Annotated in this window: 37 protein-coding genes; 9 read left to right on the top strand and 28 right to left on the bottom strand. The window is 65.9% G+C overall.

The features are described 5' to 3' along the window. Positions 1-49: 49 nt before the first annotated feature. From JOY88_RS14060 to JOY88_RS14020, 9 genes are all read right to left on the bottom strand, one after another. Positions 50-1,186 carry a PstS family phosphate ABC transporter substrate-binding protein gene (locus JOY88_RS14060; RefSeq protein WP_293503254.1) on the bottom strand — a complete coding sequence of 379 codons (1,137 nt, stop codon included), beginning with the start codon at positions 1,184-1,186 and terminating at the stop codon, positions 50-52. Continuing rightward, positions 1,183-2,313: a PstS family phosphate ABC transporter substrate-binding protein gene (locus tag JOY88_RS14055; protein ID WP_293503253.1), complete on the bottom strand. Its 1,131-nt coding sequence runs from the start codon at positions 2,311-2,313 to the stop codon at positions 1,183-1,185. The genes JOY88_RS14060 and JOY88_RS14055 overlap by 4 nt, the downstream gene beginning before the upstream one ends. Further along, positions 2,313-4,628, bottom strand: coding sequence for a TonB-dependent siderophore receptor (locus tag JOY88_RS14050; RefSeq protein ID WP_293503252.1), 2,316 nt, complete (start codon positions 4,626-4,628; stop codon positions 2,313-2,315). The genes JOY88_RS14055 and JOY88_RS14050 overlap by 1 nt, the downstream gene beginning before the upstream one ends. Positions 4,629-4,753: 125 nt before the next feature. Then, positions 4,754-6,214: a PstS family phosphate ABC transporter substrate-binding protein gene (locus JOY88_RS14045; protein WP_293503251.1), complete on the bottom strand. Its 1,461-nt coding sequence runs from the start codon at positions 6,212-6,214 to the stop codon at positions 4,754-4,756. Continuing rightward, positions 6,211-7,080 carry a hypothetical protein gene (locus JOY88_RS14040; RefSeq protein ID WP_293503250.1) on the bottom strand — a complete coding sequence of 290 codons (870 nt, stop codon included), beginning with the start codon at positions 7,078-7,080 and terminating at the stop codon, positions 6,211-6,213. Before JOY88_RS14040 ends, JOY88_RS14045 begins: the two co-directional genes overlap by 4 nt. Before the next feature lie 25 nt (positions 7,081-7,105). Next, a complete protein-coding gene (locus tag JOY88_RS14035) occupies positions 7,106-7,987 on the bottom strand; it encodes an ABC transporter permease (protein ID WP_524539221.1) in 882 nt (293 codons plus the stop codon). Then, positions 7,984-8,811, bottom strand: a complete 828-nt coding sequence (locus tag JOY88_RS14030; protein WP_293503248.1) for an ABC transporter ATP-binding protein — start codon at positions 8,809-8,811, stop codon at positions 7,984-7,986. Before JOY88_RS14030 ends, JOY88_RS14035 begins: the two co-directional genes overlap by 4 nt. Positions 8,812-8,813: 2 nt before the next feature. Next, a complete protein-coding gene (locus tag JOY88_RS14025; RefSeq protein ID WP_293503247.1) occupies positions 8,814-9,815 on the bottom strand; it encodes an ABC transporter substrate-binding protein in 1,002 nt (333 codons plus the stop codon). Positions 9,816-9,952: 137 nt separating this feature from the next. Continuing rightward, positions 9,953-11,269, bottom strand: a complete 1,317-nt coding sequence (locus JOY88_RS14020) for a sensor histidine kinase (RefSeq protein WP_293503246.1) — start codon at positions 11,267-11,269, stop codon at positions 9,953-9,955. Between the two features lie 178 nt (positions 11,270-11,447). On the opposite strand from JOY88_RS14020, the gene JOY88_RS14015 reads away from it, so the two are divergent. Genes JOY88_RS14015 through JOY88_RS14005 form a run of 3 tightly spaced genes read left to right on the top strand, consistent with a single transcriptional unit; the run spans position 11,448 to position 13,628 of the window. After that, the gene (locus JOY88_RS14015) at positions 11,448-12,002 is read left to right on the top strand and encodes a hypothetical protein (protein ID WP_293503245.1); all 555 of its coding nucleotides are present in this window, start codon (positions 11,448-11,450) and stop codon (positions 12,000-12,002) included. Between the two features lie 28 nt (positions 12,003-12,030). Further along, positions 12,031-12,558, top strand: a complete 528-nt coding sequence (locus tag JOY88_RS14010) for a hypothetical protein (RefSeq protein WP_293503244.1) — start codon at positions 12,031-12,033, stop codon at positions 12,556-12,558. A 32-nt stretch (positions 12,559-12,590) separates the two neighbouring features. Beyond that, positions 12,591-13,628, top strand: coding sequence for a YncE family protein (locus JOY88_RS14005; RefSeq protein ID WP_293503243.1), 1,038 nt, complete (start codon positions 12,591-12,593; stop codon positions 13,626-13,628). A 336-nt stretch (positions 13,629-13,964) separates the two neighbouring features. On the opposite strand, the gene JOY88_RS14000 is transcribed toward JOY88_RS14005, so the two are convergent. Together JOY88_RS14000 and JOY88_RS13995 are read right to left on the bottom strand one after the other, a co-directional pair. Then, on the bottom strand, positions 13,965-14,990 hold the full coding sequence (locus JOY88_RS14000) for a response regulator (RefSeq protein ID WP_293503242.1): 1,026 nt from the start codon (positions 14,988-14,990) through the stop codon (positions 13,965-13,967). Next, a complete protein-coding gene (locus tag JOY88_RS13995) occupies positions 14,987-17,935 on the bottom strand; it encodes an MHYT domain-containing protein (protein WP_293503241.1) in 2,949 nt (982 codons plus the stop codon). Before JOY88_RS13995 ends, JOY88_RS14000 begins: the two co-directional genes overlap by 4 nt. 765 nt (positions 17,936-18,700) lie before the next feature. Between JOY88_RS13995 and JOY88_RS13990 the strand changes: the two genes are divergently transcribed. The 3 genes from JOY88_RS13990 to JOY88_RS13980 are packed head-to-tail and all read left to right on the top strand — an operon-like array spanning position 18,701 to position 23,081. Next, positions 18,701-20,593: a TOL_0244 family TonB-dependent receptor gene (locus JOY88_RS13990; RefSeq protein WP_293503240.1), complete on the top strand. Its 1,893-nt coding sequence runs from the start codon at positions 18,701-18,703 to the stop codon at positions 20,591-20,593. Beyond that, positions 20,593-21,147, top strand: a complete 555-nt coding sequence (locus JOY88_RS13985) for a TOL_0243 family YfiR-like periplasmic protein (protein ID WP_293503239.1) — start codon at positions 20,593-20,595, stop codon at positions 21,145-21,147. The genes JOY88_RS13990 and JOY88_RS13985 overlap by 1 nt, the downstream gene beginning before the upstream one ends. Positions 21,148-21,149: 2 nt before the next feature. Next, a complete protein-coding gene (locus JOY88_RS13980; protein WP_293503238.1) occupies positions 21,150-23,081 on the top strand; it encodes a sensor histidine kinase, YfiR-like protein-associated in 1,932 nt (643 codons plus the stop codon). Positions 23,082-23,205: 124 nt separating this feature from the next. Here the strand turns inward: JOY88_RS13980 and JOY88_RS13975 are convergent, their stop codons facing one another. The 5 genes from JOY88_RS13975 to JOY88_RS13955 form a co-directional block, all read right to left on the bottom strand. Continuing rightward, positions 23,206-25,011, bottom strand: coding sequence for a M61 family metallopeptidase (locus JOY88_RS13975; RefSeq protein ID WP_293503237.1), 1,806 nt, complete (start codon positions 25,009-25,011; stop codon positions 23,206-23,208). Between the two features lie 22 nt (positions 25,012-25,033). Beyond that, the gene (locus tag JOY88_RS13970; RefSeq protein ID WP_293503236.1) at positions 25,034-26,728 is read right to left on the bottom strand and encodes a flavin monoamine oxidase family protein; all 1,695 of its coding nucleotides are present in this window, start codon (positions 26,726-26,728) and stop codon (positions 25,034-25,036) included. A gap of 40 nt (positions 26,729-26,768) precedes the next feature. After that, complete coding sequence (locus JOY88_RS13965; RefSeq protein ID WP_293503235.1) at positions 26,769-28,874, bottom strand: thiamine pyrophosphate-binding protein; 2,106 nt, start codon at positions 28,872-28,874, stop codon at positions 26,769-26,771. A 119-nt stretch (positions 28,875-28,993) separates the two neighbouring features. After that, positions 28,994-31,003, bottom strand: a complete 2,010-nt coding sequence (locus tag JOY88_RS13960) for a lipoxygenase family protein (RefSeq protein WP_293503234.1) — start codon at positions 31,001-31,003, stop codon at positions 28,994-28,996. Positions 31,004-31,283: 280 nt separating this feature from the next. Next, positions 31,284-33,116, bottom strand: a complete 1,833-nt coding sequence (locus JOY88_RS13955; RefSeq protein WP_293503233.1) for a flavin monoamine oxidase family protein — start codon at positions 33,114-33,116, stop codon at positions 31,284-31,286. 1,805 nt (positions 33,117-34,921) lie between these two features. On the opposite strand from JOY88_RS13955, the gene JOY88_RS13950 reads away from it, so the two are divergent. After that, a complete protein-coding gene (locus tag JOY88_RS13950; RefSeq protein ID WP_293503232.1) occupies positions 34,922-37,288 on the top strand; it encodes a TonB-dependent receptor in 2,367 nt (788 codons plus the stop codon). Positions 37,289-37,598: 310 nt separating this feature from the next. On the opposite strand, the gene JOY88_RS13945 is transcribed toward JOY88_RS13950, so the two are convergent. The 5 genes from JOY88_RS13945 to JOY88_RS13925 form a co-directional block, all read right to left on the bottom strand. Beyond that, a complete protein-coding gene (locus JOY88_RS13945) occupies positions 37,599-37,820 on the bottom strand; it encodes a transcriptional repressor (protein ID WP_524539220.1) in 222 nt (73 codons plus the stop codon). 158 nt (positions 37,821-37,978) lie between these two features. Beyond that, positions 37,979-38,290, bottom strand: a complete 312-nt coding sequence (locus tag JOY88_RS13940) for a DUF2149 domain-containing protein (RefSeq protein WP_293503231.1) — start codon at positions 38,288-38,290, stop codon at positions 37,979-37,981. Positions 38,291-38,343: 53 nt separating this feature from the next. Further along, entirely contained in the window at positions 38,344-38,934 is a 591-nt protein-coding gene (locus JOY88_RS13935) for a MotA/TolQ/ExbB proton channel family protein (protein WP_293503230.1), read from the bottom strand. A 22-nt stretch (positions 38,935-38,956) separates the two neighbouring features. Next, positions 38,957-39,619 carry a hypothetical protein gene (locus tag JOY88_RS13930; protein ID WP_293503229.1) on the bottom strand — a complete coding sequence of 221 codons (663 nt, stop codon included), beginning with the start codon at positions 39,617-39,619 and terminating at the stop codon, positions 38,957-38,959. Continuing rightward, positions 39,616-44,409, bottom strand: coding sequence for a cobaltochelatase subunit CobN (locus JOY88_RS13925; protein WP_293503228.1), 4,794 nt, complete (start codon positions 44,407-44,409; stop codon positions 39,616-39,618). Before JOY88_RS13925 ends, JOY88_RS13930 begins: the two co-directional genes overlap by 4 nt. Positions 44,410-44,462: 53 nt before the next feature. Between JOY88_RS13925 and JOY88_RS13920 the strand changes: the two genes are divergently transcribed. Continuing rightward, positions 44,463-46,772, top strand: coding sequence for a TonB-dependent hemoglobin/transferrin/lactoferrin family receptor (locus tag JOY88_RS13920; protein ID WP_293503227.1), 2,310 nt, complete (start codon positions 44,463-44,465; stop codon positions 46,770-46,772). Between the two features lie 3 nt (positions 46,773-46,775). Here the strand turns inward: JOY88_RS13920 and JOY88_RS13915 are convergent, their stop codons facing one another. The 5 genes from JOY88_RS13915 to JOY88_RS13895 all read right to left on the bottom strand — a co-directional run bounded on the left by JOY88_RS13915 (position 46,776) and on the right by JOY88_RS13895 (position 52,444). Then, the gene (locus JOY88_RS13915; RefSeq protein ID WP_293503226.1) at positions 46,776-47,177 is read right to left on the bottom strand and encodes a Fur family transcriptional regulator; all 402 of its coding nucleotides are present in this window, start codon (positions 47,175-47,177) and stop codon (positions 46,776-46,778) included. Positions 47,178-47,577: 400 nt separating this feature from the next. Beyond that, the gene (locus JOY88_RS13910; protein ID WP_293503225.1) at positions 47,578-49,701 is read right to left on the bottom strand and encodes a TonB-dependent receptor; all 2,124 of its coding nucleotides are present in this window, start codon (positions 49,699-49,701) and stop codon (positions 47,578-47,580) included. Between the two features lie 100 nt (positions 49,702-49,801). Continuing rightward, positions 49,802-50,101: a hypothetical protein gene (locus tag JOY88_RS13905; protein ID WP_293503224.1), complete on the bottom strand. Its 300-nt coding sequence runs from the start codon at positions 50,099-50,101 to the stop codon at positions 49,802-49,804. Positions 50,102-50,467: 366 nt separating this feature from the next. Beyond that, positions 50,468-51,217 carry a hypothetical protein gene (locus tag JOY88_RS13900; protein WP_293503223.1) on the bottom strand — a complete coding sequence of 250 codons (750 nt, stop codon included), beginning with the start codon at positions 51,215-51,217 and terminating at the stop codon, positions 50,468-50,470. 30 nt (positions 51,218-51,247) lie between these two features. Beyond that, positions 51,248-52,444, bottom strand: coding sequence for a deoxyribonuclease II family protein (locus JOY88_RS13895; RefSeq protein WP_293503222.1), 1,197 nt, complete (start codon positions 52,442-52,444; stop codon positions 51,248-51,250). A 503-nt stretch (positions 52,445-52,947) separates the two neighbouring features. On the opposite strand from JOY88_RS13895, the gene JOY88_RS13890 reads away from it, so the two are divergent. Next, positions 52,948-53,904: a S1/P1 nuclease gene (locus tag JOY88_RS13890; RefSeq protein ID WP_293503221.1), complete on the top strand. Its 957-nt coding sequence runs from the start codon at positions 52,948-52,950 to the stop codon at positions 53,902-53,904. Between the two features lie 123 nt (positions 53,905-54,027). On the opposite strand, the gene yjjJ is transcribed toward JOY88_RS13890, so the two are convergent. Together yjjJ and truD are read right to left on the bottom strand one after the other, a co-directional pair. Next, on the bottom strand, positions 54,028-55,434 hold the full coding sequence (gene yjjJ, locus JOY88_RS13885) for a type II toxin-antitoxin system HipA family toxin YjjJ (protein ID WP_293503220.1): 1,407 nt from the start codon (positions 55,432-55,434) through the stop codon (positions 54,028-54,030). Positions 55,435-56,054: 620 nt separating this feature from the next. Next, positions 56,055-57,068, bottom strand: coding sequence for a tRNA pseudouridine(13) synthase TruD (truD, locus tag JOY88_RS13880; protein ID WP_293503219.1), 1,014 nt, complete (start codon positions 57,066-57,068; stop codon positions 56,055-56,057). Between the last annotated feature and the right edge of the window lie 603 nt (positions 57,069-57,671).

The following is a 57,671-nucleotide window of genomic DNA, read 5'->3' as shown; positions in this document are numbered from 1 at the left end:
TCCATCAGTAATTCACCGGCTCTCGGCGAGAGCCAGGGCCCGGCGAACCTTAGGGTGCGAAGCCGAATCCAGGCTGAACGCCACCTGAAAATTGCGACAGCTTTTCCAGCGCCTGGCTGGCCTGGAACTCGCGCAACGGCAGGAAGACGCCCTGCGCCAGCACCAGGGCCTGCCCGTCCTTGCTCACCAGGAAGCGCGTCCAGGCCTCGAGTGCGGGACGTAGCGTGTGGCCCGGCTTGCGCGCCAGGGCCAGGTAGAAGACCCGGCTTAGCGGATAGGTCGCGCGCGCCACGTTTTCGTAGCTCGGCTCGATGAGGGGCGAGTCGGGTTGCACTGCGATCGCAATCGCACGAACGCCAGGCGTGAGATGCCCCATCGCCGTGAACCCGATTGCCAGCGGGTCGGCTGCCACCGCCTCGGTGACGACGGCGTCACCCGCATCGGGCGGACGGCCGTCGTCGCGCCATTCGCCCCGCTGTGCGGCGCCGTCCATCACGCGCTCGCGGAAGAAGGTTGCGCGGGCAGACTCCTCGCCGACCCAGGCGCCGGTGCCGACGACGTGTACCGGCCGGCCGGTCCATTCGGGAAGACCAAGCTCGCCCCAGGTCACCGCCGGTGCCGCCTGCCCGCGATGGCGGGTGCGAGAAAAGATGGCGTCGAGCTGCGCCAGGCTCAGGCCTTGCAGCGGGTTGTTGCGATGGACGACGACGGCGACCGCATCGACGAAGCCGAAATGCCGGAAGCTGCCCCCGCTCACCGGCAGCAGCAGCGGGTCAAATCCGTGCACGCGGCGGAACTGCGCCACGTCGGAGGCCGCCATCTCGCGCGTCAGGAAGGCGAAGTCGAGATGCCCCTCCAGGAAGTCGCGCAGACGGGGGTTGAGCGCACCCTGCGGCGGCAGATAGGGCGGCGACAACTCGACCCGCACGCCGGGCTCGCGTGCCTGGAACGCCCGCATCCACTGCGCCGCGAGCGCTGCCACGATGGGCGGTGCGCAGCCTTCGAGCCGACCGTGCGCGCCGCTGGTGCGGTAGGGTGCGAGCCCGGCGTCCAGCGTCGGCTGGAGGAACTCTGGCGGCGGGGCAGGGCGCCCGGCCTGAGCCCACTCCGGCGGATCGGCCACCGCGCCGAAGGGTGCGAGCCAGGTCGCCACCGTCAGGGCAGCGGCGGCCCCGGCGCGCTTCACTTCAGCAGATCCTTCGCCTGGCTGGCCTGACCGGCCCGCAGCGGGATGTAGCGCGCGTGCTCGAGCACGACCTGCTGGCCTTCACGGCTCAGAACGAAGCGCAGGAACTCCTCAAGCACCGGATTCAGCGGCTTGCCGGGCGCCTTGTTGGTGTTGAAGTAGATGAGGCGGCTGAGTGGATAGGAGGCCAACGCGACGTTCTCGTAGGTGGGTGCCTGCGGCGGGTCGCCGGCCTTCTCGACCAGGGGGATCAGCTTGACCGGCGCATCCGTGTAGGCCATGCCGGCGTAGCCGATGCCCTCTGGGTCGGCGGCGATGTCCTTGGCCATCGGGAAGACGAGCTTCTCGAAACGGATGTCGTCGCGCCACTCGCCGCGTTTGCCATCGGTACTGAGCACGCGCTGGCGCACGAATTCCTCGAAGCCGTTCCAGGGCTTGATGCCATAGAGGTGGATGGGCTTGTCAGCCCATTCGCCCGTAAGACCCAGGTCACCCCATTTGCTGATCGCCTGGCCGCCGCGGTGGCGGGTCGTCGAGTACATGGCATCGAGCTGCTGGAATGTGATCTTCTCGATGGGGTTGGCCTTGTTGACGAAGAAGCCGACGGCATCCAGTGCGCCGTAGTGTCGATACGAGCCGCCGCTGATGGGCACGCTCAGCGGTTCGTAGCCGAACTTGGTCTTGAACTTGCTGATGTCTTCGGGCTTGAGCTCGCGCGAGACGAAGACGAAGTCCAGGTCGCCCTTGATGAGCTCGATGGCGCCCAGGCTGCCCGCGTAGGGCGGGGCAATGGAGAGGTGGGCGTTGGGGTAGTAGGCCTTGAACTTCGCCATCCACTTCTGCGCCAGTACGACGAGCACGTCGGACGCCGCGCCCTTGAACGTGCCACTGATCTTGATGTCGCGGCGCGGCTGGTAGCTGGGCAACTGCGCGTCCAGCATCGGCTGCAAGATCTCGGGGGCGGGCAGTTCGCGGCCTTTCTGCCGACCCTCCTCGGCTTGCTCCTCGGTCTGCTTGACATTGGTCGGGGTGGTCGGGACGACCCACTCGACCATGGATTGCGCGCGCGCGCCGGCGCTGGCGAACAGCATGATGGCGACCGCGCAGGTCAGTTGTTTTCTACGCATCAGAAGTGCACCCTCATCGAAACAGCGACATTGCGCGGGCTGCCTGGGACGATATTGATGTCCCCGGTGAAGCCGGCGCTCTCGTAGTAGGTCTTGCCGGTGACGTTACCAACCTTGGCGGAGAAGGAATACCGGCCGACGTTGTAGTAAGCGCCGAGATCGAGCACCGTGTAGCTCGGCAGCGGCATCAGGCGGCTGTCCACCGTGCCGTTGGCCGCCGTGGTCGGGATGAATCCCATGCGCTCACCCACGTAGACCAGTCCGGCGCCAAGTGCGAAGCCATCCAGCGCGCCGCCGAACTCGTAGCGGTTCCAGATGTTGAGGTTGTTCTTCGCGTTGTTGGTCAGGCGTGCGCCCACCTGGGCTGCGTCCTTGGACGCCGTCACCTTCGCATCAGAGAAGGCATAGCCCAGCGTGAACTGCCAGTCCCTGGTCGGCCGCGCGTTCAGCTCGAACTCGATGCCTTTGGCCTCTTCGGAGCCGATTTGCGTGGAGCAGGTGCCGGTCGCCGTCGCGCCAGGCACGGTGTTGCAGGCAAAGCTGTTGATCGCGTCGTTCTTCCTGATCCGGAAGGCGGCGAGGGTCGCGTTCAGCCGGCCCTCGAACAACTCGGCCTTGACCCCGGCCTCGATCTGCTTGGCTTGTTCGGGCTGGAAGGGATTGGCGCCGTAAATGTCCTGGGTCGCAGCCGGTACGGGCACCATCGAGGTCGCATAGCTGGTGTAGAGCGTCCACTGCTTGGTAGGCTGGTACAGCACACCGAACATCGGCAGCACCTTGACGTCGCTCTTGCTCGACGGCAGCGTTCCGGGGACACGCAGTTCCTCAGCGTCCTGCTTCTCATTCGCCCAGCGCAGGCCGGCCATGGCTTTCCAGTCTTCGCTCAGCGTGATCAGGTCGCTCGCGTAGACGCCTAGGCTGCGCGAAACCGTCGCGCGATGGGTCAGATCTTTCGGCAGGCCCGCCGAATAGGAGCTGAGGGGAGCGACGACCCCATAGACCGGGTCGTAGATCGAGATATTGCCGTTCTGTGCGGCCGTCAGCACATTGAACTGCAGGCGGTTAAGGTCCGCAGTCTCGCGCCCGCCGTTGATGCCCAGAAGCATCTTGTGACCGATGTCGCCTGTCTTGAAAGGGCCACCGACGTTGACGTCGAAGAAGTCGTACTGCCTCTCGTTGTGCTGGCCGCGGGCGCGCCGGCTGAGGCAGAGGTTGGCGCCTGTAACGGGGCCGTTGTGGGTCTGGCAGCTCGAGTTGGCGGCAGTGAGTATGCTGTTGACGTCGAAACCCGATGCGTCGTCGTGCTGACGCACGCTGCGGACCTTGGCATTCAACTCGAAGCGGTTGTCGAAGGAGTGGTTGAAGGACAGGGTCAGCGTCCTGCCGGCCTCCTTCTGCGTGTCGGTCGGTTCCTGGTACCGGGTGCGGATGGGTGACGCGAGTTGGATGTCACGGTTCGGCGCCACCAGGAAGGTGTCGTAGGCGGAGGTCGTCTGGCGCAGTTCAACCGCCGCGCTCAGACTCGTCGCCTCGTCGATGACCCAGGTGAAGCTGGGGGCGAAGTAGGTGCCCTTGTTGTAGGCGTCGGTGCGAAAGGTGTTCTTGTCGGTGGTCTGCGCGACCACGCGGAACAGGTAGTTGCCCTCCTTGTCGAGCGGTCCCGTCAGATCGATGGCGGCGTCATAGCCGGCGGCGTCGCCGAGACGCAGACCGGCGCCGCTATAGCCAGTGGCGCGCACCTCCGCCGAACCGGCCCATGCGGACTTGGGCTTTTTGCTGATCATGTTGACGAAACCGCCGGGCTGGGCGTTCCCGTAGAGCACAGAGGCCGGCCCCTTGACAACCTCGACCCGCTCTACACCGATCGTCGGCGGTGAGCCGAAGCGAACGCCCAGGCCAGGCATGCCGTCCACCATGATCGCGTTGCGGTCGTTGCCCGAGGTCTTGAAGCCGCGGATGTTCAGGTCGTAGCCGGTGTTGCCGTTGCGCTTCACGCCGGTCATGTAGTTGTAGAGGTCGGCGATGTTGGTCGACTCGATCGCCTTCAGGAAGGACTCCTGGTAGGGCGAAACCGAGAACGGTGTGTCGCGGACCGCGACATTCCCCTTCATCGCGCTCTGCGAGCCGGCGCTCAGGTATGAACCCCGCACGACAACCCGTTCGACGGTTTGTGGCGTCTCGACGGGCGCCTCCGCCGTGGCGGCGGACTCATCCTGGGCCGGGCCTGGGCCTGTGTTCGCCTGAGCATGCGCGCAGGGCGAGCCCAGAAACGGAAAACAGGCGACCAGGGCGGTCGCAAGAGTTGTTTTGTTCACTGTCTGTCTCCTAGTAGTAATAGTTTCGAGAACTGGTGCCTCGATTACGCAAGCTGAGTCAGGTCAACTCCCGACTCAAAACTTATGCCGCGACCCTGAAGTCATCCTGAACCCCTTCTGAAAAATCATTCAGCCGCGACGCCGTCGAGCTTGGCGAGTTCCGCGGCGACCTCCTGCGCGCTCAACGGGTAGTAGCCGGAATACGGGATCGGCTCCTGGCCCTGGCGGCTCAAGACGTAGCGCAGGAATTCCCTGACCACTGGCGGGACGGGCTGGCCGGGCCTGCGGTCGAGGCGGATGTACATGTAGCGCGTCAGCGGGTAGCGGCCAGTGGCGGCGCTCTCGGGCGTGCCGGCCACTGCAGGGCTGGCCGCGTCGCGCGCCAGCGGCACTGCCCTCAGGCCCGGGCCACCGTCCTCGAAGCCCCCGTAGCCCACGGCACCTGTGTCGGCGGCGATAGCCTTGGCGGTGTCGGCGACGGAGGCCTCGTGCACGCTCTCGGCCCACGGCCCGCCGTTTAGCGCCATCATCTGCATCGACATCGCGTTGGGCGCCACGCGCGGCGGTACGTCCAGCGTGATGGGCTTGTCGGCCCACTCGCCGGTGAGACCCAGCTGGCCCCAGCGTGTGATCGTCGGCGACTTGCCGAAGATGGCGGCCAGCTGCGGCAGCGTCAACTGCTGGATGGGGTTGGCCGCGTTCACGAAGACTGCCTGCGCCGTGGTGCGCTGCTGGGTGTTGAAACCGCCGCGCGCCACGCGGATCTCCAGCGGCACGCGTCCGTCCCGCAGCGTCGCAAACGCCGCGGCTTCGTCGGGCCAGAGCTCGCGCCCCATCGGCGCGATATCGGTTTCGTCGGCCATCAGCGCATGGAAACCGTTCAACGTGCCGAGATGCTCCCAACGGTCGCCGGGGCGGACGCCGGGCTGCAGCGTGCGGAAGCTGCGCAGCCAGCCGTCCATCAGCGACTTCATGCCGTCGCTGCCGACGCTGCGCAGCTCGCCGTGCACGACTGTCCCGGCCCTGTAGACCGGTAGCTTCGGGTCGAGCGCGGCGCGGTAGCCGGCCAGCTTGGCGAGCTCGGCGTCAGCTTCGCCGGCCGGCAGCGGCGCAATGCCCGGCTGCCCGGCGGCCAGCGCCTGGCCTGCCGGGCTGAGCGCAAAGCGCACGAAGCCGTCCACGGCCGGCGGAACGGGCGTGTCGGGGCGCTTGTTGAATGCGAGGAAGACCGGCTGCCCATTGCGCAGCGCGACGCGCGCCAGTACCGGCGACTTCATCATGTCGCCGTGGAACTGGTGGGCATAAGGTGCCAGCTCGATGGCCAGCGGCGCGCGCGTCATCGGGGCCAGGTCGGCGCGCTCGAACATCAGCGCGCCGATGGCGGCGGCGTCGTCCACATGCTGCCAACGCGGGCCGCGAACAGGGGCGGCATGCTGCTGCGCGAGAGCCTGCATCCACGCGTCCATCATCGGAGCCATCGTTGCGGCGCCGACGCTGGAGACGGGGAGCTTGCCGGCCGCGGGTGTCGCCGCCGGCGCACCACCGGCCAGGAGCGCCGCGCACATGGAGACCAACGCGATCCTCATGGATCGATCTCGTCAAGCGGCTGGGCGGGGTCGATGCGCGACTGCAGTTCGTCCCGTAGCGCGACGGCGCGGGCGGTCAGCGCCCTGGTGTCCTCCTTGCCGGAGTAGGCGTAGCCGACGTTCATCGTGCCGATCAGCGCGCCGTTGCGGTCGTGCAGCGCCATGTCGACGCCGAAGCGCCTGCCGCCCGAGTAGATGCCGGTACTGGGTTCCCTGCTGCTCATCACCTTGGCGTCGTCGGCATCGGCCTTCTTGCCGTGACGGCCGAAGGTGGAACCCAGTAGCACGAGCTCGCCGCGGCTGTGTGCGCGCAGCGCCAGCAAGGTTACCTCAGGGTGGCGCAGCAGGGCCTCGTCGACCAGCGTCTGCGCACGCGACTTGGTCGTCACCAGGGGTTCGTAGGGATAGGGGTCCATCAGGTTGGCTGCGTTCAGAATGCGGCGCGACACCGTGTCGCGAATCACTGTCGCGTTGCGTTCGAACTCGGCGCGCGAACCGCCCACCGGCAGCCGCCAGACCAGGCCCAAGGCGCCCACGGTAGCGCCGCCGACGTCGCGCAGCGGCAGCTCTACCTCGATGCGTTTCCTCCCGTGATCCATCGCCACGTGCGTCGTGCTGGTAGCGATGACGTCGAGGTCGTTCGCGTCCGCCGGGACGCCGATGCGCCCGATGCTGGACGCGACGATGATGTTTTCGACAGCCTTGGGCGGCGTGACGTGCATCACTGCGGCGCGCAGGTCGGGGTGCTGGGCCACGATGCGGTCCACAAGCTCTTGCGCGTAGGTCTTGACCGGCACCGGCTGCTGCGCCTGTGCCGCAAACGCGGCGGCCAGCAGAGCCGCCGCCATGAAGGGGCTCTTGTTCATTGATCTCCTCGCTGTGGATTCGTGCTCAGTTCGAGTCGTGCGTCGGCGCCGGGCGCCACTTGGCCAGGCGGTTCTCCACCAGCGTCATCAGGTACTCGGCCGCGAGGGCGACGACCATGATGATGACGATGGCCGCGTACATTCCGGCCGCGTCGAACGAGCCCTTGGCGATGTTGATCAGCAGGCCGATGCCGTAGCGTGCGCCGACGAACTCGCCGACGATGGCGCCGACGATGGCGAAGCCGAAGCTGACATGCAGAGACGCGAAGATCCAGCTCATCGCCGACGGGATGACGACGGAGCGCGTCAGCTGCCAACCCTTGGCGCCGAGGATCTGCGCGTTGGCCAGCAGGTTCCTGTCGGCTTCGCGCACGCCCTGGAAGGCGTTGGAAAAGACGACGAAGAACACCATCACGAAGGAGAGCGCGACCTTGGACGTGAGTCCCAGCCCGAAGATCATGATGAAGATCGGCGCCAGCACCACGCGAGGCACGGAGTTGATGAGCTTGATGTAGATTGAAAACACATCAGCCAGCATGTGGTTGCGGCCGAGCGTGATGCCCGCGAGGATGCCGGCCAGCGAGCCGACGGCGAAGCCCAGGATGGACTCCTCCATCGTCACCCACAGGTGATACCAGAGCGAGCCCTCAGCGGTGCCCTCCGTGACCCAGGTGTAGAGCCGGGACATGATGTCGGAGGGCTTGGAGAAGAAGAATTCGTCGATCAACTGGGTTCTCGAGAACAGTTCCCAGCCTCCCAGGAAGACGACCAGGATGAAGTAGCGCCAGAAGTAGACGGTGCGGCGGCGTTTGACGGCGGCGCGCGCGGCTGCCGCCTCGATCTCGGCCTCGGAGGTGCCGCGGGCTTGCGCGGCGGCGGTTGTGGTGTTCATGGTGGTGTCGTTCATGCTGCGGCGCGAGCTTCGTCACGCGAGGCGCCGCGCAGAACCTCGGCGCGCAGGTCGTTCCAGATGGTGTGCGAGATGTCGATGAACCTCTGCTCGTAGCGGATCTCACTGGCGACCCGCGGCCGCGGGATGTCGATGGGATAGATCGACTTCACGGTGGCTGGCCCCGAGGTCAGCACATAGACCTTGTCGGCCAACGCAATGGCCTCTTCCAGATCGTGAGTCACGAACACGACGGACGCGCGCGACTGCGACCATAGGCGCAGCAACTCGTCGTGCATCAGCACGCGGGTCTGCACGTCCAGCGCCGAGAAGGGCTCGTCCATCAGCAGGATCTGTGGCCCGTTGATGAAGGTCTGGGCCAGCGAGACGCGCTTGCGCATGCCGCCGGAGAGCTGGTGCGGGAACTTGGTCTCGTGGCCGGAGAGGTTGACGCGCGCCAACCAGTGGCGTGCGTTCTCGTAAGCCTCATCTTTCGCCATGCCACGGAACAGCGGGCCAGCGACGACGTTGTCGATGACGCTGCGCCACGGGAACAGCGCGTCCGTCTGGAATGCGAAGCCGATGCGTGGGTCGATTCCGTCCACCGGCCCGCCGAACAGCCGCACTTCGCCCGCCGAGGGCTTGGCCAGTCCGGTGATGAGGTTGAGCGTGGTGGACTTGCCGCAGCCGGTCGGGCCGACCACGGCGACGAACTCTCCGCGTTCCACGGTCATCGTGAAGTCGCGCAGCGCGGTCATCGACTTGCCGTCCTGAGTCGTGAAACGCCGCGTGACGTTGACGAGCTCGATCGCCGGGCTGCTGTTGTCTGCTGCGGCGCTCATGCTCACTTCGCCTTCTTCACGAACTCGGTCGTGTAGGTCTTGGACAGGTCGATCGTCTTGCCCTTGACGTTCTTGGAGAACGCGCCGAGCACGGACAGTACCGTCTCGGGGCCCCCGTGAGGCATCACGCCGTCGGCGGTGAACATGCCTTTGCCTTCATCGAGCGCCTTCACATAGGCCGCCTCGTCGCCGACCATGAAGTCCTTGGGCATCTTGGATGCGATTTCGGCGGCGCTGTGGGTGTTGATGTAGCGCAGCGTCTTCACGAAGGCGTTCGCCAGCTTCTGCACCGTGGGCTTGTTCTTCTCGACCCAGGCGTTGGCCATGTAGAGCGAAGCAGCCGGATAGGTGCCGCCCAGCGCGGCCCGGGTTTTGTCCAGCGTGCGCAGGTCCACCAGTACTCGCGCCTCGCCGGTCTTGAGGAGGCGAGAAATCGTGGGCTCGGTGGTCATTCCAGCCTGGATCTTGTCCTGCTGCATCGCGGCGATGAAGGTGGTGCCCGCGCCCACCGGCAGCGAGGTGAACTCGCCAATGTTGACGCCGGCCTTGACCATCAGGAACTGCGTCAGGAAGTTGGTGGACGAGCCGAGGCCGGTGACGCCCATCGTCTTGCCCTTCAGGTCGGCCATGCTCTTGACCTGCGGGTGCTTGCTCGAAACCAGCTCGACCTCGCCGGGCGCGTGGCTGAACTGCACGACGGACTGGATGTGCTTGCCCTTGGCCTGCATGTCGATGCAGTGGTCGTAGAAGCCGACCACCCCCTGCACGGCGCCGATGAGAAGCTCGTTTTCTGCATCGACCCCGGAGGCCTCGTTCAGCAACTCGACGTCCAGGCCTTCTTCCTTGAAGTAGCCCAGGCGCTCTGCCAGTTTGGCAGGCAGGTAGATGATCTTCTCGTAGCCACCGACCATCAGAGTGATCTTCTCGGCGTGGGCCGCAGGTGCAGTGGCCATCAGTGCGCTGACCAGGCTGGCGCACAGAAGAAGTTTGTGTTTGACGTTCATGGCAGTCTGTCTCCGGTTCGGGGTGGTTGTCGTGCGGCGCCTGTGCCGCTCACGATGGCCTGAACCTTAGGATTGCGACCTGACTGCTGGGTGAACTCTTCCTGAAAGTACGTTCAGACTGGGCCGTTGCGCAGGGGCTAAGCCGCGGACGTCGGGATCTCGATGACGACGCGCAGGCCACGTCCGACGTCGCTGCTGGTTGCCCAGATGCGGCCCTTGTGCATCGTTGCGATGCTGCGCGAAATCGGCAGACCCAGGCCGCTGCCGCGCGAGTCGCCGCGGCTCGGGTCGAGCCGTACGAAGCGGTTGAAGACTCGCTCGCACGCCTCCGGGTCGAGCCCCGGTCCGCCATCGACGATGCTGATGCGCCAGAACTCGTCGGAGAGCGTCGACGCCAGGCTTACCAGGCCGCCTGGCGGGGACACGTTGAGCGCATTTGTCAGCACGTTGAGCAGCACCTGGCGGATGCGCTCGTCGTCCACGAGCACGGTGCCTACGCCATGATGGGACCATTCGAAACGCTTGCCGCCGTGTTCGGCGAGCACTGCCGCGTCCTGTGCGAAGCTGGCGAGCAGGCGCTCGGGCTGCAGCGACTCCATGTCGAGCACAACCGCGCCGGAATCGGCTCGCGACAGGAACAACAGCTCGTCGATGATTCGGTTGACACGGCCAATCTCTTCGAGCTGCACCATCACCGAATCTTTGTGCGCGGGACTCAAGGCGTCGTCCATCAGCAAGCGCTCCAGGTGAAGCCGTACCAGGGACAGAGGTGTCTTCAGCTCGTGCGAGGCTTCGGCCGCGAAATGGCGGACTTCCGAGAAAGATGCCTCCAGCCGGTCGAACATCTGGTTGAGGAAGCTCGCGAGCTGCGACAGCTCGTCGCTCACGTCGGCGACCGGGATGCGTTCGCTGAGGTTGTCAGAGCGAATGCGTATCGCGGTGGCCTGCATCACGCGCACCGGCTTGAGGATCACTTCGCTGAGGCCGAAGCCGACGAGGGCGCTAAGCAAGAGTGCGGCGCCAAGCAGGCCGAAGAAGACGCGCCGGTAGCCCGCCATCAGGTCGCGCACGGGTGCCAGCGGCGTGGCGATCAGGACGTCGAAGGGCTGCAGCACATACTCGCCTACGCGCACCTCGCCAATGCCATCGACGGCGATTGAATACGTTTTCTGTCCGATGAGGTCCGGGATGGTGAGCCCGCGAAGGTTGTGCGACTTGAAGAATCGGTTCGTCATCGGCCCGTGCATGTCCACGTAGAACATCAGGGAGGCCGATTCGGTCGCCTCGCGGATGCGCTCATCGATGACATGGGGTGTCAAGGTCGCATAGTCGCGCCCCAGCGTCGCCGCCAGATGCTTGAACTGCGCCTCCGTCAACTTGTCGAGCTGGCGGATCAGGTAACGCTCCAGCAGGTAGTGGCCCGCAAAGAACAGGACGATCAGGGCGCCGGTCAAGCTGAGCGCGTACCCAAGTGCGATGCGACTGCCTATCGATTTCATGGGGCGCGATATTAGTGATGCTGGGCGCCAGCGGCCTGAACGGAATTTCAGGATCGAGAAAGGCAGCGTACAGGGTGGGTTTCCAGAATCCAGACCGCATACCTCCCTTCAATGCCTTCGACGGAGACAAACCATGAGCATCATCAGGAAATTCGTACCCACCGCCACTCTGCTGCTGGCGATGTGCACCGCCGCAGCGGTCCATGCGCAGGAGATCCCGCGCGCACCGTCCACGCCGCAGACGCCCAAGAACTGGGTAGGTCCGAAGCAGAAGATCGTGGCGCAGGTGCTCGTCGACGAGCTGATCGCCAGCCGACCCGACATCATGAGCATCACGATGCACGCCACCCCGCCCGGCGAGAAGGAGGTCTACACGATGATCGCCGGCTCGTTCCCGGACCGCATCGGCAACCAATCATCGCCGGGTGACGTCATCACGCTGAAGAAGGGCGTCAGCCAGGTCGAGTCGAAGTGGGGAACGCCGGACTACCAGAAGAAGGTGTCGACGGTGCTGCCGCTGAAGGACGTCAAGGGCAACTATCTGCCGGTAGCCATGGTCATCGCCTTCCACACCTCGCCCACCAGCGGTAAGAAGGACACGGACTTCCTGGCCCCCGGCTTGGCCATCCGCGATGCGCTGAGCCCGCGCACGCCCAGCGTCGACGCCTTGTTCGCGCCGGCGCAGTGATTGCAAACAAGCTGCCAAAGGAGACACCATGAAGAAGATGATCGGTTGCGCGCTGGCCATGGCTGCCGTGCTCGCTTTCAACGCAACGCCGGCCTCGGCTGCCGACAAGAACTGGACGGCCCCGGCACACAGGATCTACGGCCAGAAGCTGTCCGATGACACGATGGCCAAGCACCCAGAACTGCTCAGCGTCACGCTGCATGGCACTCCGCCCGGCCTGAGTGAGGTCTACACCATGTTTGCCGGCTCCTTCCCGGATCGCATCGGCAACGCTGACGACCCGGATGACATTGACGTCATCAAGAAGGGCATCACCATCGTCGACCCGCGTTGGAAACGCGTGAAGGACAACCCCAAGAAGGTCGTCATCCTGATGCCGATGCGCGATGCCAAGGGCGAGAACGTCGGCCTGGTTGTCTATGCCTTCAAAAACCCGCCGGCCATGCCGCACGTCAGTGAGCAGGAGATCGAGTACCTGCGCAAGGCCACGGTGCTGCGCGACGACCTCGCCAAGCTGATCCCGTCCTACAACGCGCTTTTCGACGCCGTCAAGTAAGCGGCTCACGCCATCACCGGGAAGGGATCGCAATGAAGACCTCCGTTGCGGCGCCAGGCGCCGCGTTGCTCGCCGTTCTGGCGCTGTTCCCTTGCCAGGCCAGCGCCGACCCGGCGCTGCGCCTGCTCGGGCGCACCGACATGCCCACCTACCAGGGTGATTTCGACCACTTCGGCGCCGATCTCAAAGGAAAGCGCCTCTTCCTCGCCGGAGAGGACGGCGGTACGCTGGAGGTCTTCGACCTGCGCAGCGGTGAACGCATCACCAGCGTGCCCGGCATGGAGACCCCCCATGCCATCCACTATCAGCCCGAGACCAATCGCCTCATCGTCAGCAACAGCGGCGACGGAATGAGCAAGGTGCTGGATGGTCGCAGTTATGGGGTCGTGGAAACGATCAGACTGACGCCAGGTGCCGACGTGATGGCCTACGATGCCTCGGCACGTCAGCTCTGGTTCGTCACCGGAGGTAAGAACGCGGCGCAGAAGCTGCCGATGACCGTGCTCTCCCAGGTCGATATCCGCACGGGCAAGGTGCTGGGAGAGGTGAGCTTCGACACTGACTTCACCGAGGGTGTTGTCGCAGAGCAGAAGGGCTCCCGCGTGTTCGTCAACGTCGCGGGCAAGAGCGAGATCGCGGTGATCGACAAGAAAACCCGCAAGCTGCTCTCCACGTGGCCCGTCACCGAGGGGCAGAACAACTCGGCCATCGACCTCGACGAGAAGAACCAGCGCCTCTTCCTCATCACGCGCAAGCCCTTCAAGCTCGTCGTCAAATCCACGGTCAACGGCGAGACGGTGGCCAGCTTCGAAGCGCCGCCGCGCACCAACGGTGTGAGCTTCGACGCGAAGAACCGGCGCATATACGCGGCCGGCGACGGCTACGTCGCGGTGTTCCGCCAGATCGATGCGGACCACTACGAGGAACTGGAGAAGGTGCCCTCCGAGTACGGCGCCAAGACCTCCTTTCTCGTGTCCTCTCAGAACCTGCTGTACGTGGCCGTTGGCGGCTCAGACAAGGGTCTGGCTGGGCTGTTGCGCTACGAAGTTGTCGGTGCGGGAAAGGAGTGATGCGTCCGGCTCGCCTCTCATTGCTCTTTGCTAACGCCCTCCGGGCCGCGCAGCACTGGCAGGGGGCGGGCCACCGATGGTGACGGACGATCCCGAGTCGCCCGGGATGGGCATTGGGAAATCAACGCCGCGGCACCTATAGCCGCACGCACGCCGAACGCAGGTTGACCACGACAGAATGCCGCCACCGGTGCGGCCGCAAGTCATCGACCTGACTGGCGCGGTGAGTTGACAGCCGCTTGAGGATGTCCCTCAGCTACGCATCGGGGTGTTCCCGCTGATGCGTGTCGGGTGCGGCAGGCCCTGATGGCCGGGCCCGCCTGCCCGCTGGAAGCTTCAGGGTGCTTCGCTCACAGCATGCGCCACCTCGGGCTCATCCGCCCATCGCCGCTGGATCTCCAGCAGGTCTGGCACCAAGCCGATGAACTTCTCCACCAGCGCGGGATCGAAATGCCGCCCCGCCTGCGCCTGGATGTGTTCCAGCGCTTGTTCCACCGGCCATGCGCTCTTGTACGGCCGCCGCGTGGTGAGCGCGTCAAACACGTCGGCAATGGCGACGATGCGGGCCTCGACGGGAATCTGCTCGCCTTCGAGGTTTCTCGGGTAGCCGCTGCCGTCCCATTTCTCGTGGTGGGCCAGCGCGATGGTGCGGGCCATGCGCAGCAGGCCCGAGGGGTGTTCGCCGATGATCTCGGCGCCAATCTCGGGGTGTCGGCGCATGATGGCCCACTCGGCCTCATCCAGCGGGCCAGGCTTGCGCAGCACCGCGTCGGGGATGCCGATCTTGCCGACGTCGTGCATGGGTGCGGCATTGAGCAGGTCATCGGCCCAGGCTTCGTTGAAGCCCGCGGCCAGCGCCAGACGTCGCGAGAAGTGGCTCATGCGGATGACGTGCAGGCCTGTCTCGTTGTCCTTGTACTCGGCGGCGCGGCCGAGGCGCTGCACGATCTGCAGGCGCGTCTCGCGCAACTCGTCCAGCCGTACGAGTGTGAGGTGGTTGCGCACACGGGCACGGACGACGGGCGCGCTGACGGGCTTTGTGATGTAGTCCACCGCGCCGACGTCAAGGCCGTGGGCCTCGTCCTGGCTGTCGCTCAGCGCGGTGACGAAGATGATGGGGGTTGACGCGGTCGCGGAGTCGGCCTTGAGGGTCCGGCAGACCTCGTGGCCGTTCATGCCCGGCATCATCACATCGAGCAGGATCAAGTCGGGCCGCTGCTGGCGTGCGAGCGCGATGGCCCGCTCGCCGTCGGTGGCGAACAGCAGTCGGTAGTCGGCCTGCAGTACGTGGCGCAGCACCTGCAGGTTGGTTGGCTCGTCGTCCACGACGAGCAGGCGGGGGCGGTCGTCGGTGGTGATCATGACGTGGCCAGTGAGCCGCGCAGCACGCGCAGCAGGGATTGGGCCTGGTCGAAGTCGAAGCTGTCCACGGCATCACGCACCGGTTCGAGCGCGAGCGCAGGCAGCAACGCGGCCAGCTTGGTCAGCGTGGTTTCGGGCAGTTCGCCCTGCTCCAGGGCGGCGATGGCGTTCTCGAGCAGGGCGTGTGCCTGCGTAGCTTGCTGCGCGTCCATTGCGCAGGGGGTCGAAGCGTTGTGGGGCGCTTCGGCGGGGGCGCTGGCCTGCGCGGCCAGCGCCTGCGTCACATGGTGCCAGGCGGGCACGAGAGCGGCGAGGGCGCTTTCGGCCGACGCTGCGTCGGCTGCACGGGCCGCGCCTTCAAGCTGCCCAAGCAGCGTGTGCAAAGGGCCCAGCGCGAGGTTGCCCGCAACGCCTCGCAGGCGGTGTGAGAAATCGGCCAACGACTGCCAATCGCCAGCGTCATGCAGGGCGGCAAGCCGTTCGGGCAAGGCCTGTTGCTCGTGGGTGAAGCGCTCGATGGCATCGCGCAGCAGCGGCGCCTGGGTCCACAGGCGCAGGCCCTTTTCCCAGTCGATGGGTGGGTGGCTGTCGGTGGGTGGCGTTTCGATGGCCGTGCCTTCCAGATCGCCGAAGGCCGATATCGAAGCGGCAGCCGCGGGGCTGATGCCGTCCGAGCGCAGGCCCAGCACGCGGGCGATCTCGTTGTAGAGGCGGGGCAGCTCCAGCGGCTTGCTGGCAAAGCCGTCCATGCCTGCGGCCCGCGCGTCACGGCGGTCCTTCTCCAGCACGCTGGCTGACAGCGCAATGATGGGCACGGACTTGCGGCGCTGGGCCTGCTCGACGACGCGGATGCGGCGCGTGGCCTCGAGCCCGTCCAGGCCGGGCATCTGCAGATCCATCAGCACGATGTCGAAGTGCTGGTCGGTGCAGAGCCGGATGGCGTCCTCGCCGTTGTGGGCGGTGGTGACGCTGTGGCGGCCGCGTTCCAGCGTCATCTGCAGCAGCTCCAGGTTGTTGGGGACGTCGTCCACGGCGAGCACGCGCAGCGCCGGCAGCACGCGGGCGCTTTGCAAGCCATGCGTGACGGCGTTGGCGTCGCCAAGCGGCATGGGCAGTCGCACGCTGAACACGCTGCCCCGGCCCAGGGTGCTGCGCACGCTGATGCGGCCTCGCATCAGCTCGACGAGCTGGTGCGAGATCGTGGTTCCCAGGCCCGTTCCGCCGAAGCGGCGAGTGGTGGACGCGTCGGCCTGCGCGAAGGGGTCGAAGATGCGCTCCAGCGCCTCGGGCGCGATGCCGATGCCGGTGTCTTCCACATCCAGCAGCAGTTCGTTGTCGGCATAGCGCACGTGCAGCCGCACATGGCCGCGCTCGGTGAACTTGATCGCGTTGCCGACGAGGTTGACGAGCACCTGCTGAAGCCGCAGCGCATCGCCGCGCACGAACTCGGGTTCGGCCTGCGGGTAGTCCAGCTCCAGCGGCAGCCGCTTCTTGCTTGCGGTGATGCGCAGCGAGGCGAGGGTCTGCTCGCACAGCTCGCGCAGCGAGAAGTCGGCCACCTCCAGTTCAACCGCGCCCTTCTCGAGCTTGGCGGTGTCGAGGATGTCGTTCAGCAGGCGCAGCATGGAACGCGCGGCGTTGTGCACCGTGCCGAGGTGGCGGCGCTGCGAGGCGTCCAGCGGTGAATCCAGCAGCGCCTCGGTGAAGCCAATGATGGCGTTCATCGGCGTGCGGATCTCGTGGCTCATATTGGCCAGGAAGGTGCCTCGCGCGGCAGCGGCGGCTTCGGCACGGTCGCGGGCCTCTCGCAGCGTCTGTTCGTGGTCGAGGCGCTGGCGGATGTCGGTGATGAAGCTCACGTATAGCGGAGCTCCCTGCACATCTACGCAGCCCACGGCCATGCGCACGGGGATGAACCGGCCGTCCCGGGTTCGCATCTCCGTCTCACGGCTGCTGCCTGCCGTACGGGCCAGGCTGTGGACGGCGGTGTTGTCCTCCTGCAGCGTGTCGGGCGCCAGCATGCGCGCGTGCTGGCCCAGCACTTCGGCGGCGTCCCAGCCCAGCATGCGCTCTGCGGCGCTATTGAATGCCTGAACGACGCCCTGGCCATCCACCATGAAGATGCCATCCACGGCGGTCTCCACCACCGCTTGCAGGCGGGACTCGTTGCGCTGCGCATGCAGGAACAACTGCCGGAAGCGCAGGCTGACGTTGATGGCGACGACCAGCATGCTGAAGATCAGCACCACCATCGCAATGACTAGAGACATGGCCACTTGCTCGTGGCCCTGGGTATTCGCCGGACCCACGAAGCGCAGCGCCGCCATGCCCGTGTAGTGCATGCTGGTGATTGCGATGCCCATCACCGTGCCTGCCACCAGTGTGGCGAGGTGGCTGCGCTGCCAGTGCCGCAGGCCAAAGCGCACCCACAGCGCCAGCGTGGCCATCGCCACGGCCACGACGATGGAGATGCCGAAGAAGATGGGGTCGTAGCGCATGACGGACATCGCGCTCGATGCTGCCATGCCGCTGTAGTGCATGGCGCCGATGCCCGCGCCGACCAGCACGCCGCAGCTCAACAGCGTAAGGGCATTGACGCGCCGTCGGGCCAGCAGCCACAGGGCAATCCACGCTGCGATCACGCTGGGCAGGATGGACACCGCCGTCACCCAGGGCGAGAAATCCCCCGCCGCACAGACCGAGAAGGCCAGCATGTCGATGAAGTGCATGCCCCAGATGCCGCCGCCCAGCGCCAACCCGGCCGTGCCCAGCGTCCAGCGGCGCATGCCACCACTTTGCGCACGCTGCGCCAGCTCTGCCATGTGCAGCGCCATGACCGAGGCGCCGATGGCCAGCGCCGCGGACAGCGCGACAAGCCAGGGGTTGTGTTGCTGCAGCAACAAGGCGTCGAGGGGACGGCCGGTGACGAAGAACTGCTCAAGCATGAAGAGGCCGATGGAATCGGGTCACGGAGACGGGCCGCCCGCGATCTTCGCCGTGCCAATCTCTGGTATAGGTGTTACCACCGAGCCTGGCGTGACCTTGTTCATGAACTTCGGGCGGGGCGTACGAGCGCTACAACACGCTGCGTCCTCGGCCAGCCCAACAGCTCGCCCCACTTCGCCCAGGCGCAGATGGCGGAGATGAGCGACCGCTGGCGCTGGCGCGTTCGGGGTCACGGCGACGCGCTGAACTCAGCTTTCGAGCAACACGCTTGCGAGGCCCCCAAACGCTTGACGCCGTCCTCCACCCGGGCACTCCAGGAGTGCCCGGCGCTCAGGCGCAGACCGTTCGGGAATCGTCTGCTGGCGGAGAAGATGTCACCCGGTGCGAAGCAGCTGCCGGCCTCGATGGCCCGGTCGAAAAGCGGGCGTGAGTCCAGCCGCCGCGGGACGGCCAACCAGAGCGCATGGCCACCCGTGGGCCGACTCGCCTTGGTGTCGGGCGGGATGCTGGCCTCGATTGCACGGGGCATGCGCACGAGGTCCGATTCCGGCCGGCGCCGCAGGCTACGCAGGTGGGCGTCGCACGCTCCGCTGAAGGGGGAGAAACATCCCGTTCATGCGGAGATCCTCCTGGGCCAGGAGGGCCGGGCATGAGAGATTGCCACCGCCATGTGCTCACGTTATCGTGCCGCGTCCATGGACAGTTGCAGGAGGCGAATGCGACCGTTACCGACTTGGCCCGGCATCGTTGCTGCAATCGCGCTCGTGCCCCTGGCTTTGCCCTGGCCTGCCCGGGCTCAATCCAGCCTCGTCTATCTCAGCCTCGAAGAACTGGGCAACGTCACCATCACCTCCGCCGCGCGGCGCGAGCAGCACCTGGCCGACGCACCGGCTTCGATCTTCGTCATCACGGCCGACGATATCCGCCGCAGCGGTGCCACGCGACTGCCGGAGGCGCTGCGGCTGGCACCCAATCTCCAGGTCTCCGAGGTCTATGCCGGTGGCTACAACATCACCGCACGGGGCTTCAACGCCAACTCGGCCAACAAGCTGCTCGTCCTCATCGACGGGCGTTCGGTCTATTCGCCGCTGTTCGCCGGCGTGTTCTGGGATGTGCAGGATGTGGTGCTGGAGGATGTCGAGCGAATCGAAGTCGCCAGCGGCCCGGGCAGCACGCTGTGGGGTGTCAACGCTGTTAACGGCGTCATCAACGTCATCACGCGCAGTGCGGCCGATACCCAGGGCACGCTGGCGTCGGTGTCGGGAGGCCGGCGAGAGCGCTCCGCCGCGCTGCGCCATGGCCTGGGCTTGCCCGGCGGCGGGGCGCTGCGCTTGTACGTCAAGCGCAGTGACCTGAGCGCGACCGAGACGGCAGCCGGCGCTCCTGTGGCGGATGCCGGGCACATGTTGCAAGGGGGCTTGCGCGCCGACTGGGGGGGCACGGGCGACCGCTTCACGGTTGTCGGCAACGCCTATCGTGGCAACCATGGCCAGCCCAAGCCTGGCACCATCGTCATCAATGGTGCGAGCTTCGCTCTGGACACGATACGGCTGTCCGGCGCCAACCTGCTGGCGCGCTGGGAAACGACGCTGGCGGGCGGCGAGCTCAGCGTGCAGGGCTATCTGGACCGCACGGCGCGTGTCACGCCGCCCTTCTTCGACGACACGCTGACCACTGCAGACGTGGAGCTGCAGTACACGTTGCGCCCGGCCAGGGGCCACACACTGGTGCTGGGCGGCGAGCTGCGACGCTCGCGTGACCGTGTGGAGCACGGCTCGCCGATGTTCGCCATACTGCCCGAGCGCCTCAACCAGGCCTGGAGCAGCCTGTTCGCGCAGGACGAGATCGCGCTGACCGACGAGCTTCAACTGACGCTGGGTGCGCGCGTCGAACGCAACGACTACACCGGCAGCGAGTTTCTGCCCAGCCTGCGTCTGGCGTGGAAGCCATCGCGCGACCATCTTTGGTGGGCCTCTGTAACGGATACGGTGCGGGCGCCATCGCGCTTTGACCGCGACGTCTATATTCCGGATCGGCCGCCCTATCTGCTTGGCGGCGGCCCGGACTTCCGTAGCGAGACGGCGCGTGTGCTGGAGCTGGGCTACCGCGGCCAGGTGCTGCCGGCGGTGACGCTGTCGGCCACGGCCTTCCACGCCGACTACGATCAGCTGCGCACTCAGGAGCTGGCCGCCAGTCGTACATCGCTGTACTTCGGCAATGGCATGAAGGGCCGCGTCAGCGGCGTCGAGGCCTGGGGCATTGTGCAAGCCGCACCCTGGCTGCGCCTGTACGGCGGCATCGCGCTGCTGCACCCGAACATGGCGCTCAAGCCCGGCAGCCACGACACCGGTGGCTCCGTGGCTGCGACCGAAGGGGCGATGCCGCGACGGCAATGGCAGTTGCGCGCGGCCTTCGATCTGCCGCGTGAAACGGCGCTGGATCTGATGTTGCGCCGTGTCGGCGAACTCGCGGCGCCCGCCGTGCCGGCCTACACGACCGCGGACCTGCGCCTGGCCAGCCGCCTCGGAGCCGACACCGAGATCGCGCTGCTGTGCCAGAACCTCTTCGACCGCGCCCACGGCGAGTTCACCGCGGTCGAGACGCGCACCCAGCTGCGCCGCAACCTCATGCTGCAGCTTCACATGCGCTACCGCTGATGGCCGTGCCGTCCGTCCGACTTCGTCGTCGCTTGCTGCTGCTCGGGATGATGGCCCTGCCTGCCGCTTCAAGGGCCAATGGCGAAGCCAGCACCGAGTATCAGATCAAGGCCGCCTTCGTTTGCAAGTTCGGCAACTACGTGGAATGGCCGGCCGAAGCGTTGGGGCGGTCGGGGGAGCCCTTTCGCATCGGCGTGTTGGGCGACGAGGCTGTGCTTGAGGTGCTGCGGCGCACAGCGGCGGCGGCCTCGGTGGCCGGCCGGCCCGTGGAGATGCTGCCCTTGAGTCGTGCCGACCTGCCCGACGGACTGCATGCCATCTACATCACACGTTCGGTGACGGCGCAGGCCGCGAGCGCGCTGGCCGCTGCGCGCGGTCGGCCCATTCTCACCATCACCGAGCTTGACCAGGGCCGCACGGCGGGCATGATCAACTTTGTCATCGTCGACGACAAGGTACGCTTTGACATTCAGTTGCCAGCCGCCGCCCAAAGCGGGCTCAAGATCAGCGCACGGCTGCTCGGCGTGGCGCGACGCATCGAAGGACGAAACTGACGATGCTTAGGTTCTCGCTCCAGCACCGGCTGCTTGCCGTCACGATGCTGACGACACTGGTGGCGCTGTTCGTTGCGCTCGGCGCGATGGTGACCTACGACTTGCACGCCTACCACGAGGGCTGGGTAAGCGACCTGCAGTCCCAGGCCGAGTTGATTGGCCGCTCGACGGCTCCGGCGCTGGAGTTCGATGACGCGCGAGTGGCTCACGAGAACCTCTCGCTGCTGCGCCTGCAGTCGCGCGTCCACGCCGCGGCGGTCTACGGCGCCAACGGCCAGAGCTTCGCGACCTATACCACTTCAGGAGTCGCGCCACCCGCGCGTGCCGAGCCGCCCGGTGTGCGCTACGACGGCCGCGACCTGCTGGTGGTGCAATCCATACTGCAAGACGGTCGCGAGATCGGTCGCGTCTACCTGCGTGCCGAGTACGGCCTGTGGCAGCGCGTGCCCACCTACGTGGGCATCGCCACGGCCGTCGCGCTGGCGGCTCTGATCGTGGCCCTGATGCTGTCGATGCGGCTGCAGCGGGCTGTCGTTCAGCCCATTCTGGCGATCGGCAGCGTGGCGCGTGACGTGATGCTGCGCCAGGACTATTCGCGCCGCGCACCCAAGGCGCGCGACGACGAAGTCGGTGTGTTGGCCGACTCCTTCAACGGCATGCTCGGTGAAATCGAGCGCCACAGCCGCGAGGTGTTGCGGCTCAACGAGGAGCTGGAGGCCCGCGTGCGCGAACGTACGGCCCAACTCGAGGCATCCAACGAAGAACTGCGAGTTGCCACAGCGGCGGCCGAGAAGGCCAATCGCGCGAAATCGGAGTTCCTGTCCAGCATGAGCCACGAACTGCGCACGCCGCTGAACGCCATCATCGGCTTTGGCCAGTTGCTGGGCGGAAGCGTCGCGGAGCTGGGGGGAGAGCGGCGCCAGGAATACGCTGAACACATCGTCGGCGCCGGCAAGCATCTGCTGACGCTGATCAACGAGATCCTCAACCTCGCTCGTATCGAAAGTGGTCATGTCGAGCTGTCCTTGGAGCCTGTGCCCCTGGACGGACTGCTGGACGAATGCCGCCGGATGATGGAGCCCCTGGCCACGCAGCGTGGCATCGTGCTGCGCTTTGAGACCAGCGGGGGCTTCGTCGTCCATGCTGACCGCACGCGACTCAAGCAGGTGCTGCTCAACCTCGTCAGCAACGCAATCAAGTACAACCGCCCGAATGGCACGGTGACAGTCGGGGGTGAGCTGACGGACGCGCGTCAGCTGCGCATCGCTGTGCGGGACACTGGCGCAGGGTTGGCACCCGATCAGGTCGAGGCGCTGTTCCAGCCCTTCAACCGCCTGGGCCATGAGGCTGGGCCCGAGCAGGGAACGGGTATCGGGCTTGTCGTCACGAAACGGCTCGTTGAGTTGATGGGCGGCCGCGTCGGCGTGCAGAGCACGCCCGGTGAGGGCAGCGTGTTCTGGGTTGAACTGCTGGCCAGCGAATTGGCCACGCTGCCCAAGACCAGCGCGGCACACATCGACGCGCTCCCCGCGAGCGTCCGGGAGGGGCCGCCAGCTACAGTGCTCTATGTCGAGGACAATCCCGCCAGTCTGCGGCTCGTCGAGGAGCTGCTAAGGGCGCGCCGTGGCTTGCGTCTGCTGACGGCCAGCAATGGTCGCTCTGGCGTGGAGGTCGCCCGGGCTGAAAGGCCCGACGTCATCCTGATGGACAACAACATGCCGCTGATGACTGGCCGTGAGGCCCAGGCGCTGCTCAAGCAGGATCCGCGCACCGCACATATTCCCGTTATCGCGCTGACGGCCAATGCAATGCCCGATGCCGCCGCCGCGAGCCTGAAGGCCGGGTTCTTCCGCTATCTGACCAAGCCGCTGGACGCGGCGGAGCTGATGAATGCGCTGGACAGCGCGCTCCAGTATTCCCTGGAGCGACGCTAGCATTTCCTCCGCCCGGACCGCATTCACGGCCGCGCGCCAAACGCCATTGAGCCTACCGGTTCTTCTGTGGGGGGGCTTTGTGGCGCGCAGGTGGCCTTCGTGGAGGCGCTTCCGGCGGGCGCGCTCAGACCACGGTTTCGATGCCATGGAAGTTCTCGTAGAAGGACGGCTCGAAGACCTGCCCCTCGGCCAGGGGAAAGCGCTGCTCCAGCCAGGTGTAGAGGCGCTCTGCCTGCTCCACGGTGCCTTGCCAGCGCAGTCGGATGATCTGCCGGTGGCTGCGGGGCCTCATCGAGAAGGTCAGACTGCGGTGTCCACGCTGTACGCCCAGGCTTACCATTCCCTCATGGCTGGCAGCCCAGTTCAACGCGGCGGCCGTGTAGCTGAAACCGTTGACCGTGCTGATCACGTCGCCCGGAGCGAGGCCGCTGTCACCGGCGGGGCTGTCGTCCAGCACGTTGTAGATCGTCGGTGCACCGTTGTCGAGGAACATCAGGCCCAGCTGATGGGTGCTTTTGTGCTCGACGAGAAAGCCCAGCTGACCCAGCAGGTCTTCGGTGCTCAGGCCGCCAGGCTGGCGTACCGTGGCGTCCAACATGTCGCCGATGGCGGGCTGCAACTGGCGAAAGTACGCTATGGCGTCGTTCGTGCTGTAGCCCTTGCCATTGGGGCCGCCGCTTGCATATTCCTCGTAGAAGCCGCGAAAGGCCTTGTCCAGCGTGCGCACGGGCGAGCCTAGCCGGAGCATCGCATCCACGCCAAAGGCAATCAGCATGCCTTTGTCGTAATAGTCAATGCAGTTGCATGGCCGGCCGGCGTACTTGGGCGCATGGTTGAGGTAGGTGGCCAATGAAGAGTCCGCCGCGCTGACCCGCTGGTAGGCCGGCACGGCGCGCAGATGCTCCAGATAGCCCACCAGGTTGCTAAGGAACTGCGCCGGGCTGTAGACCTGGGCGCGGGTGCAGGCCAGGAACTCGTAGTAGCGGGTGAAGCCTTCGGCCATCCACAGCCCCTCGCTGAAGCTGCCGCTCTCAAGCTGTTGGGAAACGTCCATCAGCGGCGAGGGGCGCAGCCGGCGGACATTCCAGGCGTGAAAGAGCTCATGGGCGCAGACGCGCACACCTATGGCCCGTTGGTCCGGATCTGTGAAGACGTCCGGCCCCAGGCCGCACATGGTGCTTGTCAAGTGCTCCAGCCCCCAAGAGGATTGGGGGTTCAAGCTGAGGACGAAGCTGTAGTCTTCGAAGGGGAAGCTGCCAAACTGCTTGCGGTAGCCGGCAGCCACCGTGCAGATCTGGTCCACAAAGCCGTCGACCTCCGCCTCGAAGCCGACACCACGATCCACGAAGGCGAAGAAGAACGGCGTGCCTTCGACGTACCGCTTGATCAGGTCGTAATGGCCCATCACCACCGGGGTGTCAAGCAGGGTCTCGTAGCTGGGGTAGCGCCAGCTGTCCGGCGAGACCGGCTGCGCGCCGCTGGGGTGATGGATGCTGCCCTGCCAGTCAGGCGGCAACTCGTAGCTGACCGTGCAGGCCCCGAGGTGTTGCGGGCTGTGCAGATAGCGCGTGCCCAGCAAGACAGCGAACTGGTTGTCGAGTATGCCGGAGGGTTCGCCCAGGTCGGTGGCATAGGCCCAGGCCCGATAGCTGACGGTGACGTCGCCGTCCCCGCCTTCGATCCGGTAGGCCTGCCAGCCCTCACGATGCAGGGCCAACGGGTGCTCGTCTCGGGTGTTGAATGCCTGCAGCTCAAACAGGTCCCTGCCCAGTTGAGTGAAGGTGTAGTTGCCGGGCACCCAGCTCGGCGTCTGAAGGTGCAGGGTGCCCTGTGCAACCGGACCGGTGAGACGCATGCGCACGTGTAGCTCGTGCGACTGCGGATCGACCCGGACCCGGTAGTGCACATCGGAGAGCGAGGTCTTGCTCATGGCATGTCTCCTGGCTGCGCGTTCACATCACCCTGGGCGGGATGGGGCGGAGCATGTTGGCCTTGTCGCTACTGGCCTTTGGCGTGGGCTCAATCTCCAGCGCGGCCCGGATGCCGGACTCGATCGCGCCCTCTATCCAGGCGTGGCGCAGCGTGGTCCAGTCCCCGGCGAAATGCAGGTTCCCCAGCGGCGCCGAGACCATCGGCTGCAACTCGCTCAGTTGACCTGGCGCGAACATGGCCGCCTCGCCCATGGCAAATGGGCTTTCATCCCAGAAGACCGACGCACCGGAGATGAAGTGCCGACGGATGTAGTCGCCATGCAGCTGGGCCAGGCCATCCAGCGAGAGCTCGATGCGTTGGGCGTCGGTTAGGGAACCCCAGCCGCGGGCCTCGGTCTCCCAGGTGTAGCTGGCCAGCACCACGCCGGCCTGCTCGCCAAAGCCATGACTGGGGTAATAGACCATGCGGTTGGAGAGGTCCGTCACAGAGCCACCGCCCCAGATGTCGTCCCGCGTTTCCCAAAAGCGCTCATCGAACGCGAGCAGAACCTTGGCCGCAGAGTCGTAGTAGAGGTTGCGGATCATCAGGCGTTTGTCCTGCGGCAGGCATGGGTGGAAGTCGATCGTGCGCATGCACGGCACAGGCACGGTGAGGATGACTTCGTCTGCCTCGAACTCGGGCACAAAGCTCGGAGCCTTGAGCTCGCCGCCGAACTCGACGTCGCCGTCCCATTCCTTGTCGAAAGGCGAGAAGCGCAATGTGGCTCGCCCACCTTGGGGTGCATAGGCCACGCTATCGATCCACTGGTTGAAGTGCACCTTCACCCCGGCGGCCGTCAGCGGGGCGAACCAGGCCTTGACCAGGTTGTCGCTGCCTTGGGTGATCTCCCAGTAGGTGTTGTTGGAGTTGATCAGCGAGATCTCGATGAGGTTCTGTACGAAGCTCAGCGCGCTGCGGCTTTCCAGGTTCTGCAGTACCTCCACGTACTCGATGGCCTTGCCGGGCAGCAGGGAGAACTGTCGCAGGAAGCCCTGCACCGAATAGTTGTCGTAGCGTGCGATGGCCACCGGCCAGTTGTTGCGTGGGTCCTGATTGACGAAGTCCCGGACCTGGTTGGTGACCGAGCCCAGCAGGTCGGCGGCGTTCATCTTCTGCAGAGGCTGGGGCAGGGCCGAGATGTCGTAGCCCAGGGACTTGGCCGGGAACTCGGCCGCCATGTAGTCCCGTGTCCGCATCTTGATGCCATTGACGAAGGTCCAGGCGTTGTATGCCTTGGTGGCGGGCTTGATCGGGGCGTTGTCGCAGATGACCTGGTTCTGGTTCTGCCTGTTGATGCTGTCTTTCTCCACATCCACCTGGAAGAAGGTGTTCACCGGCACCTGGTATTTGCAGATATAGGTGCGTAGCAGGTCGTGGTAGACCAGGGGCAGGCGCATGGCGCCTGCCTCGCCGTAGAGATCCGGGCGTCCGAAGTACCTGCTGCCACGCAAGGTGTGAATCCGTCCACCCACCCGGGTGTTGCCCTCGAAGATCGTCACACGATGGCCGGCTTCGGCCAGCAACTGGGCCGAGACCAGGCCGGCCATGCCGGCACCCACGATGGCGATCCTGCGGGGCTTGCGGGTCTTGGGCAGCCCTTGCTTGATGATCTCGATGTAGTGCTTCACCACCGGGTCGTCCGACTCGGGCAGCAGGTCGTGGAAAGTCTTGGTCATGGGAGTCTCCGGCGAGCTGGTGATGCAGGGGCGCCTGCTGTCAGTCGGCTGGGCGGGGCGAGGCCCCACCGAGCTTCCAGCGCGTATTGCTGGGCAGGTCGTCGCAGACATTGCGCACGGCGACCAGGGTGAAGGTCGAGCGACGCGTCTGCGGTGCGGCGTCGGGCGCGAAATCGCAGCAGCCCGGACCAGCCTTGCCACTACAAGGCCCCGAAGGTTGGGCGGGCGGTGGTGACCCGGCCTTGATCTTCTCCAGCACCGACGCCAGCTCGGCATTGGTGCTGACCTCGTAGCCCACGCCGCCGAAGCCCTCCGCCAGTTTTTGCCACTGCCACAGCGAGGTCTCCGGGACGCGGGTGAAGGGAGCGAACTGCGGAGGTGCCGTGCTGCCACTGCCCGGGCCGAAGGCGCCGGCGTTCACCAGGAACTGCTCGATGGCGAACACGCCGTTGGCCATCACGAAGACCACGTTGTCCAACCCCAGCGCAGCGATGGTGCCGATGGCATTGGAACTCTGGCTGAAGGCGCCGTCGCCGGAAACGCTGATCACACGCCGTTGGCTGCCCAGGGATTCCTGTGCCAGCTTGACGCCGTAGCTCGCTGCGGGCGAATAGCCGATGGCGCCCCAGGCCAATTGGGCAATGAAGCCGTTCTGCGGCACCTTGACGTTGTTGAGGTTGTAGAAGGTGAGCCCGGTGTCGGCCAGCAGGATGGGGGCATCCTTGTGCTCGTCGTTGCCGAAGCTGCACAGGTACTGGTGGTGCAGCAGGGACTTGAAACTGTCCCAGGTGATCTGATCCTGTGCGCCATAGCTGTCGGGCGGTGGGATGTCCCAGACGGCGCCAACCAGCTTGGGAAAGGGAGCGTTGGGCAGCTTTCCCTTTGCATTGATCAACTTCTCCTGCACCGGTTCAAGCGCGGCAAACTTGCTGACCAGGGCCCTCATGGCAGGGCCGCTTGGCTCGCAGATCAACTCCTGCAGCTGGCTGACAAGGCCACCCAGTTGGATGTCCCCCCAGTAGAGTTCACGATGGTGATGGGTCAGTCCGGCATTGATGCGCGCGGCGCCCAGCCGGACCTCGATGCTGCGCTCCAGCGGCAGGCCGGGTGCCTGGCCCGGGTCGGAGTCCGTGCTGACCACACCGGAGAAGTTGAAGTCCGTCTCCTGCACGCCAAGGCTGAGGATGACGTCGGCGTTGTCGATCAGGTCCAGCACGTTCGCCTGCGAGTTGCGACCGTTGTAGGTGCCGCTGAAGTGGGGCGCGCTGTACTCGCTGAGCACGCTCTTGCCCAGCAGGCTGGAGAGGTAGGGTGCCTTCAGAACTCTGAGCATCTGGCTGAACTGCTCCTGCAGGCCGAAGCGCGCGATCTCCACGCCGCCCAGCACCACCAACCGCTTGGCGTCGACCAGCACCTGCAGCATGCCGGCCAGGGCTTCGTCCAGCGACTGGCTGTCCTGCGGGATGGGGGACCTCTTCAGCGCGGGGCGGCTGGACACCGAGGCAACGTCATAGCCTTCCAGGGTGTTGGAAATCTCGATGTAGACCGGCCGTGAGTCGGTGATGCAGGCTGTGAGTGCTGCGTCGATCAGGTCTGGCGCCAAGACCGGGTTGTCGATGCGGACGGCCATGCGGGTGATCTGCTCGTAGATGCGCAGATCCGTCAGGGAACCATCGAACATGTGGTGCCACAGCACGCCCTGGTCGCGTTGCGAGTTGAATTGCGCCACGGAAGGTGTGCCGTTGATCAGCACTAGCGGCACATGCTCCACATAGGCGCCGGCCACGGCTTGCACGGCGTTGAGAGAGCCCACGCCATAGGTCGTGGACACACAACCCACCGTCTTGCCGCCGCCGGCACGGCCGAAGCCGTCGGCGGCGTAGGTGGCGCACATCTCGTTGTTGGGGTGGACGCGGATCAACCCGGCACTGTCTGGGCCGTCCAGTGTCTCAACCCAGTCGCTGATGTAGTCGCCAGGTATGGCCATCACGTACTTGACGCCGATCTCGGCCAAGCGCTTGTTCAGGTAGCTGGCCACCGTTTCCCGATCTCCCTGGGCCCAGGCGCCGACCCTGCGGTTGGAAGGGGCTGCCGGTGATTCGGTGGCGGGCTTGCGGAAGTACCGCTGGAACATGGATTGGGTCATGAGGCCGCTTTGGGGCATGGCGACTCCTGGGGCAGTTCGATGGTGGGCGGCACAAGGAGGGCGAGGCGGTCATGTCGTCTCGTCCTCCCGAGCGGTGCGGGCAGCGAAGTGGGTGACGATCAGATCTGGATCTGGTTCATCACGGGGGCGTTCAGGTAGGCGGGCGCGCTCCATGGGGAGAGCCCGGCGCTCAGGTAGTAGTAGCTGAGGCTGTTGGGTACCGGCTGCGCGCCACTCCAGGAAGCGACGCGCCGGCTCTGGTTCTGGGTGATCAGGCCGTTGACCGAGCTCGGGCCGGTCCAGATGGCGTTCCAGAAATCGCTCACCGCCTGCTGCTGCGCGGAGCCGGCTGCGTAGGGGAAGACCTTGAGCATGCCGCTGGCACTGCCGCTGTCCTGGGCCAGGGTGTCGGGTGGTGTGACTATCGCGGTGCCGTTCATCACAAAGCTGATCTGGTTCTTGATGAGGTCCAGGCCTGCCGTGGTTTGCGGGTTGGGCAGTGCGTTCAGCACAGCCGCCTGGCTGACGCTCTTTGCGTCTACCGGCGGTGCCGATTGCATGGCGAAGGGCCCGTTGGGCGTGAAGGCCCAGCCATTGAGCATGGTGTCATTGACGGCCGTGTGCTGTGTCGAACAGGTGAACAGCAGGTTGGTGAAGGCGCCTTGCAGATAGGCCATCGTCGGTGTCCAGCTGAATCGCGCTGTCCCGTCGTGGTTGAAGGCGGCCTGGGTGGTCTCCATCCAGGCGTTGAGCCCCGTGTCGCTCGCCACGGCGGCGTCGTTGGCGTAGCTGGCCTTGACCACGTTCCCGACAAAGGCCTCAATGGCGTTCCACCAGACCAGGCCGTCGTCTCGATAGGGGTACTGCAACTGGGCGATGGCCCCCTGCTGCAGACCACGGCTGGACAGCTGGGCGGTGAAGGCGTTGGCGTCGAAGCTGTAGTTCTTGAACAGGTCGCTGACGACCTGATAGAGCCCGACACGCCCGGTAGGCAGCACCGCGTCGCAGAAGTTTGGCTTGGCGCCGCTGGCCTTCTGGTAGATGCCGCTCTCGTCGCTGCCGGGTGCGCTGATCACGACAGCATTGATGTCGAAGACCTGGGCCAGGAAAGGTTGGGCCAGGAGCAGCATGGGGTGGTTGGCCGCCAGCTGGCCCTGCTGAACCTGGTTCAGCGCAGCCACGCCGAAGAGCATGTCGATGGTGTGGGTGTTGAACAGGTGCGAACCGCTGAACCACCACTGCTGATCGGCCGAGGCGGCCCAGAGCTTGGCCAGCAACCAGGCATTGCCGTCCGGGTCGGAGGGGTCGTTGGGCGTGAAGATGTAGGACTGCGGATCGGTGCCCTGGATTTGTATTGCCAGGGGGCGCAGCTGCTTGCCGGTGGTATCCACCTGGAAGAAGCAGATCGGGGCGGCCAGATAGCGGCCCTTGACCACAAGCTGGTTCTTCACCGCATTGCCGAGCACCGGCGTGTAGTCGCAGACATACAGCGCGCCACTGGCCTGGGCGGCGGCCAGCGTGCTTGCCAGCGTTGCGAGCTGACCGCCGTTGCTGGCGGCCTGGACCCAGCTGCTCACCTGGTAACGCTGGGCATCGGCCTGTTGAATGACGTTGGGGTTGGCGCCACCCAGCCGTTGGCGGGCGAACTCCAGGTCATCGGCAATCCAGTGCGTGCTCAGCGCAGCCACCTGGTCCGCGGAGAAGGGAGCGGGAGAGCTGGGGGTGGGGGCGAGGTCCCACATGCCCTGCGTGTACCACTGCTGGATCAGCGTCGAGGCGGTGCTGCCGTTGTATGTCTGTTGCGGCACATTGGCCTGGATGTACTCGTTCTCCGCAGTGACTTGTGCCGTGCGCTGCGGGTTGTACTCGTACCAGACGGGGCTCCATAGCCAATTGGCGGGCACTGAACTGAGGGAGTTGAACCAGGGTGGCATCACACCCTGGAAGGTTCCGCTCACCGGGTACTGGTCGGTGTCGTAGGCCAGATCCTGGGATGTGAGCCCGCTGTAGACATAGTCCACCACGCTAGGGGCATCGGCGGCCGCTGCCTTGCGCAGGACGCTCACCTGGGTGGCCGTCTGGTAGAGGCTGCTGGTCCGGTGCGACAGACCGGCCATGTAGCGTTGCATGGTGGCGGGGATTGCGGAAGAGAAGGCAGGTTGCTTGGAAGCCATGGTGAATCTCCCAGTTGATGGCACCGACCGCGAGTCCGACGCATGAGCGGCTCGAGTCGGATCGATGCCGATTGAGCCCATCCCGGGGATGGGCACCTTGATGCCTCTGCCTGTCTGTGCGCCAGCTTTGGGGGCGCGAGTTCCGTGCCGGGCAAAGGCTCTGAAGTTGATGACCTCGATGCCGACCTCGTGCGTCGGCGCCAGGGTCAACACGGGCGGGCTTCTCGCAGTGCGGTCAGTCCTCGGGCACGAGCAGCACGCTGCGCGCCATGTCCTCGATGTCGGCGCGACCAAAGCAGGGCAGCATGGAGGGCAGGATGAGGCCGCCGCCGAGGGCGGAACCCAGCTGCTCCATGGTGTGGCGGTTCATGCGCCCCTCCTGGATCAGGATCTCCCAGACCGTGCGAAAGGCCGAGTCATAGGCCCCCGCGATCCAGTAATGGACCATGTCCAGGTGCTCTCCGGCGAAGTGAAAGCGTCCCTGCGGTTCGCGAGCATCCAGGAACTTCTGCAGGAACTGGCCCGGGGCGAAGAACTCGAAGCCGCCGCCGGCCAGCGGGTCCTGGTTCCAGACGATGGACGCGCCGTGCCCGAGGTACTCCTCGCGGGCCACCTCGCCATGCAGGCGCACGACGTGCTGCAGGCAGACCTCGAACATCTGTTCCTGCGTGAGATGCGAGAACTTGTCCGCGTCGTTCTGCCAGCAGTAGCTGGCCAGGATGTATGACGAGCCTGGCTCGCCAATGCCGAAGGAAGGATAGACCACGCTGCGCACCGGCAGGTCCGTATTGCTCTGGCCCCCGCGCATGCCCTCGCTGTAGAGGCCGGGCCGCTCCCAGAAACGGCTGCGGAAGCCGAGCGCCACCTTGACCGCGTTGGTCATCTTGAGCATGCGTATGGCCTCGTACTTCTGCGCGGACCAGGACATCGGCGTGTCCATGAAGCGCAGCACCGAGAAGGGCACGGTGACGATGACGCGGTCGAACTCCTCCACTTCAGTGAGGTTGCCCTGTCCGAAGCGGTAGTGGACCCGAGCGTGGTCGCCCGACTCCTCCACACGGAACACCGAGGCGCCCATGATGATCTTCTCGCGGGGTATCCGATGACTCATCTCCTGGGCCACGCGATCCGTGCCGCCGTCCATGGCCCACCACTGCCTGGTGTCGTCGAAGGAGAAGTTGTCCAGCAGCATCTCCAGGAAAGCCAGGTCATAGACGCCGGTGTAGCTGAGCACGCTCTCCATGTAGTCCACGATACGGACCGGGTAGGGGACCGTGCCGTCGCCGACCTCCTGCAGGTAGCTGCGGCCCGAGTAGCCGTCGTAGCTCAGGATCTTGTCCCAGGCCGCCTCGATGTGATCGCCTTTGAGAAGATCCATGAAGGGCTGAATTGCGCGGTCAAGCAGCTCCTGCGCCGGCTTCAAGTTTCCCTGCGCGTCCTTGAAGTAATCGAACTCCGCTCCTTCGAAGAGGGGGTCGAAGCCCAGCAGGCGGTTGTTCAGGCTGGCTTCGTTGCGAGTGACCGGCGGCTGGCCATTGAAGCAAAGCAGGTTGCCGGCCTTGGGGTCGGTGCTGGCGTCGTAGAGGATGTAGGGGATGCGGGTGATTTCGCGGGCGCCCGGGATGCCGGGGGCGGTCCGGTTGAGATAGTCCCAGAACGCAAAAAGGCGAGACTGCAGCCAGGACTGCGGGAAGCGCATGGCGCCCAGTTCCGCATACTGATGCGGCTTGTTGTTGAAGTAGTGCGTTCGTACCCGGCCACCCAGGCGTTCTCCGGAGGCCTCCAGGATCTGGTAGTCGATCCCGAGCTGATCCAGCAGCAGCGCGGCGTACATGCCGGCCATGCCACCGCCCACGATGCCCACCCGTAGCGGCGTGCTGGTGGCTGCCGCCATGTTCCGGGGCAGGCCAGGGCGGGCTTCCTGCGGGGAGACCGAAGGGCGGCGCTGGCGCTCCTGTTCCTTCAGATGCTCGCCCAGACGTTCGACCAGCTGACGCCGGTTCTTGGCCAAGTTCTGGTGGTGTTGGTCGCGCCTCGCCTGCGCGGCCTTGATCTGTTCGGAGGACATAGCGATCTCCCTGTTGCCACGCTCGAAGCGCTCTTTCCCTGTCAGCGGTTAGCGCTGAAGCGGTAATCCGGGTGAGCGTCAGGGAGGGTTCTATCCAGCCTTCCATGTGCATGCATCCGCAAGTTATGGGATCAGTTTTACTTGCGGAATCCAGAGGTTCGATTCGAGCAATGCCGCAGTCGACATCTTTCCCATGAGTCAGCGTCATCGATATGCTAGCAGTGCAGAGCTGGCGATGGTGATCTCGTCCATAGACTTGATGATCAATCTTCAATGCACTGACATTGACGTTATGAATTTGACTGAGAAGACGGATTTTGTGGGGGGTCGTCGACATCCTGGATCCCCCGTTTCTTCAGGTCCTTCAGAGTGTCGTCAATGGCTTCCCTGGAGGAGGTGTGGGTGGCGCATCGCCCGTCCTGGGGCCGCCATGTGACGAAGATTGCTGCTCGCTTGACCTTGGCATCGGTCCGCGTCGGGCCTGCCGACTGATTCCGGTGCCGCGAAGCTCGCACGGCCACGCGCTGCAAGGACTCGTGGCCGGAGCCGAGGAGGCGCATGCGGGACGCCGGCCAATGGGGCGTCGACGGCAGCGCGTACTGGTGCGCCGCGAAGGCCCGCAACTCTGGCGAGGCCATTGCCGCCGCATCGACGGCGATGAGCGGTTGCACCTCACGCCAAGCAGACCAAGAAGCGATAGATGGTCGTGCAACGCCGACAGCACGCGCAGCCGAGCATGCGGGCCAGGCAGGGTCGATGGACCTTGTTGCCGAGGAGTTCGGCAACGGCGGCAAGCTGGCGCCCGGACCGCGGTCGACGCTCCTACAGGCGCGGCGTTGGCGGTGCCGCGGGACGTAGTCCCAATGCTCCCGAGTCGGATGCAATGGGCTGGCATCCCATGAGTCTTCGGCAGCGATGTCCGTGGCGGACGGCTTCAGAGGCGATCATCTTTGTTCGCAGCGATAAAAGTTTGTTGACAGCCGTCGATGCGGCCGTCGATACTTTTTAGATCATCACTTCGGAGCCGCTCGCGTGGACAGTGCCAGTAGTAGTTGCAGCAAATGCGTGCGTGCCGGGATGGCCGCCGCCTGCCTGGCCGTTTAACGCTCGCTCCGCGGGCCGGCCTTGCAGGCCGCAGCCCTTTTTCCTGATCAGTCGATCCGCCTGAGCGCCGGTGCGTGAGCACGCGGCCGGCGGTTGCGTTCGATCGTGCGCCGCTCGATGTCACGCCGACCATAGCGCCGGACGCGGGACGCCGCGTCCTGTCCGGTCGCGCCCCTTCACCTCAAACCACAGGAGCCTTCATGGACCCCGACCCTAGTTGGCGCCGATGCGCGCCCGATCCCGTGACGACCTCCCGGTCGTCCCCCCGAATCCTGCTCCGACACGGACAACCGGCTCGCTAGAGCGCCCGAGGTTGCCTCCGTGGCCGAGCGCCCGAAGCAACTTCATGCTGTTGATCCGCCTCCATCGTGCCTCGGCCGCCTTGCTGCGCAAGCGCCGGGGGCACCCACCAGACGCCGGCCGCGGGGCTGACTCCGCCCCGATGTCTGCCGCCCTCGTTCCACAAGGACCGACTGCCTCACCGTGCGTGAGACCGCTGTCGAGCTCTTGGTGACCTGAGCGCAGCGGCAGCGGGCACCGCCTGCCGTCGATTCGCCGTGCCCCGCCGAGCGTGGCCTGCGAATCGCTCCACGTCCTCTCCCATGCCATTCACGCAATTCAGTTTGCGGAGATTTCCCATGTCTTTCGAATACCGTCTCTCCTCCGCCATCGTCACCGCAACGGCCTGCATCGCGTCGGCCTTGCCGGCGCTGGCACAACAGCAAACGGCACCACCTCCATCCACGCAGAACGCGCGCAGCGCCAGCGCAGGCGAGCGCCCCGATGACAAGCCCGACAACGAAGTCCGCGATCAGCAAACCGCCGCAGTTGACGACGACGCGCAGGCCGCGGCGCCCGTCGCCCTGAAGACCGTCGTCGTCACCGGGGCGAGGAAGCTGGGCGAGGGTACGACGGCACCGGTCGCTCCGGGCCAGTACAGGCTGCGCGCCGAAGACTGGGCCGCAGCGGCGATGCCCGCCGCCAACCCGCTGCTGTTCACGCGGAACCTGCCGGGCGTCACCGTCACCTCTGCCGATGCCTATGGCCTGGACGCGTCGGACGCCTTCATCTTCGTCCGGGGCTTCTTCAACAACGAGCTGGCTTACACCTTCGAGGGCATTCCCCTCAACGACGGCAGTTTCGGCAGCGTCACCGGCAACTCGGTGCTGAGCGTCGGTGTGCCCGACAACATCGGCTCGGTCAAGGTCGCGCCGGGTTCGGCCCGCGTATCGACGTTCTCGAGCACCGCCAGCGGCGGAGAACTGCTGTACGCGCTGACCGATCTCGCCGAAGCGCCGAAGCTCGCTGCCACGGTAGGCCGCGGCAGCCACGACACGCAGCTGTACTCGCTGACTTGGCAATCGGGGCGCATCGGCGAAAGCGGGCCCAGGTTGCTGCTGGGCGTGCAGCAGATATCCAAGGACAAGTACACGGGTCACGGCACGCAACAGTTCCTGCGTGCCAACTTCAAGGCCGTGCAGGACCTGCCCTGGGGCGATGTTTCCATGTTCGTCTCTGCCGCGCGCGCGCAGGTCTGGGGCTACAACAACACCTCGTTCGACATGCTCGACAAGCTCGGCTGGAAGGGCACGGATATCTTCTATCCCGACTACGCCCACGCCTACCATGTCGCGTCGCCCGAGAATGCGCAAGCCTCCTGCGGCGCCTACACCTGCGGCGATCTGGCCAGCCAGGTCCCGTACGACACCGGCCAGGCAACGACCGACCTGATCGGCAACATCGCGCATCGCTTCACGATCTCGAAGTCCTTGTCGGGCAAGCTCATGGTCTATGGCGCGAGCAACCGCAGCGACATCGAGATCTCCGACGTGACGGTGCCCTCGCAAACCGGTGCGCCGTTCTCGTCGCAGGTCTGGCAACCGCGCTCGCATCGCGGCGGTGCGACGGCCGAGCTGACCTACAAGTCCGACCGGCACGATGCGTCCGTGGGCGTGTGGGTCGAGCACGGTTCCAGCAGGTCGGCCGTCAACTGGTACAACCAGCCTGCGCTCGGCACCGGCGCCCCGCTCAAGGCGGTCGGTCCCTACACCACTTACGGCCCGGCGTTTGAGACCGCAAACCTCTCGCGCTGGCACACCTCGTCGACGCAGCTCTACGTCCGCGACGTCGTGACGCTCGGCGATGTCAGCATCGATGCCGGCTTCAAGGCCGTGCGCTTCGTGACGGCGGGCGGCGGTGTCGGTCCCGATCAGGCGCCCACCGGCAAGCTGGGCGTGACGGCGCCCTTCCTGCCCCACCTGGCCGTCGAATGGCGGCCCGCCGCAGGCTCGCTGTTGTTCGTCGATACCGGAGCCAGCACGGTTGCCTACCGCATCTCCCCCCGCGACAACATCGGCCCGGTCAACTCGGCCTGGTCTGCTACCGACCAGGAGACCTTCGACGCCGCCGTCAAGACCCTCAAGCCTGAGAAGACCTGGAACCTCACGCTGGGCGGCTACCAGCGCATGGGCGCCGCCAGGGTGAACGCCGACGTCTATGTCGGCTGGATCCGCAACCGGCTGCTCAACGGAGCCACCGGTCCGCAGTTCGCACCGGTCCGCAGCGTGGGTATCGTGCCGCGCTCGCACGTCGTCGGCGCCGATCTGACCGTCAGCGCCGATCTGCTGTCTTGGCTCACGTTGTCGCAGTCGTGGTCCGTCAGCAGGTTCCGCTACGACAGCTCGCTCGAAGTGCCCGGCGAACCGGTGGACCTGCGCGGCAAGAGCCAGCCCGGCTATCCGGGCCAGTCGTTCATCACGCAGGCCTCGGTCCGGCGGGGCGCCTTCGAGGCGGGCCTGGCCAGCACGCTGTTCAACCGACAACCGTTCACGTACAGCAACGACATCTACGTGCCCACGCAATGGACGGTGAACGCCAACGCGTCCTACAAGCTCGGTGCGTCAGGTGCCATGCCTGAGTTGCAGTTCCGGCTTGATGTGAACAACCTGCTGGACCACCGCAACATCGGATCGGTTGGCATCGGCGGCTACTCGGTGTCGGGCGACTACCAGACGTTCCAGCGTGCAGCACCGCGGCAACTGCTGCTGACGATGTCGGCGTCGTACTGAGCGCCGCAGGGGTAGCCCTGCAAGCGCAGATGGCCGCCTCGGGGCGGCCATCAGACCGGTGCATGGCCGCCCCCTTGCGTCAAAGGCCATAGAGAGCGGCCGCCCCGGCGTCGATCTGTGGCCTCATGCCGGCGCGCCCATCCGTGAGGCGCTGTCAACTGTTTCTTCGCCGGCGGGCCGTGAGAGCACAAGCCATGAAAGACCAGGTCGTGGGCTTGTAGCCGGGAGCTACGCTCGGCCGCGATGGCCTGCTGGCGGCCTCCGATTCCGGGGGGCGCAGAACTCCTTGACCCCGCCGCCGCGTGGCAGATCAAGTGGTCGTGGTGCGCACCTCGTCGAGCTCGAACACGGCTCTGCCGATTTCGAAGTGCGTGCGCAGCAACGGGCCGGCCTGCACGAACTGCACCCGCACGCGGTAGACCGTCGCCAGGCCGGTTTCGGCGCTCTCGTCGAGCAAGGCCTGGTAGACCTTTTGGGCGCGGTGGCCTTGAGGGCTGAAGCGTGGACGCCTGCTGCCCGCCGGGGAGGTCATCGAAGCGTCGACCGGATAGATGTCCGGCCTGGGTCAGCATCGGGGCCGACCCCGGCGACGCGATTGGGGGCGCCTGGCCGCCGCCGGGCCTCAGGATGGCGAGGCGCTCTTGGCCCACGACCGGAAACCTGCCCAGCTTGGCCGTGAAATCCGCTTCATCACCTCGCCGGCAAAGGCGGGCCAGCTTCGGGGACGTAGACAATCTCGCCGCTGTCGAGACGATAGGCGGTGCCCACGCGTTGGCCCTGGCGACTGCTGGCCGTGGCGTCGCCGGCAACGTAACGCGAAACTTTGCCGCCTTCGCGAGTGATGATTTCCATATCCGGGCGGCCCGGATTCTTCACGACGGTGAAGTCCTTGGCCGTCAGCATGTCAGCAATACGCAGGTTGGATACCAGCGCAATCATCAGTGCCAGGGCAAAGACCAGCGCGACGTCGAACAGGTTGATCAGGAAGCCGAGCGGGTCCATGTCGTCACTGTCGGCGCCAATCCCACGGCCGCGTAGCAAGGAGCGGCGCCGGCTCATTGCGCGCCTCGTAGCCGCGCACTGACGAATTCCAGCATCGACAAGTCGTCCAGCGCCCAGCGTTGTGCTGCCTGGTGCAGCAGGAAGCCAATCGCACCGATCACCAGTCCGACCACGGTGGTGGCGAAGGCCACTTCCATCTTGCGCGCCAGTACGGCGATGTCGCCAGCCGCGAGTGCGACCAGGGCGGGTCCGAGCGGGATCAGCGTGCCCATCAGGCCCAGCAAGGGGCCGATGCGCGTCATCGTGCGTAGCAGCGCCAGGCGGCGGTCGATCTGCAACTCGAACCGCGCAACCACGTGGTCATGCCAGGCCTGGTCGCCTGGTGCCTGACACAGGGCGTCAACAGATTGCTGCAGCACATCTGGCTTACGGTGGCCGGCGGGCCGAAGGGCCGTCAGCAGCTCATCGATCCTGACGTCGCCAGCAACGGCGCCACGGCGTGCACGCTGCAGCCGCTCGCCCCATCGCCCATAGGTCTCGCCAAGCATCATCAGGCCGCGCACAAGCAGGTAGAGGATCCCCACCACCACCGGCACCTGCAGTGCGGTGGAGACCCACGAAAGTGCATGTATCAAGGATTCCATCGTCGTTCTCGTTGCTCGTATCTCAATGGCTGGCAATCCGCCAGCGCAACCATCCCGCCGCCGCCAGCGCCGCGGCAATCGCTGCGACCACTGCGAGGCGCTCCCCCCATGGCGGCGTGGGGTCCACACCGGCAGCGAAGGCTGGACGCGCCAGCCACAGGCCAGCCGCCGCCTGCACGCCGTGCAGGGCGACGCGCAAACTGGCGCGCAGCGCCGTGCTGGGCAGCACCTTCCGCACCCCGAGCGCAGCGGCGGTGAAGAGCAGCGCGCATGCACCGCCGAACGGCCACGACAGCACGGCGTAGTCGATGCCGTCGATCGACAGCATCACCAACACCTGCACCAAGAACAGCGTTAGCAGCAGCGACGGGGGCGGCAGCGCACCAAGCGCGCGCCACGCCAAACCCATATCCGCCTGCGCCTGCCGCACCGCCAGGCCGCCGAACAGCAGCGCCTCGGCCAGCAGCAACGCCGCCAAGTCCTGACGTCGCTGAGGAGAGGAAGCCCAGCGCATCGCATCGGCCAAGCTGGTGCGGCTCGCCATGTCGCTCTCGATGATCAGTCCAGCAGCCAGCATTGCGGCCACCGAGATGAGCCATCGACGATGCCAGTCCCCGGCCTGCACTGCCGCGACAGCGGCGCAACAAAGCCCGAGCAACAGCACTACGGCGCTATCGGGGCTCATGTCGGCGCCTCGGTCTGAACGAAGCGACGGCGCAACCACCAGGCGAGTGCAGCCAGGGCAAGCAGCGCGACGGCCACCACCGCGGCGCCGGCACCTCCGAAGCGCGGCAGCAGTCCTCGCGGTGTCTGAGCAGCCGGTTTCGTGTCGGCACGGCCAGCCGTTGCGCCGGCGGCCGACGGTGAATTCTCTTGATGCAGCACCGTCGCCTTCTCGGTCGCGATGGCTGTGCCCTCATTGGCTTGCTGCAGCGCGTCGTCATAGGACGCCCGCGCCTGGGCCGGAAGCTGGCTGGCGATGAAGCGCCGCAGTTCACGGTTGCCGTTGACGAACTCGGTGCCGCTGGCACCGAAACGCGCCACCAGATCGGCGTGCAGCTGAGCGATCGCGTGCAGCCTATCGCTGCCGGGCTGCCAGTAGCCCTTGCGCGCCGTCTCCAGCATCACCGCCGTCATCTCCTGCAGCGCATAGGGGTTCACGCGCTCGAAGAAGGCATGAGCGCCCATGCCGCGTGCGTCGCGCACGTAGGCCTCGTCCAGTGCGTCCCACAGCTCGCCGGGAATGGCTGAAGGCTTCATGACGTTCCAGCCATAGAGGTTGCGGAAGGTTTCTGCGAAAACCTCGGCCGATGAAGCGCCGCCCCGGCTCATGGCTTCGACGTAGGCCGGGTTCAGCAGCGTCGCGCGCGCCTCGACCGCAATGGCGGCCACGGCTTCCCGAACGGTGGGGCGTGATGCGTTGCGATAGTCGTTGAAGTAGGCCGCAGGGTCCTGTCCGGTGACCTCGTGCACGGCAAGATTCAGGCCGCCCATGAACTCGTAGACATGGTCCAGCGAGATCGGTCCCCAGGTGTTGGATTGCAGCGGCTGGACCACCATCTGCGTGCCTGCCAGCGCCGCTTCGAAGGCGCCGGGCTGCGAGGCCCCCCACAGTTCGCCCTCACCGAACGTCGCGTTCATGTTGGCCAGATAGGTGCGTGCGACCTCCGAGCGGTCCTTCCACCGGTCGCCGGCCTCGACCATGCGCATGATGCCGGTGCCGTAGCCGCCGTCGACGCTGCCAAAGACCCTCACGGTGGCGAAACGCCTGGCGTCGGCCGGAGCCGCGCCGCGTTCCTTGAGCTGGCGTTCGACCGACTGCACGCCCTGTGCCACGGCGTTGTCGGCTTCGCGAGCCTGCGCCGCCATCGCCACGGCCTGGTTCACCAGGTACAGGCGCGAAGCGGCCAGGTCGCGCAGCTGCCCTGAGGTCTGGACCACCACGTCGATGCGCGGACGGCCCAGCTCGTCGCGCGGAATCAGCCGCAGCCCCGAGACGCGTCCGAAGGCATCGCGCACGGGCGAGACGCCCAGCAGATACAGGACTTGCGCGAGGCCGGCGCCTTCGGTCTGGATGAAGTCTCCCGCCCACAGCGTGAAGGCCACCTTGGTCGGCCAGGCCCCGCCGTGCGCGGCGCGGTGTTGTGCCAGCAACTGGTCCGCCAGCTTGCGCCCCACGGCCCAGGCCTGCTCGGAGGGCGTCTTCTCGGCGTCGATGGCAAACAGGTTGCGGCCAGTGGGCAGTGCGGCCGGGTTGACGAGTGCATCCCCGCCGGAGGACGGCGAAGTGAATCCGCCCGCCAGCGCGTTCGTGAGCGAGGCCAGTTCGCGCCGTGGACTGTCGGCCAGGAGGCCGCGGTAGCCAGGAATGGCGCGCAGGCGATTCTGCAGGGTCAAGACCGCCTCGGCGAATCGACGCTCGCGGTCGGCGCGGGCTACAGAATCGTGCTCCAGCGCCTGCAGCAACCGGCCGATGCCCGCCGTGGCCGCTTGGCGGCGGCTTTCGTGCTCACCGCTCAAGCCACGGGCGTCGCGCCAGAAGCGCAGCGCCGCCGTCAGTTTTTCCTGCGCGCCGGCGTCGAGGGCGCGAACCTGTCGGACGGCCATCTGGGCATCCGTGTTGGTCTCCGCCAGATCGAGTGCAGGCTCGTGCTGGCGCGCCTGCGCCAGCAGCGCCTCGCGCTGACGTCGCGCCTCGGCGTCGACGTCCGCCTGCAGTGTCGGCTGGGCCATCCAGCCGAGCATGCGCTGGCGCACGGCTTCCGACGCCATGGCGGCCAGCACGGGTCTGACGTCTGCATCGGTCGCTATGTCCAATGCCTCGGCCATCGCCGGTATCGACCGGGAGACGCTACGCGCCGCCTGTAGCGAGTCGGGATCGAGCGTGCGCAGGGCTTGGCGGAGCTTCTGGTCCGAGCGCAGCTCCTCCAGGAACCGGCGCTTCTTAGGATCGGCCAGCGCGCGGGCCAGGTGCCGGCGCAGCGACGCCTCGTCCATTGCTGCCTCCGGTGGGCGCTTGGCCGGTGAGCGTACGTTGCCCAGCGACGCGAAGCCCCGCACCAGCTCGTCATCGCCGGGGCGGCGCTGGGTGGTCTGCCAGGCAAGTGCGCGCCGCAGCTCTTCGGGCCTGACTGCACCCGCCAACACCTGTTCGGGCGGCATGCCGCGCTCGACGTCCGCAATCAGTGCATCTGCACGGGGACGGTAGGTGGCGCTTAACCAAGCCGAGCGATCGAGCCTCTCGCGTGGCACGCTGCCGCGGGCCACGTCCAGCTCCGCCAGCGCCTGCACCAGCGCATCCAGCCCCATCAATCGGGCTGTTGTGTCGATCGCTTGCGGCGCATAGGGGCGTCCCAGCGTGTACAGGCCCGCGGTGATGCGGGCACTTTCCACCGTTTCCATGTGGTCGGCCAGGCGCTCGAGCTGCTCGTCACTCCAAGATCCGCTCGCCTCGAGGCCCATATCGCGGTGCAGCCCGAGCTCGACGGCCTGATGCTGCATGTCCCGTCCATACTGGCTCTTCAGGGCCCCTGTTGCAGCAGCCCAGGTCTGCAGGCCGTCCGCGAGCCGCTTGTAGGCCAGCTGCGCACCGCCTTCGCGCAGCGGCGGCGTCAGATGGGAAACGACGGCGGCATAGCTGCGACGCTTGGCCATCATCGCCTCACCCACATTGGCCATGGTGTACAGGTAGACATGCGGCAGGCCACCGATCAGGGCGTCAGGCCAGTCCTTGTCCGACAGCGCCACCTGCTTGTGCGGCGTGAACTCCAGGCTGCCATGCGTGCCGAAATGCATCACCGCATCGGCACCAAAGACCTCGCGCATCCACAGGTAGGAGGCGACATAGGGCCAAGGTGGTGCCTGGTGCGCACCATGGACGAGCTTGAACGAGTCGTCACCGACGCCAGGCAGCGGCTGCGGCAGCAACACCACATTGCCCAGGGGCACGCGCGCGACAGCCACATGGCTTTCAGTGCTCAAGTAGGCACCCGGTGCGGGGCCGTATTGCTGGATCACTTGTTCGCAAAGCGCTTTCGGCAGCGCCTTGCCACACCAGCCCGCCAGCTGCGTGGCCGAGACCAGCGCAGGTTCGGCCCCCTGCAGGAAGCGGGAGAAGTCACCCTTGGCATAGGGACCTATGTTGGGGCCGCGGCGCTGCAGCAGCTTCTCGAAGGCCTCCTCCGTGGCGGGAAGGCCGTCCACCCGGTAGCCGGCCCGCTTGAGCTCCTGCAATTGCGCATAGAGCGAGGGCGCCACCTCCAGATCGCCGGCCGTCAAGGCACTTTGACCCGGACCCTTGTAGTAGTAGATGGCCAGCTTTTTCTCGGCATTGGGCTTGGCCTTCAGGGCCAGCGTGCGCTGCACCAGGTCGGCGAAGCGGTCGAGCCGTGTGGGCAACGCCCGGAATACTCGCAGGCCGTCGTCGCCGCGGAACTGCGCGGCAATGGCCATCGGCGCCGTCGCACCGTCGATCTCGGGCAACGTGACCGACATGCTCATCAGTCCGCCGTCAAAGCTGCGCTGGTCCGCCTCCCAACGCCCGGCCTCGGAGAACACCGTCAGGGGCGCGAAGAGGGGAACATTGCGGGCCTCCAGCCACTGCCGTGCCTCGTCCGCCTGGCCCAAGGTAAGCCGGCCATGCGGCATGTAGACGACCGCCGCGGGATCCGCAGCCTTCAGGAAGGCCAGCCGCTGGCGCGTCGCCGAGATTGGAATCACCTCGAAGCCACGTGCCTCGAAGGTGCGGATCAGGGCATCCACATGGTCGCGATTGGCATTGAACGGGCCTGGCACGCTGGTCAGGAGCGCCAGCCGTGGGCGACCAGGCCGCCAGCCAGGACGCTGGCGCAGCCACTGCTGGAAGGTGTCGAAGCCAGGAAAGACCGCCTCGTCGCCCAGGTGGAAGAACACGTCCTGCGGTACGGGTTGCGGCGGCCCGACATCGCCGGCGAACAAGGTCTTGCCGTCAAGCGTGCGGCGCGCATAGGAAAGCAGCCTCGCATAGTTGACCGGGCCACCACCGCGCAGATAGCCGGCAACGGCGTCCAGATCTGCGCCCTTGAGCGTGGTCAGGCCGTCGTGCTGGGGATTGGTCGCGCCATCGACATAGACGGGCGTGCCCGCGAGGCCGGTCGAGCGCAGCTGCTGGATCTGCGCGTCGTCCAGTTTGAGTCCACGTCCAAACAGCAGCACAAGGTCGTAGCGTGACGCACGGTCCAGATGGTCAATCGCAAGCAGTTCGACCCGCGCGAATGATGAGGTGCTCGACCTCATCATTCGCGCGATCTGGAACTCCGGATAGTTGACCAGCGCAATGCGCGTGGGAGCGAGCCAGGTCAGCCAGGTTGTCCAGCCTGCGGCCAGGGCAATCATGAGCAGCACACCGGCCAGCAGCTTTTGTCGCCGGGGCCGGCTTGTCATCGAGTAGAGGCGCATATCTCCCGCATCCATTACATGCAACGAATTCAGATTCACGATCTGAGTGTGATGTTATAACATCAAACATTTTTGGAACAACAGGAGATGTCATGTTTCGTTTGAGGCCGCTGCAGGCGGCTGCTCTGGGGGTGCTCGGGGTGGCCGCGAGTTCGATCTCCTGGGCTGAGGAGGGGCAAGGCCCCCAACCGTTGGCAGCTTTCAAGGCATCTCTGGCGGCTGCGCCGGTTGCAGCGCAAGAGCTTCCTTCCGTGGTCGTGACCGCCACCCGCCGCCCCGCTCCAGCACTGACCACACCGACCACCATCAATGTGATCGGCGAGGCGCAGTTGCAGGAACAGTTGGTCACCGACTTCTCGGAGCTGCTGCGCTATGAACCCGGTGTCGCAGTGACCCGCGAGCCGCGGGGGCGTGGCGATGAGGCCGGCATCGAGGTGCGCGGGATCGGCGGCCAGCGGCTGGCGCTGCTGGTCGACGGCGTCAGGTTGCCCGGAGGCTACGCGGCCTCGGGCGCGAACCTGGGCCAGCTCAAGCTCGATCCGTTGTCACTAGGTCGGGCCGAAGTGCTGCGCGGGCCGGCATCCAGCCTTTACGGTAGTGATGCCTTGGCCGGCGTGGTGCTGTTCCGTACGCTGTCGCCACAGGACCTCCTTGACGGCAGCCAGTCGATTGCCGGGTCGGCTTCCGTGGGCTATGACGGTCGCGACGGCGCCCGCTGGTCCCATGCCAACCTGGCGTTCCGTGCCGGCGCCACACAAAACCTTGTGTCGCTGTCGGCGCGCAATGGCCACGAACTGGAGAACCATCCGGACAGTTCGCTTCATCCCAACCCGCAGAGCTCGCAGCTGCGCAACCTGTTGCTCAAGTCGGTGCTTGACGTCTGCTCCGCGCAGGCGTTGACGCTCACCGTCGAGCACTATGAAAATTCGATCGAGACAGATCAGCGCTCGCTGCTCGGTCCGTTGGCGGGCGGCACGACCCTCACCGGAAGCCGTGCCCAGGATGACAGTCAGCGCAACCGGATCGGCTTGGCCTATGACTATGCACCCGATGGCAGGTGGTTCGAACGCTTCTCCGCGCAGATCGACTACCAGCGCAGCACCTCCAGGGAGCGCACCTACGAGAACAGGCAGCCGCCCGGCGCCGCGACCGCCTTGCTGCGTGACGGCCTGCTGTCTCACAGCGAGCCGCAGTGGTCAGGCAACGTCCAGCTCGATGGACGCCTCGACGCGGGGGGCATCACGCACCGCTGGGTGACCGGAGTGGACCTGTTGTCGAAATCGGTGGGTGTGTATAGCGACGCTTCGCAGAAGACAGTGCTTGGCGCGGGCCTGACCAGCGTCATCGACGGCTATGTGTACCCTCGCAAGACCGCTCCCGACACCGATGTGCGCAACGTCGGCCTGTTCGTCCAGGATGAAATGGCCTTTGGGGACGGCCGACTGCGGTTGACGCCCAGCCTGCGTTTTGACAGCTACCGCCTCACACCCAAGCCCGATGCGCTGTTTGCCAATGCCAACGTCGCCAACGCCACGCCGGTTGGGCTGTCGCAGGGGGCATGGACTCCGCGCCTGGGCCTGAGCTACGAGTGGCAGCCCAAGCAGGTTGTCTTTGCCAACTACGTGACGGGCTTTCGCATGCCGACCCATGACCAGCTCAATCGCGTGGGCCAAGTCGCGGTGGCAACTTTCATCCACGACTTCATCCCCAACCCGAATCTCAAGCCTGAACACAGCAAGGGTGTCGAATTCGGACTGCGTGGCATGGCCGGTGCCGGTTCCTATGAGCTGTCGGCGTTCTACAACCGCTACACCGACTTCATCAGCACGGACATGATCGCCTACATCCCCGCGGGTGCGAGCGGCAGCACACGGCCGATACGGCGCTTTCAATCGCGCAACATAGGCGAGGTGGAAATCTACGGCGTCGAGGCGCGGGGGCAACTGCCGATCGGACGCTGGTTGAATGCCGTTGACGCCTGGCGCCTGATCGGCGCGATGCAATGGTCGATCGGCAATGACAGGAGCAGCGGCCAGCCGATCAACAGCATCCAGCCCGCCCGTCTGATCGCGGGACTTCGTTGGGACGAGCGCGGCGGTCGTTTCGGCGGACAGCTGATCGGCAATATCGTGGATGCCAAGACACGGGTCAACCGGGCGCTCGCGCAGACCGGCTCGACCATGCCTGTGCCGCTGACCACGGCTGGCTACGGCACCGCGGATCTCACGGCTTACTGGCGGCTGGGCAAGCAAGCCACGCTGAATGCGGCGGTCTACAACCTCTTCGACCGACAGTATTTCGACTGGTCCGCAGTGAGTTCGCTGACCGCCAATGATGCCCGTCTGTCGGCCTATACCGCGCCCGGCAGAACCATATCCGCGAGCCTCAAGGTCGACTTCTGACGATTACTGCGGCGCCTCGCAGCGGGCGCAGGTGCCATGCAGTTCGATCGCCGCATGGCCCGGTCTGAAGCCGTGGTCGTTCGACCAGTTCTTGAGGCGCCGCTCGATGGTCACATCGGAGAACTCGTCCACATGGCCGCAGCTGTCACAGATCGCAAAGGCGAGCAGACCATGCTTGTGGTCATGGGGATGGGCGCAGGCGACGAAGGAGTTCAGGCTCTCGAGGCGGTGGACCAGTCCGTACTCGACGAGCTTGTCCAGCGCGCGATAGACCTGCTGCGGCGCGCGCAGCCCTTCCCCGCGCAGCTGGTCCAGCAAGTCGTAGGCGCTGGCCGGCCCAACCCCATGCGTGAGGGCATTGAACACCAGCGTTTGATGCTTCGTCAGCTCGGGCGCGTGTGACATGTCCAGCTCCAGGATCTGTTGTACCGGATGAATGTAATGTTGTAACGGTCACAGTCTATCGCTTCCGGGGAACTCTTGCGGGCCAGTCGCAGGTGGGGCTGCACATGCGCGGCCTAACCACCCTTGCCGCACAGGGCACTCGACGGATGCGCAGCCTGTGGCAACGCTCGGCAAGGGAGAGTGATCGAAGGAATCCGGACGCCGTTCAGCCCTATGGCCAGATGCCGCTGCAGATAGGACGGGAGGGGCCGGCATACCCGATCGCCGCTATCGGGACCGCGGTGGACGGCACTTTGGATCTCTCCCGCCCGGCCCGGCCCGGTCACGCCCGCTTGTCGACGCCGGGACCAAGGGTGCGGCCCGCCCATCCACTGCGTTGTCGCCTGCACCAAGGTACGCCTCAGAAAGGCTTCGTTACCGTCATGTAGACCCCGCGCCGCGCCCCGAACTGTGGCGCGCTGACGCCGATGCCCGATCCGTCTCGGATCTGGTAGGTCCGGTCGAACAGGTTCACCACCGAGAGACGCGCGTCGAACTTTCCGAGTCCGTTGCCAAGGTTGAAACTCTTGGCTGCCGCCACATCGACGCTGGCATAGCCGGGCAGGTGGCTGGTGTTGACAAAGCCGTTGCGCAGCCCGCTGCCGAACAGGGCGTCCGCACTCAGGGTGAGGTCGCCGTCCAGGTGCCAGGCCACGCCGGCCGAGGCGCTGAGCTTTTGCTCATGGTCCAGATGCACCCAGTGCGACTGGATGTAGTCCTGCTCCTCCTGACCGAAGTTGAACTGGCCGGTCTCGATGCCACGGCCTCGCGCGTGGGTGAAGCCCAGGTTCAGGTAGCTGGACCAGCGCTTGTCCTTGTAGCTCGCGCTCAGCTCTGCGCCGTAGATGCGTCCCTGCTCGTAGTTGAAGGCCGAGAAGATCAGGGCGTTGCCGAACTGCCCCTCGTCCTGCAGATGCCGGACCTGGCGGTAGTAGCCATCAATGCCAATGGTCAGCTGCGGCGTGACCTGCCAGGCGGCGCCGACGTCGTAGTAGTTGGAACGCTCGGAGCGCACGGCTGTGTTCGCATCGGACGGCAGGGCGTTTGTCGTGCCCAGGAACTTGGCGACCGTGGTGGTGTCGATCTTCTCGGTCGGCGGCGGCGTGAAGTAGCGGGCATAACCGGCATGCAGGCGCACCGTCTTGCTCAGGTCGTAGACCAGGCCCAGCCGGGGGCTCCACTGGCTTTCGCTGACCACGGTGTGCACCCGGTCGTAGCGCAGGCCGTAGTTGACCACCAGGCCGCTGGCCGGCTTCCATTCATCCTGCAGATAGATTCCCGCCAGGTGGCCATCGATCCGGCTGTTGTCCTGGATGAGGAGCGGGACGTTGCTGGTTTGGTTGCCGTCGCTGTCCGCGGGGAAGACGGTCGCGCCGTTGTCCACGCGGAAGCGCTCCCGCTGGCCGAACAGACCGGCGCGCAGGGTGTGGGCCGAGTTCAGCCGCCAGCTCAGGTCGGCTTGCACGCCGGCGGCGTCGTTGCGGCGCAGGATGTCGGCCGCGATGCCGTTGTACTGGAGGTCGCCCACCGCGTCGGGGTGGTAGCGTACGTCGGTGCTGCGCTGGAACAGCGACACTTGGTAGTCCACGTTGGGTCCCAGGACGCTCTGGTAGGACAGCACGGCGAAGCGGTTGCGTTCTTGCTGATGAGCGTCCAGGGTGGCTGAGTCCTTGGGCGGCGTATTGACCAGATCGAAGTTGGGCGTCTGGCCGGGCGCGTCGGGGATCTGGAAGCGGTTGTTGGTGATGCCAAAGAGCAGGCTGACCCGGCTGTCGGCGTCGAGTACGTAGGACAGGTTGCCAAAGCCCTTGCCCTGCTGGGTCCTGTCGTGCAGGGGGGTGCGGCTGGAGGTCGGGTTCTCCAGTCCCACGCCGTCGCGCAACCAGGATCCCGTCAAGAAGTAGCTGAACGCACCCCGCGAGCCTGCCAGGTCGGCGGCGACCTCGCCGTGGCCCCGTGTGCCACCTGTCACGCTGATGCTGCCGCCGTGATCGGGCACTTCGCCGCGTGTCTGAATATCCACCACGGCGGCGGTGCGGTAGCCGTACTGGGCAGGCAGGGCGCCGGTGAGGACGCTGATGCGATCCGCGAAGCGGGTCTCCAGGGCCTGGCCGAAGCCGCTGATGGCCTCGGGAATGATCACGCCGTTGATGCGGTACTGCACATTGGCATGGTCGCCACGGATGTGCAGCTGGCCGAACGAGTCCTGCACCACGCCAGGCGTCTGCAGGATCACCTGGTTCAGCGGCGTGGCCTCGCCTCGCGGCAGGCTGAGCAGGTCCTGCCGCTCCAGTCGGTAGACGCTGCTGCCGGTATCGGGCGAGAGGCCGTTGCGGGCGGCGTCGAGCCGCTGGCGGGCACCGGAGACTTCCACGACCGGGAGCTGTTGGAGGTCGGCAGCGACGGGGGGAGGCTCTGCGGGGCTGAGGACGGGATAGGCGAGCGTGATCGAAAGCGCCAGTCGGCGCAGGGTGGGAGCGGGCATGGGACCCCCTGTCTGAACGGGTGCGGCGTCGCGCGGCGGCGCCAGGCACGCCGCCCGCGCGGCGCGTCGCAGCTGCGCGAAGGGCGTGGACGGACCTAGTTCAGGCCAGCAGGGGAGGGCCGCGGTTGCGAAGGCCCGGAAGATCCAGGCTGCGCCGGACGGGCTTGACGGTGGCCGGCGGCGCGAACGACAGCGCAAACAGCGCCATCGCCACCATCCCGGGACCGGCGGCAAGCGATTCGACATGGGCGAAGAGCTGGCACAGCTGGCAGGCCTGGCGCGGCGCGCGATCGCTCTGATGCGTGGCGTCCGCATCCGAGAGGCTGTGTTCCAGCTGGTGCAGCGCTGCCGCCTGCTGGGTCAGGACCAGTGCGATCCCGAACAGCCAGCCCAGCAGCAACTTGCTCCACGGCCGTGAGGCACGGAGGCTGCGTAGGGCGGACGGGCGAGACGGCATGGTCCAACGGGGAGCCTTTGAATTATCTGCGCTGTGATCGATGGGGCGCCTTAGTCATTGCTGGCGACCCGGCCTTCTCGAGAGGCCAGGCTCTTCTTGGCGACTGTTGATGCAGTGCAGGCGACGCCTCGCTTGGCGTGATGCCCCGGACAGAGTAGCCCTGGCGGCTTGCCAGGCTTGCATGCTGCCATGCCGGTCAGATCATCGGGTCGTCGTTGTTGACGCTGGCCTGGGTGGACGGCATAGAAAACCCTGTCGCAGATTGCCGGGAGGGCCGTGTGGCTGTGATGACCTGGCGCCGGGCCGTTGTCAGACCCGCGGCACCGCCTTGTTGACGAGATAGCCCGCGTGGCTGATACCCAGCAATGCAACGGTGCTGTCGTCGAGCACCGGAAAGTCGGTGATGCCATCGGGTTGGGCGTACTTGAAGGTGCGCCACAGTGCAAAGCAGTAGGCCGCGACGATGGCGATCGTGAAGAACAGCATCTGCACCTTGGCGAGGTCCACGTGAGCACCGTTGCTGGTTTCGTCGCCGGTGACCATGTCGGACCAGCGGGCCAGGGCGGGATCGATGTTGCCCAGCACCTGCCCCTCAACCTTGTCGCTGCCGGCCGGCCGCCTCTCGAGTTCCAGGGTGCGCTCCAACGCCTTCTCGTCGGCGGGCTTGTCCTTCTTCGACGCCAGCAGCAGCGGCGTTCCCACGAGGGAAGTGGTGCTGATGCCCATGGCCAGCCAGAGCTCCTTGGGGATGCCGATCGCGAGCGGCTCATCGACGCCGATGTAGACGTTGTAGAGCGCCGCCATGAGGTAGGCCGACAGCACGACCACAGTCCACAGCGTCATCTGGAACCGCGACAAGCTGATGACGTTGCGGTCATCGATCAGGATGCCGCTCCAGCGCCCGACTATGGATCTGCCGGCGATGGCAACGAAGCAGAGCATCAGCACGGCTATCGCGCCCCATGCGAGCCGGTAGCTGTGCTGCGCGACGCCGACCCAGCCGGCGACGGGGATGGCCGCGGCCGACAGGATGGCGGCGCCGCTGTAACCCTTGGACATAGGACCTCCCTTGCGCCCGGGCGGCGCTGTTCATTGACCGATCACGGGTGCGCTCTTGCCGTCGAGCAGTTCCGACACGCTCGTCCACAGCGCCTGGTTGTCCACGATGAAGAACAACCCCCCTCGACCGTTCTGGCTGCGTCCGCAGTTGGAATCGGAGATCGTGCCCTGCTGGTTCATGTCGCCGAAGATGACGAAATGGTTGTCGCCCGTCGTCGAAACACCGACCTTGGCGTGGTTGAAGTCGGGGCCCGCGCCACCCTTGAGACCGAAGCTCGTGCCCTGCCAGCCGCCGGAGGTCGCGATTTGCACGGCACCGGGCTTGGACAGGCTGGCATCCCAGCAATCGATGGGTGTGGATGACTTTGTGGAGCCGATGGCCGGGTTGGCCCACCAGGAGGCGACGCGCAGCGACACCTGGCCCAGCTGCGACGACACCAGTTGCCACGGCGGTACATGCAGTCGCGACGGCTTTGACAGCAGGCCGACGCCCGACGAGAGCTGGGTCTTGAAGATCTTGGTGCTCGTGGATCTCACGCCCAATGAGTTGACGGCGTCCTGGATGTCCTTGGGGCCACCGTTGTTCACGAGCTGCCGGTTCTTCGGGTCGGTGACGACGCTCGAGTTCCCCAGCGCGCGCAGCACCTGCAGCACGTCCGCTGCGCTCAATCGCACGGAGAAGAAGGCCTGGCTGACGAGCACGTTGTTGGGGCGCGCAATGCAGCCCAGCGTGTTGCCGCTCGATGTCCGCGGGGATGCCTCGCTGGCGGCGCCGGGCCAGGACGGAGTGGTGACCTGGACGAGCAGGCCGCTGCCGTCGGCGCCCCAGGCCAGCACGCCCTTGGAATGCCCCCAGGGAGCGGAGCAGGAGTCTGCGCAGCCTCCAATGGAGGGGTCCTGGTAGAACTGGTCGTTCCAGACGACATAGAAGACCTTGCTCCTGATGACTTCGCCGAAGGTGGCGCCGACAGGGTCGGCATCCGTCTCGCCAACGCAGGTGCTGCCCATCTCGAGCTTGGGGTTGGCGTTGCTCGCGAAGACGAAGGTTTGACCGCGTGTGGCGTTCGACGGTTCTCCGCCGAACGGGCACAGCGTGTTCTCGCCGCCTGGGCAAGCCGGGAAGGACTTGGCGTTGAACTTGAAGACGAACCACCAGTCCACCGGCTTGCCGTCCTGGACCTGCGGCACCGGCGCCGTTTGCGCCATGGCCTGCATCGGAGTGGCCATGCACAGTGCCACGACGCCGCAGGCCCATGCCGCCGGCCGAATCAACTGAATCCGCTGGAATCGCACGACACCCTCCGAGGCATGCGCCCTATGGCAAGGCTCCGCCGTTGTCGGGGAGCGGCGGGCAGGAGTGAACTAACCCCGATTTCGTACGCTAACGGTTCGCCGGTGCACTGGCACCCGCAATGTTGGGGGCGAAGCCGGCGACGTCGCGCTCAACGGTGTGGCGTGCTCCCAGGGGCTTGCGCAGCTGTTCGCCCGCCTTGGTCCTGTGGCGGGCCGAGAGTTCACGGATCCCGCCTCGGTGACATGCGGATCGAGGGCGGCCAGGGCTCGGGGGAGCCGTCGCAGATGATCTGGCCCCCCCTGTCCGGCTTTACCGGCGTTCCCGGCAGTCCCAGGATGTCTCGGGCGGGTCGGCGCCCGAACTCCACAATTCTGTGGACGCGAACGCAGTGATCTCTTCGTAGGATTTGTCGTCGACCAATGCGGAGGGCATAGCCATGCACTGCAAACTGGGTTCCCTGGTGCTCTGTGCGGCTGCGTTGGGCTGCATGCCATCGGCTCAGGCCTGGAACAAGGCGGGGCACATGACTTCAGCGGCAATCGCCTACGACGACCTGAAGGCTCGCTCTCCCTCGACGGTCGCGAGGATCGTTGCCGCCCTGAAGCTGCATCCACAGTACGACCAACGATGGCGTGCGGACGTCGAGGCGGCCGGCCTGTCCGAAGACGATGCCAACCGCAGGCTGTTCATGCTGGCTGCGCGGTGGCCGGACGATGTCCGCGGTGACCACGATTTCGATCGGCCTGAAGATCACTTCATCGACCTGGCATACAAGCCGCCCGGGCAGCCGTCCTCGGTGAAGGTCACACAGCCCGGTCCGGAGAATCTCGTCACCGCCTATGCCGAGCATGTGTCGACCCTGCTGAACTCCACGGACGAAGGCGATCGCGCGGTCGCGCTCTGCTGGCTCTTCCATTTGACCGGCGACGTCCACCAGCCGCTGCATTCGGTCAGCCTGTTCACGACGCAGTACCCCACGGTCGAAGGCGATCGCGGCGGCACGCGCTTCTACATTCGCGTCACGCCGGACTCGTCCACGATTTCCCTGCATGCGTTCTGGGACAACCTGATCCTCGGCTCTGAGCGGTATCAGGTTGTCGCCAATCGGGCGACAGGCCTGCGCAATCGAGCTGGCTTGAGCCGCGCTGATCTTCCCGAGCTTGCCGAGCGGCCATTCAGCCCCAATGCGGCCATGTCATGGGCCAGGGACGAAAGCCTCGTCGTGGCCAAGAGCGTGGTCTATCTGAATGGCAAGCTCAAGGGAAGCAGTAGCAAGTCAAATGGAAAGTCGCTGCCCGACGACTACGTCGGCAAAGCACAGGATGCGGCCGAAAGAAGGATGGTCCTGGCAGGGTACAGGCTGTCCGATGCCATGGCGACGCTGCTGCCCTGAGTAGGGGCAAAGGACGCGGCAGGGTCTGTAGCCATCGCTGACAGACCGCCCGTCAGGCTGGTTGACGCAGTTTGGGTCGCTTATGAGCGCATTGCCGGCGGCGGCGTCGTATTGGGCCGGGCGTCATGCCCGCCGACGCGCGTCTGCCACGAGGTCGGCATTGCGCTCGCAGATCTTGCGGAACGAAGCGGAGATGCGCGGGTCATCCGCGGCCCGTCGCCAGAAGCTCATCGCGGCGCTCGCCGCCTCGCTCCAGGTGTCGCGCTGACCCGGCAGCGGCAGTTGCGGTGTGAACGTCACGTCGGGCAGTTCGACGCCTACCTGGGGACGGTAGGCCATGGGCAGCATGTCGTAGACCGGCGCCAGACGAAGGGGGGTGCCCGTCCGGGCTCCGGGCCGGAATGACAGGTTGCCATCGTGCATGTCTGTGTTGCCGATCAGGCGGCCGAAGAAGACCAGTCGCTCGACCGCTCGTACGGATTCGGTGTCGATCAGTCTCTCGCCTGCCAACGCGGTCGCACCCTCGACCCAGGAGCGGCCGTGCAGGCCGAACCAGTCGGCATTGATCGCTGCCCAGGAACACAGGCCCGAGCGCCCCGGCATGCTGTGGCGGTCGAAACGCTCGACCTCCAGGAAGGTGCGATGGCCGGCCTGCAGGATCCGGCTCCTGGCGCCCTCCAGCCCTTCCAGGGTCGACACGATCTCCGAGGCCAGTTGCTCGCATGTCAGCAGGTCCGACCAGCGCTGTGTTCCCGGGGAGCCGTCTGATCCGGAAAACTTGACCAGCACATGTGCCGGCACGCCGCCGAGCGTTCGCGCGGCGCCGAACTTCGGAAACTCGCCGCCGGCGGACGAGCCTTGATGACCCAGTGACATGGCGTGCGCCGCAAGCTCGACATAAGCCGGCGCCTCTTCGCCCTCGGCGATGGGCTCCCGGGCCGGCCCACGGTTTTGCGCGGCCTGCCACAGCCGCAGGGCGGCCTCTCCGATGATGAGGTTGCCGGGTTGATCCGCACCCAGCATTGAGAGTGCATGGAGTGTGTCGTCGTCGCTCCAGTCGACGGGGTCTTCGCTGACCTGCAGCATGGCGGCGTTGGCGCGCGCGAACTGCCTGCCGAGGAAGCCCTGGGGGCGCATGTCCTGAAGGAAGTAGGGCACGCCTTCGAACCAGCCGTCCTGCATGCGGGTGCCTCGCTGGACCAGCGGCCATTCGAAATCATCCAGGTGACCAGTCAGCTCGAGCAGCGTGCCATGCGGGTGGGCCAGGTGCATCAGGCCGACCTGATCGGCCCGGCCCGCCGCGTCCACGGCATACAAAGGCAGCGGCGCCATGCTGCCGCGCAGCGGTCGGCGCAAGGCGTAGGCGCTACGACGTGCGCGACCGATGCCCAGCACCTCGCCCCTCGGCACGGCGCGCACTGCCCGCATCAGCGTCGCAGGACTCACACCCAGCGCTGTGCGCAACTGCTCGGCAGTCAGCAGATGGCGCCGGCGCAGCAGCTGTATCAGTTCGTCGGCGACTGATGGCATGAAACGATTAATGGTTCAAATGTGTGTGAACTCTACATCGGCGCTTCAGGTTTTGTGGTGTTTCAGCGAAATCATTTATGAAATGATTTGTTGGGTGAAAAGCGTGGGTGCTGAGCAGCGAGGCTCGCCGCGAGCCGGCGTGGATTTGATGTGCTGTGAAGATGAGGCACATGTTCCTGCCTGGCTCCAGGAGCCTGGCTATCGGCGAGGCGCCGCCTGCCATGATCCGGCTGGTAAGGACGCGCGGCTGGCATCTGGACCGCTGTCCCCCACACCAACTGCTCGGTCGCATCGCGCTGGGCTATTGGCCTCAAGCGATTGCTCCCGATCGAACTTGCCCGATGTCTCTCGATGCGCTGCAACCAGTAGCTTGGTCAGCCGAATCGCCGGAAGCAGACGCCCTGAGCGCTTGCCGAGCGGCGCGGACAGCCCCCGTGGACACCCTCGCCGCGATTGGGCAGAGGGAGGGTCCTCATGGTCGACAACGCGGCCGACGCCTTCGACCCAGTCAAGCCACCCGCTGAATCAGGCGTGAACACGTGCCGACGGGAAGGCGGCCGGACGGAAAACGGTGTGCCAGGAACAGGGGCTGCCCCCTTCGGCCCGAGGCGAGGACACCGTCATTCGACAGCCGCAGATTCGTTCTCTGTGTGCCGCTCAGGCTCCGTGGCGCGGAGGATTTCGTTCAGAACGGAAGTGGCGTAATTCCCGGCGGGCAAAGAGAACGTGAGCACCAGTTGGTTGGCTTGCGGCCATTCCCATGACATGTCCGCCGGACTCGCCACCAGGGCGCGGCGCTCCTGATCCAGGCCGGCGTGCTCCATGCCGTCGCACAAGGTGGCGTGACGTTCAGCCACTCCGTTTTCCAGAGCCTGCGCTTGATCGGTGGCGGTCACGCGGCCCCGTCCCCAGAGTGGTCCGGTGGGCCGGCCCGCCTCGTCCATCACGTCACCGGGCAGGGACTTGCCCCAGAGTCCCTGCTGAATTCGCAGCGCCAGCACTTCATTGAAGACGAAGGAGCGCGCCGCTGACAGATAGATGCCCTTCTTCTTCGGGTTGCGCACGCGGATTTCGCGCGCCAGCATGGCCCGGCCCTGCTCGACGTTGCCGCCGTCGCGTCCGAAACGCTGAGCGCCGAAGTAGTTGGGCACGCCGCGTGACGCGACAGCCTCAAGATTGGCCTCAATGGCGTCGCGGTCGCCGGTCACGTCACGCAGCACGATGCGGAACCGGTTGCCCTGCAGATCACCGGGGCGCAGCTTTTTCACGTGGCGGCTCTGATTCAGCACCTTGAATTCCGGATGCTGAAGCTGGGTCAGGTCGGGCGTCTCGCCCTTCGGCAGGTAGATGCTGAACCACTGACGGGTGATGGCGTAGCGGTCCTTGAGGCCGGCGTAGCCCACGTCCCATTCCTGCACGCTGGCGGCTTTGGCCAGTTGCTGGGCGACGAAGGCGGTGTTGGCTCCGTTCTTTTCGATGTCCAGCCAGATGTGTTCGCCCTCACCTGAGGGCAGCTGCAGCGGCAGTTCGGTCACGATGAAATCCTCGTTGAGGAGTTTCAGGGTCGCGCTGGCACCGCTGGCCGGATAAGCGTTGGGCCATTGCGGCAAGGTCGTGTATTGAGCGTCGGTCATGAGTGGTCTGACGGCACCAGCTGTAGATAGGGAAAATCCGTCTATCCGACCAGGGGCAGTCCAAGCTTTGATTCTCTCCCGACCCACATGCCTGAACGAGCGTCGACCGGTGCGCCTTCAATGCGGACCGTCGTGCGCAACGACAGGCGGCTTCCGTGCGGCGACGTCAATTCACGGTCCCGGCCAGGATTCGGACTGACGCTTGGTATCGTGGTGACGCGTGAAGGCGGAATACGACCATAGCGCGGGAGTCGAGAAAGACAGCCCACCGGATGCCGCCGGCCCCGTCCGCGCACATAGAGCGACAGCTTCTTTAAGGGGGCAAGTCGTTGACCAAGATGAAAACAATCGCTCTGATCCTCCTTGCCTTGCTGGCTGTCAAGTCAGAGGCGCATGTGTTGAGCCTCCCTGGTTGCGAGGATCGAAGGACAACTATTGAGTCGGCCCTGCAAAATCCGTTTTCTCCATCGAGCCCGCGAACGGCGCTCTCGCTGTAACGGCTGGCGGCGTCGGCGCGTCGGCGTGCGAGTCGGCTTAGGCTTGAGCCGGCGAGCCTCCTGAGGCGTCCAATGGCGCCCACGGGGTGCGTGTGAGCGACAACGC

Origin of the sequence: Roseateles sp. (assembly GCF_019237615.1) — a bacterium.
GTDB lineage: Bacteria > Pseudomonadota > Gammaproteobacteria > Burkholderiales > Burkholderiaceae_C > Pelomonas.
Note: the sequence above shows the minus strand (reverse complement) of the source record. Positions and strands in the feature narration are given on the sequence as shown.

Excerpts from the sequence above, each read along its gene's own strand:
- JOY88_RS13895 (WP_293503222.1), bottom strand. The coding sequence starts at position 52,444 with ATGGCCACTCCGATGCAGGCCATGGCGCAAACGGCGCCGGTGCCGCAG.
- JOY88_RS14000 (WP_293503242.1), bottom strand. The coding sequence starts at position 14,990 with ATGATCACCACCGACGACCGCCCCCGCCTGCTCGTCGTGGACGACGAG.
- JOY88_RS13995 (WP_293503241.1), bottom strand. The coding sequence starts at position 17,935 with ATGCTTGAGCAGTTCTTCGTCACCGGCCGTCCCCTCGACGCCTTGTTG.
- truD (WP_293503219.1), bottom strand. The coding sequence starts at position 57,068 with ATGACCGACGCTCAATACACGACCTTGCCGCAATGGCCCAACGCTTAT.
- JOY88_RS13960 (WP_293503234.1), bottom strand. The coding sequence starts at position 31,003 with ATGCAACGCTACATGGCCGGTCTGTCGCACCGGACCAGCAGCCTCTAC.
- JOY88_RS13945 (WP_524539220.1), bottom strand. The coding sequence starts at position 37,820 with ATGACCTCCCCGGCGGGCAGCAGGCGTCCACGCTTCAGCCCTCAAGGC.
- JOY88_RS13970 (WP_293503236.1), bottom strand. The coding sequence starts at position 26,728 with ATGACCAAGACTTTCCACGACCTGCTGCCCGAGTCGGACGACCCGGTG.
- JOY88_RS14025 (WP_293503247.1), bottom strand. The coding sequence starts at position 9,815 with ATGAACGTCAAACACAAACTTCTTCTGTGCGCCAGCCTGGTCAGCGCA.
- JOY88_RS14055 (WP_293503253.1), bottom strand. The coding sequence starts at position 2,313 with ATGCGTAGAAAACAACTGACCTGCGCGGTCGCCATCATGCTGTTCGCC.
- JOY88_RS13890 (WP_293503221.1), top strand. The coding sequence starts at position 52,948 with ATGCACTGCAAACTGGGTTCCCTGGTGCTCTGTGCGGCTGCGTTGGGC.
- JOY88_RS13965 (WP_293503235.1), bottom strand. The coding sequence starts at position 28,874 with ATGACCCAATCCATGTTCCAGCGGTACTTCCGCAAGCCCGCCACCGAA.
- JOY88_RS13985 (WP_293503239.1), top strand. The coding sequence starts at position 20,593 with ATGGCCGTGCCGTCCGTCCGACTTCGTCGTCGCTTGCTGCTGCTCGGG.
- JOY88_RS14035 (WP_524539221.1), bottom strand. The coding sequence starts at position 7,987 with ATGAACGACACCACCATGAACACCACAACCGCCGCCGCGCAAGCCCGC.
- JOY88_RS13975 (WP_293503237.1), bottom strand. The coding sequence starts at position 25,011 with ATGAGCAAGACCTCGCTCTCCGATGTGCACTACCGGGTCCGGGTCGAT.
- JOY88_RS14045 (WP_293503251.1), bottom strand. The coding sequence starts at position 6,214 with ATGAGGATCGCGTTGGTCTCCATGTGCGCGGCGCTCCTGGCCGGTGGT.
- JOY88_RS13930 (WP_293503229.1), bottom strand. The coding sequence starts at position 39,619 with ATGAGCCCCGATAGCGCCGTAGTGCTGTTGCTCGGGCTTTGTTGCGCC.
- JOY88_RS13915 (WP_293503226.1), bottom strand. The coding sequence starts at position 47,177 with ATGTCACACGCGCCCGAGCTGACGAAGCATCAAACGCTGGTGTTCAAT.
- JOY88_RS14040 (WP_293503250.1), bottom strand. The coding sequence starts at position 7,080 with ATGAACAAGAGCCCCTTCATGGCGGCGGCTCTGCTGGCCGCCGCGTTT.
- JOY88_RS14030 (WP_293503248.1), bottom strand. The coding sequence starts at position 8,811 with ATGAGCGCCGCAGCAGACAACAGCAGCCCGGCGATCGAGCTCGTCAAC.
- JOY88_RS14015 (WP_293503245.1), top strand. The coding sequence starts at position 11,448 with ATGAGCATCATCAGGAAATTCGTACCCACCGCCACTCTGCTGCTGGCG.
- JOY88_RS13935 (WP_293503230.1), bottom strand. The coding sequence starts at position 38,934 with ATGGAATCCTTGATACATGCACTTTCGTGGGTCTCCACCGCACTGCAG.
- JOY88_RS13920 (WP_293503227.1), top strand. The coding sequence starts at position 44,463 with ATGTTTCGTTTGAGGCCGCTGCAGGCGGCTGCTCTGGGGGTGCTCGGG.
- JOY88_RS14010 (WP_293503244.1), top strand. The coding sequence starts at position 12,031 with ATGAAGAAGATGATCGGTTGCGCGCTGGCCATGGCTGCCGTGCTCGCT.
- JOY88_RS13980 (WP_293503238.1), top strand. The coding sequence starts at position 21,150 with ATGCTTAGGTTCTCGCTCCAGCACCGGCTGCTTGCCGTCACGATGCTG.
- JOY88_RS13955 (WP_293503233.1), bottom strand. The coding sequence starts at position 33,116 with ATGTCCTCCGAACAGATCAAGGCCGCGCAGGCGAGGCGCGACCAACAC.
- JOY88_RS13940 (WP_293503231.1), bottom strand. The coding sequence starts at position 38,290 with ATGGACCCGCTCGGCTTCCTGATCAACCTGTTCGACGTCGCGCTGGTC.
- JOY88_RS13900 (WP_293503223.1), bottom strand. The coding sequence starts at position 51,217 with ATGTCCAAGGGTTACAGCGGCGCCGCCATCCTGTCGGCCGCGGCCATC.
- JOY88_RS14005 (WP_293503243.1), top strand. The coding sequence starts at position 12,591 with ATGAAGACCTCCGTTGCGGCGCCAGGCGCCGCGTTGCTCGCCGTTCTG.
- yjjJ (WP_293503220.1), bottom strand. The coding sequence starts at position 55,434 with ATGCCATCAGTCGCCGACGAACTGATACAGCTGCTGCGCCGGCGCCAT.
- JOY88_RS13910 (WP_293503225.1), bottom strand. The coding sequence starts at position 49,701 with ATGCCCGCTCCCACCCTGCGCCGACTGGCGCTTTCGATCACGCTCGCC.